Source organism: Deltaproteobacteria bacterium, from assembly GCA_018668695.1.
In the GTDB taxonomy this organism is placed as follows: Bacteria; Myxococcota; XYA12-FULL-58-9; order XYA12-FULL-58-9; family JABJBS01; genus JABJBS01.
This window is the reverse complement of the sequence record JABJBS010000310.1, coordinates 1-57,671: the sequence shown is the minus strand read 5'-3', so window position 1 is coordinate 57,671 and position 57,671 is coordinate 1. Positions and strand designations below refer to the sequence as shown.

At 49.8% G+C, this 57,671-nt stretch carries 42 protein-coding genes (1 of these 42 running past the window's edge); 24 read left to right on the top strand and 18 right to left on the bottom strand.

Features of this window, described 5'->3' with window-relative positions; genetic code table 11:
• Positions 1-759, top strand: the final stretch of a protein-coding gene (locus HOK28_17085) for a hypothetical protein (protein MBT6434814.1). 1,038 nt of this gene lie to the left of the window's left edge; the window shows 759 of its 1,797 coding nt (coding positions 1,039-1,797); the start codon falls outside the window, past its left edge; the stop codon is at positions 757-759.
• A gap of 23 nt (positions 760-782) precedes the next feature.
• Here the strand turns inward: HOK28_17085 and HOK28_17080 are convergent, their stop codons facing one another.
• Together HOK28_17080 and HOK28_17075 are read right to left on the bottom strand one after the other, a co-directional pair.
• Positions 783-1,559 carry a cyclic nucleotide-binding domain-containing protein gene (locus tag HOK28_17080; GenBank protein ID MBT6434813.1) on the bottom strand — a complete coding sequence of 259 codons (777 nt, stop codon included), beginning with the start codon at positions 1,557-1,559 and terminating at the stop codon, positions 783-785.
• Between the two features lie 6 nt (positions 1,560-1,565).
• Entirely contained in the window at positions 1,566-2,162 is a 597-nt protein-coding gene (locus HOK28_17075) for a PAS domain-containing protein (protein MBT6434812.1), read from the bottom strand.
• A 238-nt stretch (positions 2,163-2,400) separates the two neighbouring features.
• On the opposite strand from HOK28_17075, the gene HOK28_17070 reads away from it, so the two are divergent.
• Both HOK28_17070 and HOK28_17065 read left to right on the top strand, forming a co-directional pair.
• Positions 2,401-2,853, top strand: coding sequence for a benzoylsuccinyl-CoA thiolase (locus HOK28_17070; protein ID MBT6434811.1), 453 nt, complete (start codon positions 2,401-2,403; stop codon positions 2,851-2,853).
• Positions 2,850-4,037, top strand: a complete 1,188-nt coding sequence (locus HOK28_17065) for a lipid-transfer protein (GenBank protein ID MBT6434810.1) — start codon at positions 2,850-2,852, stop codon at positions 4,035-4,037. The genes HOK28_17070 and HOK28_17065 overlap by 4 nt, the downstream gene beginning before the upstream one ends.
• 39 nt (positions 4,038-4,076) lie before the next feature.
• Here HOK28_17065 and HOK28_17060 read toward each other — a convergent pair whose 3' ends face one another.
• The 3 genes from HOK28_17060 to HOK28_17050 all read right to left on the bottom strand — a co-directional run bounded on the left by HOK28_17060 (position 4,077) and on the right by HOK28_17050 (position 7,978).
• Positions 4,077-5,816, bottom strand: coding sequence for a response regulator (locus HOK28_17060; GenBank protein ID MBT6434809.1), 1,740 nt, complete (start codon positions 5,814-5,816; stop codon positions 4,077-4,079).
• A 272-nt stretch (positions 5,817-6,088) separates the two neighbouring features.
• On the bottom strand, positions 6,089-6,835 hold the full coding sequence (locus tag HOK28_17055; GenBank protein MBT6434808.1) for a hypothetical protein: 747 nt from the start codon (positions 6,833-6,835) through the stop codon (positions 6,089-6,091).
• Positions 6,836-7,207: 372 nt separating this feature from the next.
• Complete coding sequence (locus tag HOK28_17050; GenBank protein MBT6434807.1) at positions 7,208-7,978, bottom strand: hypothetical protein; 771 nt, start codon at positions 7,976-7,978, stop codon at positions 7,208-7,210.
• A 105-nt stretch (positions 7,979-8,083) separates the two neighbouring features.
• Between HOK28_17050 and HOK28_17045 the strand changes: the two genes are divergently transcribed.
• From HOK28_17045 to HOK28_17035, 3 genes are all read left to right on the top strand, one after another.
• Positions 8,084-9,610: a hypothetical protein gene (locus HOK28_17045; protein ID MBT6434806.1), complete on the top strand. Its 1,527-nt coding sequence runs from the start codon at positions 8,084-8,086 to the stop codon at positions 9,608-9,610.
• Between the two features lie 188 nt (positions 9,611-9,798).
• Positions 9,799-11,502, top strand: a complete 1,704-nt coding sequence (locus tag HOK28_17040; protein ID MBT6434805.1) for a M20/M25/M40 family metallo-hydrolase — start codon at positions 9,799-9,801, stop codon at positions 11,500-11,502.
• Between the two features lie 223 nt (positions 11,503-11,725).
• The gene (locus HOK28_17035; protein MBT6434804.1) at positions 11,726-13,006 is read left to right on the top strand and encodes a hypothetical protein; all 1,281 of its coding nucleotides are present in this window, start codon (positions 11,726-11,728) and stop codon (positions 13,004-13,006) included.
• 73 nt (positions 13,007-13,079) lie between these two features.
• Here HOK28_17035 and HOK28_17030 read toward each other — a convergent pair whose 3' ends face one another.
• The gene (locus HOK28_17030) at positions 13,080-14,117 is read right to left on the bottom strand and encodes a hypothetical protein (GenBank protein ID MBT6434803.1); all 1,038 of its coding nucleotides are present in this window, start codon (positions 14,115-14,117) and stop codon (positions 13,080-13,082) included.
• A gap of 266 nt (positions 14,118-14,383) precedes the next feature.
• Between HOK28_17030 and HOK28_17025 the strand changes: the two genes are divergently transcribed.
• The gene (locus tag HOK28_17025) at positions 14,384-18,187 is read left to right on the top strand and encodes a hypothetical protein (GenBank protein ID MBT6434802.1); all 3,804 of its coding nucleotides are present in this window, start codon (positions 14,384-14,386) and stop codon (positions 18,185-18,187) included.
• 59 nt (positions 18,188-18,246) lie between these two features.
• Here HOK28_17025 and HOK28_17020 read toward each other — a convergent pair whose 3' ends face one another.
• The 4 genes from HOK28_17020 to HOK28_17005 all read right to left on the bottom strand — a co-directional run bounded on the left by HOK28_17020 (position 18,247) and on the right by HOK28_17005 (position 23,150).
• Entirely contained in the window at positions 18,247-19,818 is a 1,572-nt protein-coding gene (locus HOK28_17020) for a diguanylate cyclase (protein MBT6434801.1), read from the bottom strand.
• Positions 19,819-20,011: 193 nt separating this feature from the next.
• Positions 20,012-20,488, bottom strand: a complete 477-nt coding sequence (locus HOK28_17015; GenBank protein ID MBT6434800.1) for a hypothetical protein — start codon at positions 20,486-20,488, stop codon at positions 20,012-20,014.
• A 62-nt stretch (positions 20,489-20,550) separates the two neighbouring features.
• On the bottom strand, positions 20,551-21,573 hold the full coding sequence (locus HOK28_17010; protein MBT6434799.1) for a cupin-like domain-containing protein: 1,023 nt from the start codon (positions 21,571-21,573) through the stop codon (positions 20,551-20,553).
• Positions 21,573-23,150, bottom strand: a complete 1,578-nt coding sequence (locus tag HOK28_17005) for a hypothetical protein (GenBank protein MBT6434798.1) — start codon at positions 23,148-23,150, stop codon at positions 21,573-21,575. Before HOK28_17005 ends, HOK28_17010 begins: the two co-directional genes overlap by 1 nt.
• A 144-nt stretch (positions 23,151-23,294) precedes the next feature.
• Between HOK28_17005 and HOK28_17000 the strand changes: the two genes are divergently transcribed.
• The 4 genes from HOK28_17000 to HOK28_16985 all read left to right on the top strand — a co-directional run bounded on the left by HOK28_17000 (position 23,295) and on the right by HOK28_16985 (position 30,401).
• Positions 23,295-24,716 (top strand): sulfatase, encoded by a 1,422-nt coding sequence (locus HOK28_17000; protein ID MBT6434797.1) that lies wholly within the window; start codon positions 23,295-23,297, stop codon positions 24,714-24,716.
• Between the two features lie 144 nt (positions 24,717-24,860).
• Positions 24,861-26,486: an FHA domain-containing protein gene (locus HOK28_16995; protein MBT6434796.1), complete on the top strand. Its 1,626-nt coding sequence runs from the start codon at positions 24,861-24,863 to the stop codon at positions 26,484-26,486.
• A 188-nt stretch (positions 26,487-26,674) separates the two neighbouring features.
• Positions 26,675-27,178, top strand: a complete 504-nt coding sequence (locus tag HOK28_16990) for a hypothetical protein (protein MBT6434795.1) — start codon at positions 26,675-26,677, stop codon at positions 27,176-27,178.
• A gap of 25 nt (positions 27,179-27,203) precedes the next feature.
• Positions 27,204-30,401 carry a hypothetical protein gene (locus HOK28_16985; GenBank protein ID MBT6434794.1) on the top strand — a complete coding sequence of 1,066 codons (3,198 nt, stop codon included), beginning with the start codon at positions 27,204-27,206 and terminating at the stop codon, positions 30,399-30,401.
• An 18-nt stretch (positions 30,402-30,419) separates the two neighbouring features.
• Here HOK28_16985 and HOK28_16980 read toward each other — a convergent pair whose 3' ends face one another.
• Positions 30,420-30,644, bottom strand: coding sequence for a hypothetical protein (locus tag HOK28_16980; protein MBT6434793.1), 225 nt, complete (start codon positions 30,642-30,644; stop codon positions 30,420-30,422).
• 157 nt (positions 30,645-30,801) lie between these two features.
• Here HOK28_16980 and HOK28_16975 point away from each other — a divergent pair, with 157 nt between their 5' ends.
• The 7 genes from HOK28_16975 (at position 30,802) to HOK28_16945 (ending at position 41,258) form a co-directional block, all read left to right on the top strand.
• On the top strand, positions 30,802-31,737 hold the full coding sequence (locus HOK28_16975; GenBank protein ID MBT6434792.1) for a fasciclin domain-containing protein: 936 nt from the start codon (positions 30,802-30,804) through the stop codon (positions 31,735-31,737).
• 366 nt (positions 31,738-32,103) lie between these two features.
• Positions 32,104-32,904, top strand: coding sequence for an alpha/beta fold hydrolase (locus HOK28_16970; GenBank protein MBT6434791.1), 801 nt, complete (start codon positions 32,104-32,106; stop codon positions 32,902-32,904).
• An 89-nt stretch (positions 32,905-32,993) separates the two neighbouring features.
• Complete coding sequence (locus tag HOK28_16965; GenBank protein ID MBT6434790.1) at positions 32,994-35,423, top strand: hypothetical protein; 2,430 nt, start codon at positions 32,994-32,996, stop codon at positions 35,421-35,423.
• A gap of 147 nt (positions 35,424-35,570) precedes the next feature.
• A complete protein-coding gene (locus tag HOK28_16960) occupies positions 35,571-36,695 on the top strand; it encodes a hypothetical protein (GenBank protein MBT6434789.1) in 1,125 nt (374 codons plus the stop codon).
• A gap of 300 nt (positions 36,696-36,995) precedes the next feature.
• Positions 36,996-39,029, top strand: a complete 2,034-nt coding sequence (locus tag HOK28_16955; protein ID MBT6434788.1) for a DUF1592 domain-containing protein — start codon at positions 36,996-36,998, stop codon at positions 39,027-39,029.
• Positions 39,026-40,351 carry a DUF1552 domain-containing protein gene (locus HOK28_16950; GenBank protein MBT6434787.1) on the top strand — a complete coding sequence of 442 codons (1,326 nt, stop codon included), beginning with the start codon at positions 39,026-39,028 and terminating at the stop codon, positions 40,349-40,351. Before HOK28_16955 ends, HOK28_16950 begins: the two co-directional genes overlap by 4 nt.
• A 1-nt stretch (position 40,352) precedes the next feature.
• Positions 40,353-41,258, top strand: a complete 906-nt coding sequence (locus tag HOK28_16945) for a hypothetical protein (GenBank protein MBT6434786.1) — start codon at positions 40,353-40,355, stop codon at positions 41,256-41,258.
• Here HOK28_16945 and HOK28_16940 read toward each other — a convergent pair whose 3' ends face one another.
• The gene (locus tag HOK28_16940) at positions 41,259-43,751 is read right to left on the bottom strand and encodes an ABC transporter substrate-binding protein (protein ID MBT6434785.1); all 2,493 of its coding nucleotides are present in this window, start codon (positions 43,749-43,751) and stop codon (positions 41,259-41,261) included. It lies immediately after the preceding gene.
• A complete protein-coding gene (locus HOK28_16935; GenBank protein ID MBT6434784.1) occupies positions 43,751-44,746 on the bottom strand; it encodes a BMP family ABC transporter substrate-binding protein in 996 nt (331 codons plus the stop codon). Before HOK28_16935 ends, HOK28_16940 begins: the two co-directional genes overlap by 1 nt.
• 410 nt (positions 44,747-45,156) lie before the next feature.
• Here HOK28_16935 and HOK28_16930 point away from each other — a divergent pair, with 410 nt between their 5' ends.
• Positions 45,157-46,770 (top strand): PQQ-like beta-propeller repeat protein, encoded by a 1,614-nt coding sequence (locus tag HOK28_16930; protein ID MBT6434783.1) that lies wholly within the window; start codon positions 45,157-45,159, stop codon positions 46,768-46,770.
• A 10-nt stretch (positions 46,771-46,780) separates the two neighbouring features.
• On the top strand, positions 46,781-47,281 hold the full coding sequence (locus HOK28_16925) for a DUF4442 domain-containing protein (GenBank protein ID MBT6434782.1): 501 nt from the start codon (positions 46,781-46,783) through the stop codon (positions 47,279-47,281).
• A 599-nt stretch (positions 47,282-47,880) separates the two neighbouring features.
• Here HOK28_16925 and HOK28_16920 read toward each other — a convergent pair.
• On the bottom strand, positions 47,881-48,309 hold the full coding sequence (locus HOK28_16920; GenBank protein MBT6434781.1) for a chemotaxis protein CheW: 429 nt from the start codon (positions 48,307-48,309) through the stop codon (positions 47,881-47,883).
• A 125-nt stretch (positions 48,310-48,434) separates the two neighbouring features.
• On the opposite strand from HOK28_16920, the gene HOK28_16915 reads away from it, so the two are divergent.
• Genes HOK28_16915 through HOK28_16905 form a run of 3 tightly spaced genes read left to right on the top strand, consistent with a single transcriptional unit; the run spans position 48,435 to position 50,803 of the window.
• Positions 48,435-49,346 (top strand): hypothetical protein, encoded by a 912-nt coding sequence (locus HOK28_16915; GenBank protein MBT6434780.1) that lies wholly within the window; start codon positions 48,435-48,437, stop codon positions 49,344-49,346.
• Positions 49,347-49,916, top strand: coding sequence for a sigma-70 family RNA polymerase sigma factor (locus HOK28_16910; protein MBT6434779.1), 570 nt, complete (start codon positions 49,347-49,349; stop codon positions 49,914-49,916).
• Positions 49,913-50,803 (top strand): hypothetical protein, encoded by an 891-nt coding sequence (locus HOK28_16905; GenBank protein MBT6434778.1) that lies wholly within the window; start codon positions 49,913-49,915, stop codon positions 50,801-50,803. The genes HOK28_16910 and HOK28_16905 overlap by 4 nt, the downstream gene beginning before the upstream one ends.
• On the opposite strand, the gene HOK28_16900 is transcribed toward HOK28_16905, so the two are convergent.
• Both HOK28_16900 and HOK28_16895 read right to left on the bottom strand, forming a co-directional pair.
• Entirely contained in the window at positions 50,797-51,237 is a 441-nt protein-coding gene (locus HOK28_16900) for a hypothetical protein (protein MBT6434777.1), read from the bottom strand. The genes HOK28_16905 and HOK28_16900 overlap by 7 nt on opposite strands.
• A gap of 522 nt (positions 51,238-51,759) precedes the next feature.
• Positions 51,760-52,065 carry a hypothetical protein gene (locus tag HOK28_16895; GenBank protein MBT6434776.1) on the bottom strand — a complete coding sequence of 102 codons (306 nt, stop codon included), beginning with the start codon at positions 52,063-52,065 and terminating at the stop codon, positions 51,760-51,762.
• 171 nt (positions 52,066-52,236) lie between these two features.
• On the opposite strand from HOK28_16895, the gene HOK28_16890 reads away from it, so the two are divergent.
• Positions 52,237-52,983: a DnaJ domain-containing protein gene (locus HOK28_16890; protein MBT6434775.1), complete on the top strand. Its 747-nt coding sequence runs from the start codon at positions 52,237-52,239 to the stop codon at positions 52,981-52,983.
• Between the two features lie 16 nt (positions 52,984-52,999).
• Here the strand turns inward: HOK28_16890 and HOK28_16885 are convergent, their stop codons facing one another.
• Together HOK28_16885 and HOK28_16880 are read right to left on the bottom strand one after the other, a co-directional pair.
• Positions 53,000-53,836: a response regulator gene (locus HOK28_16885; GenBank protein MBT6434774.1), complete on the bottom strand. Its 837-nt coding sequence runs from the start codon at positions 53,834-53,836 to the stop codon at positions 53,000-53,002.
• An 83-nt stretch (positions 53,837-53,919) separates the two neighbouring features.
• On the bottom strand, positions 53,920-57,435 hold the full coding sequence (locus HOK28_16880) for a hypothetical protein (protein ID MBT6434773.1): 3,516 nt from the start codon (positions 57,433-57,435) through the stop codon (positions 53,920-53,922).
• Between the last annotated feature and the right edge of the window lie 236 nt (positions 57,436-57,671).

The window sequence follows — 57,671 nt, the reverse complement described above, 5'->3', positions numbered from 1 at the left end:
GTCGCCGCAAGTCAGCTTGCCAATCGTTCCTCTTTTGAGAAAATCAATGAGTCCTTGGATAGTTTCTGTAAGGATACCGGATTTTCATACAATCTATACATCGAGCATGCCTTGGGACGCGGCGAAGCTACCCGCCAAAGATTTGAAAAGAATGGCAACACCATTTCCTACGTGGGAGCTGATTTAGAACAGGCATCGATAGACAGTGCTCAGGCAGAACAACGCAAAGGCCATTTACCTAAAGAGATGTGCTTTTTGTCTGGTGCAGACATAGGTCAGCCTCAAATCCTCCTCAGCTACCTCAGAGAGAGAGAGCTTTCCCCCAAGTATGGTGTGATGATTGTAGGAAACGGTTTTCATGAGGTTCGTGGACAAACCGATGAACGGGTTATCGATATATTTAGAGGTTATCACGACGCCGGGCTGATTTTACTTTTTACGGAAGAGAGCGCACTGAGTGTGGAGCATCTGCTCGAAACCGCCTGGAACACATATCACGCCGGTTTTAAATACGTTCATGAGCGTTCAGGTCAAGGTCTACGACCTGCACGCAAAGGGCCAGGCCCCGAAATGGGACCAGAGCTGCCGATGAGCTGGCATCAATGTGCTAGCCATGCCGGATATTTTCCGTTGGATAATTATACCACCCGAACTCGAACCATTTTCCCTTACGCACCTCAAGACGGATTTAATCCAGCCATCAGCGTAAACCATTTCTTTATTCCGGGAGCGCTCGCTCAGGAACTGGAACTCATATAGCAAATCGGTAAGTTTAGAGACTCTCAAGCCTTGGCGTGGCGTGTATCCAGCTCCGAGATACGTCTTGCCATCTGACTGGCTACGTCAATCATCAAAGATGGCCGCGCTTGTATTAAGCGAGCAAAATCTTGATGTGTTGTAAATTGACACTCACAAATTTTCGTTGCTTCTACACTTGCAGCACGCGACTCACCGGTAAGAAAAGACATCTCACCGAAAAGCTCGCCTGAATGAATTTCGCCCACAACGGCGTCATCTACTTTGACGACGGCGTGGCCTCGAGTCATCACACCAACATTGGTCGCAGGCGAACCCTCCTCCAATATAATGTCTCCTGGTTGAAACACCGCAAAACGCAATGCGGGACGAATCTCACCACCGGCCAAATCTGCGCAAAGAGACTCTAAGGCATCCACGTACAATGACTGAAAACGAATATACTGATTCAAGTGAGATTCATTTTTGACCAAGGCTTTACTCAATGCCTGATCAGACAAAACAGTAAGAGTCGCCGCAAAATCTCCGATGACTTGAAGTTTCTGAGCGGCGCAATCAGCCGGAACCCGAAAGAACTCCTTGGGTGAGATAATGCAAAGAGTACTGCCTTCAAGTGTTGCCTTTAAGTAACCTTCCGAGAGATAGACCCAATTGTCCTCTAGAAGTGAAGTCAGTTCCTGACCAGCTTTTGTTTCGTGCTTAGGGCCGGCATCAGAAAGCGCCAAGCCCAGAGATGATCCCAAACGTTTAATCCCCGCTTGTCTTTTCTCAGCAGCGGTACTCAGTTCCAATTCTGGAAGCATCTTGGTTTACACTTTCTTCTTCACTGGAGCCGGCGGTGGCGGTCCTTTTTTAACCACAGGAGCAGGTGGCGGCGGACTTGAAAAAACATTCTCGCGGTCGTCAATTGGCTCTCCCGTAAAGAACTGCTTGTTGTCTTTACGGTTAAATACTTTATAGCTGCGCCAAGTTAAGCTGCCCAAGATGTACTCAACATCATCTGTTGTATTGCCTCGAAGCGGCAAAAGGCATTGTCGATACCGAATCAATAAGCCGCGTGAGTTCACAAATTCAGATTCCTCATCCGAAGCCTTGGATGATTCAATTACGCACTCAAGCTTCATTTGTAGCTGCTCGCGGTAGGTACCCACCAGCTGGTCATAAACCTCTTCGGCGGTTTCATCCACGCCGTATGCCAGAGTAATGGCAGGGCCTAAAAAACAATGCTTGAAACGTTCGTTGCCTGCATTCTCAAGTACCTCGACCATGAAAACATGGTCGATCACCTCATCGATGCAGCCTAGGTCGACGTCGCCCTCTCGGGGAATGCTCCCTCCCTGGCAGAGGCCGTCCCAGTACTCTCCAAGTATCTCTGAAACTCTTCGTTTTTGTTCCTTATTTTCCATCGGTAACCTTTTCCATCATCATCATAGCCCCGGCTGGCCCGTCGAAGAAACCCCCTCGTCACCCTTTCGATACCAGAACCTCCGAACTCAACCTCTTCATCGTGGCATGGGCATCCAAATCATCTAAATTAATTAGAAAAATCGTAACGTTGTGCAAGCGCCGGAGCACCTCGCTTGCCATAGAAGAACAAGCCCACTAATGATGTGTATCTGATCATATTGCGAAGAGGAGGGGTGGATGGAAGCCGCGAAAGAGCAAGTCCCAGCCGTAGAAGGCTGGTTCACAATGGACAGCGAGAATCCCCAGCTCATTGGTAGCCACTGCACGAGTTGCAAGACCTATTATTTCCCGAAGGAAACTCATTTTTGCAAAAATCCGGAATGTACAAGTTCGGAACTTGAGGAAACAAAGCTCAGTACCGAAGGTGTCCTCTGGTCATTCACCAACAACTGCTACGCCCCGCCCGAGCCCTACATCAAGGCTGATCCATTTGTTCCCTATGCAATCGCGGCCGTTGAGCTACAGAAAGAAAAAATGGTGATTCTCGGACAAATCGTCGAGGGAGTTCAGGTTGAAGACTTACGGGCCGGTATGACCATGAAATTAACACTCGCATCGCTCTATGAAAAAGACGACCAGCAATTCATGGTCTGGAAGTGGCAACCCGTGAGCAGTGGAGAATCCCAATGAGTCATGACGTCGCGATTCTCGGAGCCGGTATGCATCCCTGGGGAAAATGGGGACGCAATTTCACTGAGTATGGCATTGTTGCCGCGCAGGCTGCCTTAAAAGATTCCGGACTCGATTGGACAGATGTCCAATTCATCTCAGGAGCGAATACGCTACGCTGTGGTTACCCGGGCAACATTTCCGGTGCAACCTTCGCACAAGCGCTTGGCTGGTCGGGTGCACGTGTTTCAAGCTGCTACGCTGCTTGTGCTTCGGGTGCCCATGCAATCAACAATGCCCGCGCACAAATCCTTGCAGGACTTTGCGACGTTGCACTGGTCATTGGTTCCGATTCCGCACCCAAAGGATTTTTTGGGCCCGCCAAAGGAGAACGACCGGACGATCCGGACTGGCTTCGATTTCGACTCCTCGGCGCAACCAACCCTACCTACTTTGCACTCTACGCCAGACGACGTATGGAGATTTACGGCGCCACCGAAGAGGACTTCGCACAAATCAAGGTCAAAAATAGCGAGCACGGATTCAACAACCCCTACGCGCGTTACAAAAAGAAATTCACACAAGAAGAAGTTCTCGCATCACCTATGGTGGCTGATCCACTGAGGCTTTTTGAAATCTGTGCAACCAGTGATGGGGCAGCAGCACTTGTATTATGCAGCATGGAATTTGCTAAAAAGCATACAACGAAGCCTGTACGTATCGCGGCTGTGTCCACTGTAACACCTCGGTTTCCCAATACTGTCATCGAAATGCCAGCCTTTTCCACCGATTCAGCCGCGGGAATGGCTCCGCCTGATATCCTATTCCGGGATTCCATCGCTCACGCAGCATACGAAGAAGCTGGAATTGGCCCTGAGGATCTAAGTTGTGCAGAGGTTTATGACTTATCATCTGCTCTTGAACTTGATTGGTATGAAAATATTGGGCTCTGCAAACCCGGTGAGGCCGAGGGGCTTCTTCGTGACGGTGAGACCACCCTTGGAGGTCGTATCCCGGTCAATCCAAGTGGTGGATTGGCATGCTTTGGTGAAGCCGTTCCAGCCCAGGCAATTGCTCAAGTTTGTGAGCTTACCTGGCAACTCAGAGGCGAAGCTGAAGGCCGCCAAGTAGAAAATGCACAAGCAGGCGTAACCGTAAACCAAGGGCTTTTTGGCCATGGTTCTTCTGTCATCGTTAAGAAGTAAGCTTTTAAGATGCCCGCACCAGAGACTTACTCGGGTGTTTTAGTCTTCCAACGTCCGCCCCGCTGAACCGCCGCCAACTGGCAACCACAGCTCAAATCGAGCACCACCGAGTTCTTTATCGTCTAATACGACTAAGCTACCATTATGCTCATGCACCATACGCCGGGCAATCGTTAAACCGAGTCCGGCCCCGGCTCCCGCAGGCTTTGTCGAGAAAAACTCTTCAAAAACCGACTCCCGCATCTCCTCGGCGATTCCGTCACCATTATCGCTTATTGCAACAACCACGCCCAAGCGCCCGTCTCGCTCCTCGGCAAGTGTTTCAATCGAAATTTTCCCAACAAAGTTGGTCCCACCTGCCAAAGCGCGTTGATGTTTCTGCTGAAGCACCTCAGCGGCGTTAAATAAAATAGCTGTAACCGATTGCCCTACTCGGCTTCTGTAACAACACAGAGTTGGTACCTCATTAAAATGAGTGGTCACTTCGTTAAGTTCAAGTGTGGCCTGAGTAAGAGTCATGCACTCACGAATTAGGTTATTCACATCTACATCAGGCATTGCCGGTGGCACCTGTTGTAAATGATTTCGAAGTGCCTCGCTGATCTCCGTTAAACGCGCAACCGCAGTCTTATTCTGCTCAAACGACTCTTCCATGCGACCCAGGCGCTTATCAAAGCTATTCCGAATTTGCTTTGCTTCCGATGAGTCATCCAAAATAGAGAAAAGTTCGTCCTGTAAACTATTGAGTTCCTTATTGAGATTTTCTCCAGCAGCTTGAACCATCCAAATAGGATTTACGATTTCATGCCCCACTCCAGCGACCATTTGCCCTAAGGCAGATAACCTCTCCGCATGCACAATCAGGTTTCGAGCATGCTTAAGCTCCACATCGGTGTCTCTTCGCATCTCGTCCCGGGCTTCTTCAAGCTCCATGGTTCTTTCACGAACCGCCGCAACAGCACGACTTTCCTGTTCTGCGACACGAAAACTCTCGCGCATATCTCTGACTAATAAAACAAATCCACCATCATCCTCGCCGCCGAGAGAGCTTAAATTGGCAGCACTCACTGCAGCAGGAATGCGCTCTCCCGAAACACTGATCAAAGAGACGGTCATTCCGGATACAGTATGGTCCTGCAAAGCGCTTTCGATACCGGTTAAGTGAATCAAATCATCGGTGGCAACCATCTCCCTGAGTGGGCGCCCCACGTAATCAGCAGAGTCACCTCCCAAAAGCCCCAGCATCGCATCATTGATTCGCTTCACGACTTCATTTTCATTCAGAACGATTAACCCATCGGCCATCGAGGAGAGCACATTCTCGAGAAACACCTTAGATGCAGAAACTCTAAGTCTCGCCTGCTCCAAAGCCTGGCGATTTTGGTAAAGTTCGAGATGGGTTTTGACCCGAGCAACCAATTCTCCGGGTCGAAATGGTTTCGTAACGTGGTCATTTGCGCCAGCATTCATGGTTTGAACGACCGTATCGACACTTGACTGACTGGTTAACATCAGGACTGGAACTTCTTGTTTCTCCTGATCTGCTTTTCGCTTGAGTAAGAGAAACTTATAGCCGTCGGCTCCAGGCATCACCACATCACAAACCACCAAGCTTACCGGATTGTTCAACAGAAGCCTGTAGCCTTCAATCCCGTCGCTCGCCTCCAGGCATGTTTCAAACAAGGCTGTGGGTTGTAGTGCCGCCCAAACTTCAGTGCGAACGACTTCCGAATCGTCAATAATGAGCAAGATATGGCCCATGGTGATCACGCGTTTCAATTGATGAGAGAAACCATGCCGGGAGTAAAACTAAAGAATCAACCCCGCGCCCTTTAATTATGACTAATTATAGGGACCTGGGCAATCTCAAAGAATAGAAGTACAATTGACCGATTACCGAAAGCCTTAAGCTTGGCCTTCAAAAGCTCAAATTAAGCCGACTCATTATTTTTTCGAGGGCTGAAGCAGCCCCCACAAACGTAAATCCCCGTGACAACCCAATCTCGGTTGTCACGGGGACTAACACCTTCCAGACTCCTTGAAGAGTCTCCTTAATTACAGCTGTTGCAGAAGAGGTCACCTGGTTCGCACCCTGCACAGGAGCTTCTATAACCAGCGTGCCATACGGAGCCACTGTACTTATTCCAGTAGCGCTTCGTCTTCTGCGTACTGTAGCTGTCACAGCTACCCCACCAATCTCGGGACGCACACACACTGTCGTAGTTGTAACAAAACCACGCAGAGTTAAACGGATTAAACACACCAACAATGACTGTTTCAGGCCATGGTCCCCAGAAACTATTTGCGTCGTAGAGATCGGAGTCTACACCGCAAGAACCATGTGAGCTTGAGTCGTATCCATAACCGGAATCGTGTCGCCGACAGCTACCATCGGCTCGACTCACAGAGCAGTAATTGTTCTCACAAGAACCGCCCGGTCCGCACCAATTGGTGCCGCTCAAACTCTGCCAAATATCATTCTCAGCAGGCTTAATCACTGCGAACTGCTCCATACAGTTCGCTTCGACCTCCGGTTGTCCACCCTCAGGACATCCTTCGGACCGCTCGCCCACATCACACTCAAACTGCTTCACTAAATTTTCAAGTTCCCAAACTTCGCATGGCTCAAATGCAACTTCGCATGCTAGCAAATCGTCTCTATTCAAGACGGTCGCCAGCAGAAAGTCGCAGGCTTCATTAAGCTCGGCTCTGTCCACCTCCCCCGAGGCTCCGCCAGCACCACAACCAGACGCGAATGCGGCTCCTATTAAGCAAACAAACGCACAAAACTTATCCATTCAGATTTCCCCACAAACCCTTAGATTCAGCATGGTAAGTGAAGCAATCTTCGTGCCGGTTTTTGGGGTCAAAGACTCGATTTTATGGAGGCATAAAAATAGCGCCACATTTTAGTGACTTATATAACTGTGGTCTAAAAGGCGGGGCTCACTGGAAAAATATGAAGGACGCAAGTGGGTAATTATGGTTCATAAATCTCAAAATACGCATACCGTTTAAGTCAAAAACAGCGATAATCTAACCATTTTTCATCATTAATCGACCAAAATTCACTTCATCGAGCTGAGATGATGGGACTAAGCTCGGTTTATGAATCAAACTGCTTGAAAATCGCTTATTCCTTTTCGAAACATACGAACCAGAATCTTCGCTTAATCTAAATTCACGTCAATATTAACAGGCTTTCCCCGACGATGAACTTGGATGCTGAGGGTCCCTACGTTTCCAAGCCTTTGAGCCAGGTCCATGGCTTTTTCAGGTGACTCAAAAGCCTCCCCGTTGACGCTGCGAACGACATCAAAATTCCTAACGCCCAACCTATAGTAGATGCTGTCCTTTTGGAGCCTACCCACCTGAAATGCTCGAGGGGCATGAGGGCCTCCCGCAACGCCGGGAACGACAAATTTATCCGTCCATGCCGCCTGCACACCATCGCGAGCCGCCCCGCCGACACCCGCCGTTGAGGCTTTCTCAGCATCCGAGAACAACTTAAAAATCTCAACCAATCTGGATGGAAGCTGCTTTGAATCGATTGCCGTCGGTTCATCCCGATAACGGTTCTTTACCTCACGGGTTGCCGACTTCGTACCGGTAAACTCATGAGCCTTTCCCGTGCACCTTTCCATAACTCCCTGGTTGTCGACCACGATAGCCAGCTTATGAATCTCAAGAATGGTTACGCCAGGTGCCAACTGGTTGCTGCCCGGGTTGATTGTATAAGACTTCGAGTACTCATTTTTCACATGAAAAATCATCGCGGTTGACCACTGCGGTGCGTCCTCTGCCAAGAGTGTCGCCCTAACCACAATAGGTAAGCTGCATGCTGCAAGTTTTGCCTCGGCCCCGTGCGCCATCGCCGCTGAGCTCAGAAGCAACCAAACCAGCACGAGCCGCATCGTTTTTCTCAATGGTTTCAGTCTCAAGCCAGTCTCCTTCAATCTCGTCACAACCATTTTACGCAGGATTTGCCCCAGCCCAAAGTACGGGCTTAAACTCAATCACACAATCGTGAGTCCTTGGAGCAACTCATGCCTTATCGCTGCCCTTATCAAGTCCTAGTATGTGCCGCTCTTGTGATGCTCTCGGCTTGTGTTAACCAACCCAATGCCCTTGAGCTTGCGAAGAACAGCCAATGCCATGACGATATTACATTGGAAAACAATCATCAGCGCCTCGTCGAAATCCAGGAACATTATTGCACCGCGGTCTTATCAAACCTAGCCCCACCTGCTCCAAAAGGTGTTCAACCTCAATGGACCCGCAAGAACCCTTACCCAGCTCTACCTGACTATTACCTCTTCCCAGACACCAGCCCGATGCAGATCAATGGGAAACGCCTGCAAAAAGTTGCCAGCTGCATGCACAAGCGTTGTGTTCAACTCACTCAAAAGCCTCAAAGCTATTGCGGCGAACCCGGGTGTGTTCCGAATAAAGGTCATAGTATTATCTCAATTTTCTTAGACCTCTCTCAGACCTGCACAGCGGAGCCCTATACACGAAGACGTGTGGTCGAAAATATTCGCAAAATCTACAACGAACGCGAATCAAAACCGGTACAGCTTTGCAAGCAGACAGAGCGACTAAAGAACATCGATCTCAAATTGGCATTTCATGAGAAAGTGGATGCTTGCTTACCCGGACAAAACCAATGCCCCGTGAACTATATTTGTACACCTGAAAAAATAGGTCACCGATGCAGAACTCTAAAACCTCTCCCCGCACCCAATATTCCAGGCATCGTGTTTCCCACAACTCAGAAGCGCCAGCCCCTAGGAACACCGTGCCAGCTATCAAGCGAGTGTCATGACGACCTGGTTTGCGGCAGCGCCGCCGGGGCCTATGCCGTGTGTGCCCTGCCGTGCTCTGACGCAGTGTTATGCCCCAAACTTCATCATTGCCACCAGGGCCCAGAAAGCCTCTCATTTTGCACAGAGTCTTGTGACCCAACCTCAGAAAAGAATAGGGCATCTCTTTCTGATAACCCACGCACTTGCATCCCTGACAAAAATGGCGGTCGTTATATCGACCTTACGAAAGCGCAACTCCGTCAACTCGTGCCACCTAAAGCTATTGAAGGACATAAAAACCCTGACGGTATGGGGCGTGAGACAGGGATCGAAAATCTACTCCAAGCATGCGATACCACACCCACCTGCGGCAATGGCATTCTTGAGCCCCCTGAACAATGCGACTTAGGTAAGAGTAACGGACAAGTTAAACTTGGGGCATGGTGCACCACTTCATGCACAACCGCCGAATGTGGAAACAATATTCGTGAACCCGGGGAAGCTTGCGAATGCACCATCGACTATGAACGGGCCTTTGCAAAAAGCATAGAAATGAATCAGCTATACCAACTGCCCACCACTTGCCCAGGACGTCATGCAATCACGGACGGCTCAGAAAAAGCTCTCGGATTTGCTTGTCATACATGCGCTGTGGTTCATGGGCGCCATATGCGAGATACTCGGCAAAACCCTTATTTCCTTCCCGAGTTCGACCCCTTCAATCCACCCGACGACAATGGTGAAATGTCTCCCAAGTTACCGGAATAAATAGATAATCAAGAGCATAAACCGTTGATATAGAACGCTCTAAATGTATTCGTTCCAATCAGCGAGATAAAAGTCTCCTCTTTCGATTGCACTTTTTAAACACTACAGGTTATCTCTTCTGTGAATCTTCCAAGAAGCGGTTCCGCCCCGGATTGCTCGATGGTTCCTATTCCAAGCAGGTATTCCACATGTTGCATTTCACGAGATTGCTTATTCCCGTTGCCTTTGTTTTCGCAGTTGGCTGCCAAGCCAGCGAAGACACCGACTGCACGACCGATCCTCAGGGAGCCGAATGCATCGAGAACCCAATCGACAACGAAAACACGACACCGGGCAATGGCACTGATCCCGATACGACAGACACAACCGGGGACTCAGACACAGCGACCGACCCAGACGAGCAAACCCAACCCGTGGACCCGGCCAGTGAGCAAGCACCTAACTACCATACGACCGACGAGCTAACCTCACACCTCACTGAACTGGCAGCCATTGCTACAGCCAATCAAAACAATCGAGCAGCAGGTACCAGCGGCTACGCAGAGTCTGTAGATTACGTACGTGAGTCACTCGAGTCGTGGGGATATGAAGTGACGCTTCAAGGCTTCACCATTGATATCTATGATATTGGCGCTGATCCGATACTCGAAACCCTCAGTCAGACAGAATGGGTCTACGGAGAAGACTACGGAATCATCCACTACAGCCCCGGCGCCGACGTCAATGCCACTATGGTAGCCGTCGATATCGAACCTTCCCCCGAAGGCCCTGCAAACAGCACCAACAGTGGTTGCCAACCCGGCGATTTCGCAGACTTCACCGCAGGCTCCATTGCAATCATTCAACGTGGGTCATGCACTTTCGAAGAGAAATCTCTCAATGCACAAAATGCTGGCGCCATAGCCGTCGTCATCTTCAATGAAGGTCAATCAGGTAGAGAAGACCTCTTCGATGGCGCTTTAAACGAAAACAACGATATCGAAATTCCAGTTCTCTCAGCAAGCTATGCCGTTGGTATCTCTTTGGTCACGGAGTCCGAAAACCCAGAGAACAACCTTCACCTCATGAGCGATGTCACTTTCGGTGCACAGCTCGTCCACAATGTTATCGCTGATTACAGCGGAGCCTCAGACGACTTCTGGATGGCTGGCGCCCATTTGGATTCAGTACCCGAGGGACCGGGAATCAATGATAATGGAACCGGCGTTGCCAATATCCTAGAGACGGCACGGTACATCGCCACGAATGCAATAGAGCTTAATCACGGCGTTCGATTCGCATTTTGGTCCGGCGAAGAGCTCGGGTTACTTGGTTCTACGCATTACGTTCAAGAACTTACCAACGAAGACGCCAGCCACATATTAGGCTATCTCAACCTCGATATGATTGGCTCTCCGAAGCCGGGCCGTTTTATCTACGATGGTGATGAATCTGACTATCAGAGTTCAATGAGTTTACCTGAAGGCTCGGGCAAAATTGAAAAGGCGTACGAAGACTTTTTTAACGTTCGCGGTGTACCCCACGCCCCAACTCGCCTGGATGGACGCAGTGACTATTACGCATTCATGGCTGTTGGGATTCCATCCGGTGGTCTCTTCTCCGGAGCGGAAGACACTATCTCAATGGAAGACTCTCAGCTTTTCGATTTACCAACCAACGATTACTACGATGCCTGCTACCACCGAGCGTGCGATGGACTCGACAACATTCACTTCGAAGTCTTCACCCAAATGTCTGATGCAACGACTCACGTCTTGACCAGACTCGCGAACTCCGACGACAGCGTTGAAACACGCACACTCCGGCAAACTCGCGGACCGGCTCAGGAACATTCGCAACATCTCCAAGCAGCCCCCCATAAAGGCTGTCACAGCGCGGAAATCGTTCGCTAGATTGAAGCTGATTTCCTAGAAAAAATGGCGTCCTGCCGCCAGATTAATGGGTTCTATGTCGCCGAAATTTCGGATTCATCGCTTACTCAACGATTTCGGCGGCCTCGAAAATATCCTAAGCTGCTGAAATCATTGACCACCAGACCTGAACCCCCATTGGCATGCTCCATGCACCTACATAGGTGCCTGGCAAAACAGGCCAGCAGATATCTTGGGGGATTTCATGCTTCATACCAGTCGAAATATTACCGCAGCAATCACCGCACTCTTGGTTCTTACCGCCTGCGGCGACACCACCCTTATTGAAGAGCATGTCGTTGTACGAAGTCATGATGACCTTGCAAAGCTCCACGGTATTACCGCAATTCAGGGCAACCTCAGTGTTATGGTCGACGGCGTAGAATCCCTCGCTCCGCTCTCTGAACTCATCCATGTCGAAGGTGACCTCATTATCAGCCGAACCGACTCACTCATCGACCTTTCCGGTCTTGAAAACCTCGTGAGTGTTAGTGGCCGTATCACCATTGGTATGAATGACTCGCTGAAAAATTTAGCAGGACTCGACAATCTCCAAGAAGCCGGTGAACTTTGGATCAACGGCAACCCAGAGCTTGAGACCATCGGTGGACTTAGTGCATTGAAGGTCATTCTGGATGACTTCGTCCTTTGGCAAAACCCAGTCCTCGAAAACCTTAACGGGCTAAGTAAGCTTGAGTATGTTGGCGGCGACTTGAAGGTGTGTGAAAATCAAGCACTTGCCAGCTTGAATGAATTGTCTTCACTTAACGAAATTGGCGAAGGTCTTATTGTAGTCAACAACAGCGCCCTTTTAGATCTTGGGAACTTAGGGCAAGTTCAGCACTTGAGCGGCGAACTCAATATTAGCGTCAACCCTCAATTGGTGAACCTCGACGGTCTAGATGGTCTCGTTACCGTCGGCGGAAACGCTCAGGTTTATGGCCTGGCCCTTCTCACCGACACCAATGGCTTGAGCAATCTCACTCGAGTCGAAGGCAATCTAATCATTTGGCGAAATCCTGAGATGACCAATATCGACGGATTGGCGAAGCTAGAATATGTTGGTCAAAAATTAGAAATCGCTGAAAACGGTTCGCTGACTGACCTCGCGGGTTTAAAGAATCTCGGCGAAGTAAACAGCCACATTGTCATCCAAAAGAACGAGAAGCTTACTCATTTTGATGGATTAACCAAGCTACACACTATTGCCGGAACGTTTGCGGTTCAGCTGAATGCATCGCTCACCAACATCGACGAAATCAGCAATGTCCAAAACATTGGCGGCGAAATCAGTATTCGCTACAACGATAATCTTGATAGCATCGACGGTTTACGAGGAATCACTTCCGTACAAGGCAGCCTAACCGTCACGGACAACCGTAACTTGTCTGATTGCTCCATCGAGAATCTACTTAAGGATATCAGTAACGACATTGGTGGACCAACCACCATCTCGAATAACAATGCAGAGCTAATCTGCGAATAACACTTTGAAATAACGGTTCGCTGAGCTCTCCTCCCCCAAGCCTCAGCGGGCCATTTCAAAGCCCCTCTTCTACCTACCAGCTTCCCGACACTCCCGTGCTTAAGCTTCCGTAACCATTGGCCGCCAGCGCCCCGAAGGCGTTGAATACAATAGGAGCCAAGACTCTTTTATTGTCGGCGCTGCGAACACGGTGAAATGCCGACGCATCCACAAATATAGAAAGCTCCAGGGGCAGTTCCATTTTCTTAGAAAGTGGATACCGAAGGCTCCACGACGGGCTGAAAAAATCCATCCGCCGTAGACCGCCCGTCGCATTATCAGATGTGAAGACATCCTGAGGCTGAGCATATTTGAAAAAACTCTTTACCCCCAACGCGTAGCTCAGAAGAAGGTGGTCAAAAATCTCGACGCTGAGCGATGCCGAAGATGAAACAGAAACAGATACGTTAGCAAACCCTTGCTCAAGCGCCGTCGTCTCATCGAGGCAATCAGGCGTAAATTCTTCATCACTTGCGGACGAGGGCAGCCCGCAACCTGCCGGCAGAAGACCATATTGAGTCGAAACAGTTGCGCCAGCATACTTTGATGCATGAGTCGAAAGCATCGCTTCCAGTATTCCCCACTGCGCGGAAGCACTGATACCCGCGGAGACCACAAACCACTGGCGCTTAACGCGGTAACTCGTGATCGATGTGGGCAAAGTAAGGGACCCAAAAACCCCAATTTCAAACCCCGTGAATGTTTCTGTGTAGAGAGCGGGAATCGCCGCACGAAGGTAGGTATCGTTTAAGGTTACCCTGCGAAGGCCGCCGTGCGTAGGCGCTGTAAACTCGATATCAACCGATGTTCCAAGAGACAAACGAAGCGATTTCCCCTGCAGCTCGAGTGCGTCGTAAGACAGCCCTATCCCAAAAGATTGACCGACATAATCACTTGAAGAGCGTGTAAATGAATTCGATGCAAAAGTCCCACTGCCTACAACTTGAGCCCAGTCAAAATGAAATGACCACGCATCTCGAGTGCTCGGGTCTGACTGCTCTAAATTTGTGGCATCGGAAGCGAAAGCAGAAAACGGCAGAAAAGCAAGGGCTATCCAAGCAAGGTATTTCATTATTTCCCCATGTGAACCAGGGCATATCTGGCCATTTGCCTTGCCGAAACGAGACATGATTCCCAAATTGACCAATATTAAAATTCCCCAACCAAAAGTCGGTCGACCCGGATATCACCAGAGCAGACAACCGTCAAGGACATCCCCTGCTGCATGCAAAAAAATTGATGTGGCATAATGAGAAATTGAACGTGACAGCCACATCCTCCTCTGATATCCCGGTCGGCCGCGTTCAATATCAATAATTAATATCATGGGAGGAAATGATGAATTTAATAAAAACAGCGGCAGGGCTATGCCTTCTCCTGACCGTACAAGCATGCAGCACCGGAGTTGGCGATATCGACCGAAGCCAGCCCGGCAAACTCAAGAAACAAGCGCTCCAAGGCGAATGGTATTACCGGCAGACGGTAGTAGATGTTCCTTTCACGGGGGGCATGACTTTTGTTGGAGAGCAATCCACAACAGAACGTATTCATTTTGAGATAAGTGAAAATCTGCTCACCGCTTACCGCAGCTACGAAAAGGTTGAAGGGTCTGAAATCCCGAGTCAACCAGGAGATAGCGAGTATCAAGGCGCACCTATCGCCGCTTTTAGGATCAGCAGCCATTTTGACGTTATTCGAAACTACAATGATGCCACCGGCGAACAAAGTAATGTTATCTCCGAAAATACGTCCGACAGACCCTGGTACGAGCGTGAATATATTCGCGTCGACTGGTCCCATAACCTTTTGGCCAACTTTGATTTCATTGCAGCTGGTGAAAGCGGCACTGGCATCTCGTCTCAAAGTGCATCCTACGCTGTAACCGACCCCATGGATGCAGACGCACCCGTATTTTCGGTTCAATCGAATGGTCAATGGAACGACTACAAAAACCCGATGACGTGGGGACAACTTCCCAATGTTGACTATTTCGACATCACCCAAAAGCTTCAAATCTTCCCAGATGTGTTTGAAATGGCTTATGACGATGGCACCACAGAGCAATGGCCTGCTTGTTGGTTTTATGAATGGGGTCCTTGGGACTGCGCATCTCAAACCATTAAGGTTCGCGCATCGTTCCTAAAGGTTCAACCATCGAGTTACGAACCATTGCCTTACCCGGATAACTACATTGCACGTGATGACAACGGCGATGCTATTCGAACGATGTGGGACGAGGAAGTTGGCTACCGGCGCTGTACTGCCGAGGAAGACCAGTTCTGTAACCCTGTTCGTATCCCCATGTTTGATTGGTTTGGTTTCTTTAGGCGCGAACGAGAATCGTACGACCGAGGTTACGGAATCACCGAGCAAGGAAGAATTTATCTAGCCGACAGGTTCAATATTTGGGAGCAGTCAGTAGATGCCAACGGTGAAAACATTGCTTACGAGAAACGGACGGTTAAACCGATTGTGTACCATCTCTCCGCCAATTTCCCGGAAGACTTGAAACCGGCCGCCCAAGAAGTAGCGGCTTGGTGGAACCGAGCTTTTCAAGATACTGTTCGCAGCCTACAAAGCAAAAACGATGTTGGTGATGTTTTTGTTCTAGCTGATGAAACTTATGCCTATACCAACGGCGATATATTTAACGAGAATCCGCGCAATGGCGATTTACGATTTAATCACATCTACTGGGTCGACCAGCCTCAATTCGACTCATTCCTTGGGTACGGACCCAGTGCGGTAGATCCATTAACTGGTGAGATCATCGCCGCGGATGCTTATATCTATGGCGGTTCGATCGACACCTATGCAACCTACGGAGCAGATCTCGTTGAACTAACTCGGGGAGATATAGGGACTCGAGAATTCATCGAAGGAGAAAATGTAGGTTCTGCTCTGGCAGCTCTGCATAACCAAAACCCCGCCAATCGTGACCAAGTTGTTGCTCAGCTCAACGAAGTCATGGCTGCAGGCACTCAAGAACGTATGGCAACTGTCCGTTCACAGGGCCCAGATGCAGTGAAACGAGATCACAACTTCAAGCAATCTCGTCTTGCAATGCTCGATGATTCCCCTCTGGCGGACCGACTTTGGAACAACGAAATGCGCGCCACGCTTGAAAAGCGTTTTGGACGTCCTCTCAAACCCAGTGAATTCACAGGAGGTCGCCTGGCGCGTGCGATGAAGCGTCATCGAGTTCATCTAGCGACTCACAGAGTGGACATGCAAGGATTTGAGGACACCGGAATTTTGGGTCTATTGGGCGAGTTTGATGGAAAAACTCGTTCTGAGATTATTGCCTCACTGAGAAGCTACCTGTTTAAAGCAGTAGCCGCACACGAGGTTGGACACACCCTCGGACTCCGCCATAACTTTGCCGGCTCTGCCGACGCAATCAACTACCATGACCACTACTGGGAGATACGAAACCCTGAAGCACAGGCGCTTGACCTTCCCACCCGCGAGGAAATGCAAGCCGGAATTCGCGAATACGCCTATTCTTCAATTATGGACTACGGTGCACGGTTTAACAGCGATATTCGCGGCATCGGTAAATACGATGTGGCAGCCATTAAGTTTGGTTATGGTCAGCTTGTGGAAACCTTCACCAATCCACCAGATTGGAACGAGCATGATGTGCTTGGGTTCTACAACCTTGACGATGCAGTTCAAAAGTGGACCCATTATACCGACCTACCGGCTTTGTTTGAAACGAGTGCCGGAACCAAAGATGGACTGGCGAACATCAGCGACCGGCGTGATGTCCGAATGGAAGAGATTATCAAATGGATGACCCTCGATACCCAAGCCAATGACTTTACCGATACTCTAGTACCCTACCGCTTCTGCTCGGATGAGTATGTGAGCGCGCGTTGGGATTGTGAGCTTTGGGACGAGGGAGCAGATCCCTACGAAATGGTCTCGTATGCAATTCAGTCCTGGCGAGAGCAATACATCTTTCAATCCTTCAAGCGTCAGAAGCGCTATCTGGACCCCTTTGATGTCTACTACGACGTTTACAGCCGTATTATGGCTCCAATGGCCAGCCAGTATCATTTATGGGTGTACGACCAATGGGAGAAGCCATACGAGTGGACATGGTTAGACGGTCAGGGGACGAGTGCAACAGATAACTCGAACTGGAACCTAGATCCTCATGGTGGCTTAGCAGCTACTGCCGCAGCCATGGCAAGCGTGAACTTTCTAACAGAAGTCATCGCCACGCCAGAGCCTGGATCCTATTACGTTGACCCCAACACACAAAACCTTACCTGGTGGGCAAACTACGAAGAGCCGCTCTGTGATGACACTCAAGACTCCTCAGTTGACGCCTGCTCCGATGCTTTTATTCCGGTAGGTCAAGGTCGTTATGCCTACAGTGAATTTGACGAAGAGTCGGGCTATTACTGGTTTGAGCGCGTCCGCGTTGCTGGCTCGTTTTGGGATAAACTAGCTGCAATTGAAACACTCTCAGACCCAAGCACCTACTTTCTTGGGGTGGACGATGTAGCGGATGCTACCGCCTACAACATGGGATTCAATCTCATGTTTCCTCATGCCGTCAATGGACTCTTTGGTTCTGTCATCAATGATAATTACCAACGGTTCGCACCACGTTTAGATGCCGGCGGAGTACTGGAATACCCTAAGCCCTTCCTCACACCTGAAGTGGCAGTGGGCGACAATCCAAGCCAAACGGGTATAAATGGTACCATTGTAGATCCAGCAACGAATTTTACGGTTGCACTTTATACGATGTATTATGGAATGGCCCTTCTCAATGCTAACTTTGACCAAACCTTTAATAACAACGCTCGGATCTGGCTGGATGGCCATGGTGAATCTGTTACACCAAGCGCAGCCACTCAAACCGTAAGCTTTGTGAACCCCTTTAACCAGCTTACCTATCAAGCTGCAAAAAGCCCCGACGCCAATGCCTATTCCCTTGGCTATGAAATGCTAGGCCGCGCCAATACAATGCGGAGCACCATCGCCGGTGCTGGTTCAGAATGCTTTTACAGCGACACTGGAGCTTGCTCGGACGTGATAACCACGCGCTGGGAATTGGATAACATCATTGAAAACATCGAAGTGCTAAGAGGTTACTACGACGTATTTGGGTATGCCTGGTTCTGATAGACTGCCTAAGCTTGGAGTAGCCCATGCTATTCCAAGCTTACCGCAGGCTTTAGTGCTCATCCGACAATAATACCCAGATGCCGCGTAGCACTGCATAGAAACAAAACATCTCCAAGGCCAAGCCAAGCGTTCTGCGGCGACTGCATATAAAGCACCCCAGTGCATTCATCACGATGATACAGTGGCAGCGCAAGTGCTGTACCTGCAACATCCACTTCCGATCCAGGTACGCCATCAATATCAACACCTCGTGGCTGATTTGAATCAAGCGCGCTCTGAATCAATGCTAACTCCGAATCTCTAAGTGATGGATGAGTTTCTCGTGAGTCCATATTCAAGTTGTGGATAACCTCCAGCTTTCCATCAACCTCTTTTTTCAAAATGGATGCGTGATGAGAGCCTAACCCTTTTTGCAGGCATGCCGACACGTGCTTCAATATCTCCGCCCCCCCTGGTTCCATCGCTATCGCACCGAGCATTTCCTTGAGCATGAACACACGTCGGCTATCAGTATCGCAATCTGACGCTACGGCTGCATGGTAAAGGTCAATATGGTGTTTCTTCATCAGGCTTTCATCGCCGTAACGCGCCAAATCTTTATTCCCACCGTCCATCGTCTTTTGAAGAGCCTGTGAAGCCTCTTGAATTAAGACATCAGCCGAGACACGCCGTTCACCGTTGTTAAAGGTGAGCCCGCATTTCAAAATAACCGGAAGTAAATCCTCCAGTTCCACCTCATTGCTAACCTGCTGCATGATTCGTTTTGCAACCATCACCGCGTGGTGCTCTGTCGTACCTGGGAAAATTGCGGCAAAACAAGTGTGCCCTACTCTACAAATGAAATCACTCGCTCGCACCCCACCCACGATTCGCTGCGACACCTCTGCCAAAATCCCTCTGGTTACATTTTCCGAGTAACGGTCAGTGGTCTCTCCAAAGTCCTCAGGGCAAAAGAAAGCCAAAGCGAATCCATCGGTATTCGAATTGGGCCTAATAATAAGTTCGTCTAGCACCTGCCTTAACTCAGCAGGCCCCGGAAGTCCGGTTAGAGCATCATGCAAGATTGCATCATTACGAACCATTTGGCGCCCAAGTACGCCACCAAATATTTGCAGCCACGCATTAAGGTCAAACTCTCCATCAGCACAGGGAGTCAATGTTTCACTGGGATCTTGCCCCTCCTCGAAAGCCAGCCCAAGCCAAGCTGGGGATTTATGATATTCCGGTGCGGAATCATCTCCGCTCTCACGGCGTTCCTCCCCGGTGTAGGTCATCCGACCATCGGCCGCAAAACGTGGCATCGCGAAAGCATCTTGGCCAAAGAGCAATGGTACAACCACCGCGGACTCATTTTTACTCTTGATATAGACACCGTGAGACAACTGGTGCTCATGCTCACCAGGATCACCCTGCCACTCAAATACACCTCGGGTCACATTAACTAAGAAGCTTGTTGCACGTGAGATGCTTGCCAACTCAGGGATATCAGCAGACTGCCCATCGACCACCAAAAAGCTTTGGGTAGACATAGCACTGGGCGATGGTACGAAGAGAATGGCCGATTTGGCCTTCTTAGCTCGTCGTAATCCTTTAAGATAAAATTTCAGTAACGGGTAAGAATCAGCCATGCTTTTCCCCAGCAATCAACGGCAAAAGTGCACCCCCGATCGAATCATTCCCCAGACAAAGGCTCAAGTCTAAAGGGCATAGAGGGGGCGGCCGTGGTCATTCTAAAGCGCCGCGGCGATCCATTCTGTTCAGAGACATGACCCATGCAGTGTTAGACTGCCCGACAGTGTATGTCTTATCTTACAAGGACATTCATTCCGAAGCTGCCGCCGCTCGCCGCACACGGTCAACCATCTCGCGAATTTTTGTTTTCGCCACCTTACGAATCACAGAGGTCGGAACCAAGACACTGGCATCTACATAAGACTCATAGACGACCGAGCAACGACCATCACCTGACGCAGTCAGTCGCCATGCTCCGATAATGTTTCGCAAGTCACCCTTGAGCATGCTCCACTCAATATCGGCCCCGTTGTCGCGTATCATTCGAGTTCTTCGCAGAGTATATTTTATCTCCTTATAGACCGCATCCACTCGGTAATGGACATCCTGAGAATTTTCATGACTTGCTACCAGGCGAAGCTCCAATATGTCGGGAAACAGTTTTGCGAATTGATCGACATCCCACATCATATCAGCAATGGGACCTGGAGGATGAGGCAGCTCAAAACTGGCACGCACACCCTTGATACCTCGTTTTGAAACTTCTTCTATCTTGATATCCGACATAACGCCTCCCCGCAGAAATCTATTTTCTATTGTCCGCAGCGACAGATGGGGTGTCAAACAGCTTATGTTTTTTTCGAAGACCGGTCCCGTTCAATGGAAACAATTAAGTTGGTCTTTTTTAAAGCATAATAAAGACTCTGGAAGACATTAGGACTTCGAGCAGCCACGCGCAGTCCAAGAAGTGTTGGCGAAGCTTTCAGGGCCAACCACGGATTATTAAAGCGATAACCAATCCCAATCGATGGCGTCTCATTGGTCACACAGTGCCACATGTAAGGTGGGTTCCAGAAGACATCACCCGGCTCTAAGTTGACTTCCCATGCATTGAGATATTGGAAGAGTGGGAAGCGCTGCGTATCGACGTCTTCTGGATCAACGTCAGAGATATAATAAGATAAGCCAGCTATTTTCGGGTTTAGCATTGGAAAATCGTTGGGCTCGAAGAGTAACCAATTCTTTTTGCCATGTACCTGTACGAAGAGATTACATGGCATCGCGCAATGGACTGGCGTATGGGAACCGGCTGGGCCCACAAACATCTGGTATTCCGGCCTCATCACACCACGCGTTTGGATACTCGAGATCCAATCTAAGTCTAGGTCTTGCAAAAGTTCGGGATGGTCCATGAGAAAGGGATGAAAACGGAGGTACTTCTTTCCTCCCCCTTGTATCTCTCGAATGAAATCTCCCAGTGTTGATCGCTCCACCACATCGCTCATCTCCGAAACCGAGAGACCGCTTGGATTGAGAAGGTCTACGGGGTCAGAACCATACTCTTTACTTAAGTAATCCAAGTCCCATTTTCGAACACACTCCCAGTGCGCCGCGGCCCCCTTAAGAACCACGGGTCGATTCTTAGCTTGATACTTCGTCCGAAACGTTTCGAGATCGATGTTATGCTCAACAGCTACCGGTCGTACTTTACCGCTACCTTCAGTTTCAAAATGAGTCTTCAGGCTTTCTACTAAGTTCTCTTGAACATTTTCGAGAAGCGCACCAATGCGTTCCTTACCTAAAAGATACTTTAGAGAAAACACTCCCCGCAGAGCTTGGCCTTGCCAAGATTTAGTCTGTCCCAATCCCATTACCAGCTGTCCTCGCAAAGCTTTCCATCAACGACATCCAGACCCACCCTGGCGCGTAACTTCCGAACATGGGTGCGGCTTTCATAGCTAACGGGATGACGGCTTTGACAAAGTAGATAACGAGCAAACTCATTATCAATGTACATCAAGCTCTCATCGTCGACCCAAATCCCAGTGGGCTCAGCCTCTTGTAAACAAGCCATGACACGAGCCAGCGTCTGTCGCCTGCCCTCAAAAACCTCTAAGCCCGGCAGGTTTGTAGGTAACCCAAAATCAGTCAAAGGGTCTCGCAGTCCACAAGCTTCGGGGCTACCTGTTCGGAAGGTAAGGTAGGGGTCGAAAGTGAGCCACGACATCGAGTCAAAAGTGCTGCTCTGGATGCCCTTCATTTCGTTTTCCTCATTCTCAATACCCTCAAGAGCTGCGGCACCGCCAGTAAGCCATGCGATACCCACCAAAGCCACCACCGCCCACCGCGGTGCCCAAGCTACTCCTCCACGATGCCATAAGTTATCCAAGCAAACTGCGCCAAGCAGCGCTAGAGGCGAGGCATATTGAATCAAATAATCTTGCCAAGATGGCGACCATACAAAAAGAATAAAAACCAGGGCCAAAAACCACCAAAGCCCTAGAACAATAAACCACGGTGACTGTTTACGATGTGCAAACAGACCAACAAGCCCAACCACGCCTAATACCAAGCTATGCAGTGTGTTGTTGGCTAAAAGATAATTACCAGCAAACTTCAGCGGCAATCCTGTGAGAGCTATTGCATGAATGGCCGCATTGAACCCCACCGACGAGACATCGCCCAACGACTCCATATCATTGGCCAAGCCAGGCAAAGACTGCATAATCTGCACTCCACTTTGCGCGCTGGTTCTGGAAAATTGTAAAGTGAGTGCATGCACGAATCCGCCATCCGTTAGTAAATGCAGCCCAACGATTCCAAGCAGCCCTACAACCGCAACTGAAGCCACAAAAGGAACCAGCTTTGCGCGGTGCTCTTTCAAGACAACAAGCGCTAAGACCATTGCAATTACCGAAGAAATCGCCAGTGCCTTGAGACAAACAGCACAAGCCATCACACAGCCTGCGAATAAGACATGCCTGCCTTCACCTCGCACAAAAATGAAGTAGACCCCGAGGGTCGTGCCTAAAATCATCAGTCCATGTGGAAGCGCCAATAAGCCAGGCCCCACCAAGAGACTTCCGTAAAATAGTGCCGGGGCTAAAATACTAAGCCTTAGTTTTAGGCCGTCCCTTGCTAAAAAATACAAGACCGCACCCGTTAACCAGGTACCAATAAAAGCAGGTAGACGGTAAAGCCAGAGGGTACTTGGCCCCGGCTCTGGCAAGAGCGAAAGCAAATATAAGTAGTAGGCAGGCTGATGGTAAAAGAAATCCCTAAAAGGCACTTCACCAGAGGCAATTGCAGAAGCTAAAGCGATGTATTGGCCTTCATCGTAGTCGTGCCGTAAACCACCGAGGTTCACGAGACCTACCACACCAAAACAGAGCATCAGGCTCCACAGAGCATAGTGGCCACCAAAAAGTGGATTTTCAGAGCCTTTCATAACATTAAGTTATCACTCTGGGCCTTATGAAACCAGGGTTGCCCGAACCCATTCATTGCCAATTTTTTTATATTCAATATTCTATACTTAAACGATTCAACGATTTTACTTGCGACAACGACCTGCTCGCGCGATAGAAGTTAAATGAAGAGATTTCCTTATCCAGCTCTCATCGTTCCAGGCCTTTTTTGGTGCCTCTCTCTTGGGTGTCAATCTGACCAGCCACTGCCCCGCCCAGCTAAACCAGCTGCGACCGAAGTGCCAAACCAACCCAAAGCTCCCGTTGACCCATTAAACGTCATCCTCATTACCGCCGATACGATGCGAGGTGATGTCTCAAGCCTGGACGGCGGACCAGTGAGCATGCCCAACCTCCATGCTTTGGCTCAAAATGGGTGGCATTTTAGAAATTCTTATTCAAACTCAATGCTCACCACCCCATCGCATGTCAGCCTCATGACATCCTTGTACCCCCGAGATCATGGGATTTATGATAACCAGGGCGGAATCGATGACGATGCCACAACCCTCGCCGAGTCGCTTCAAAATGCCGGATACTTTACGGCAGCGGTCATTGGGTTTCCTCATTTAAACCCCAACGTATCCAACCTTGGACAAGGTTTTGAAAAAATCATTCCAGCCACCCGCGAGAACCGAACGGCCACGAAAACCGTTAAGGAAGGCATGACCTTGCTCAGTCAAAATACTGAGGAAAAGCCTTTTTTTATGTGGCTCCACATGGTTGACCCGCACTCTCCCTACGAAAGCTACCTCCCGGGACAGCACCGTGACCGCTTGCTTAGCGAATCGGTCCCCATGGACAGGGCCATCAAGGCCTCTCCCGGGTTTCAGCGAAACAACCCATGGTTCAAGAAAGCGTTTAAGCAGCACCAAGAAACAAAGCCTTTGCTAGAGTACTACAATGACGAAGTCTTAGAGGTTGATGCTGGTCTGGGTGAGCTTCAGAGAGCACTTGAAGAAAAAGGACTCTGGGATAATACGATTATCGTTTTCACCAGTGATCATGGTGAAAATCTCGGCGAAAACGAACTCTACTTTCATCATGGTGGACTCTATGAACCGTCCGTAAAAGTTCCGTTGGTGTTACGGGTCCCCGGTAGCCAAGCTCAAACAAGCTCCGCGCTCACCCAAACCGTGGATGTGGCACCCACGATTATGAGTCTTCTAGAGCTGCCCCTTTGGCCTGAGGCCCGCGGAAAAAATTTACATGCAGTTATTCAGGGAACCGAGAAGCCCAGCCCTTATGTTTTCTCAGAGCATCTATTTGCTCAGCAGGCAGCCGTCCGTTCGCCGAGCCACACACTTATTCTTCACCGTAAATCAACGCGCCAGTTCCCATCCTATGAAATCGTCAAAGGTAAGTATGAGTTGTTTAAGCGAGGTTCCCTCGCATCCGAGGACGCCCTGCTCCCAATCACGGACCCTATCGCCACGGAGCTTAAAAAAATTCTAACAACATACTTAAAAACTGGGATGACACGAGTTCCTAAGGAAGCCAAAAAGCAGGACATGGAGTCCCTAAAAGCACTTGGATATATTGAGTAAATTCTTGATATAAAGTTAAGAATACGAGCTGTTTTGTAAGGATTAGCCCTGGTAAGAGCCGCCTTTCTTAAGATAGCATGGACACACTAAGTAAGCCTATGCTGCAGGAGCCCAAGCCGCTCTTGGATCTATAAGGAAATTTGAGTGAAACAAATACAAGCAAGCCTGGTCCCTATTCCAAATGCCGAGGCAAACTCAGGGTCCCCGATTGTTTTAAAGCGCAATCTTGAAACGATTGGCCGCTCGCCCGCAAATACAATTCCGCTCCAAGACCCGCTTATTTCCAAAACACACGCTAAAATTGTACGTGAAGGTGCGGACTTCCACCTGGTAGATCTCCACAGCTCAAATGGTTCTTATGTCAACGAACGACCGGTCGCGACATGCCGGCTCTTTCATGGAGACGAAATCTCCGTAGGCCGAAGCAAATTTACCTTCACGCTTCGTGAACTGGCGGAAATCAGCTTTGCAGAAAACTCCCAAGCTCTCGGCACGCAAGTTCTCAAAGCATCATCCATCGACGAGTTAATCAAAGGGCTTCATACCGAGCAGGAAAAAGAAAGCGACCTCACTTTCAGCCGCCTACAAGCCACGCTTCAAGCATTAAGCGAACTCAGCCAAATCAACAACATCGAGCTTTTGTGCCAGAAGATTCTGGATGTCACCAAAGAAGTATTAAAACCAGAGCGCGGAATGGTTCTGCTCTATCAAAATGATAATCTCGATGATCTCAAACTTGTTGCTTCTGTGGGGACCACACCAGCGACCGAAAGCTTGAATATCAGCCGTACCATTGTCGACGCAGCTGTTGAAAATCGCTCCGGTATTCTTGCCGCTGATGTGCAATCAGATGAGCGCTTTGCCGAAGCCAAAAGTGTGATGGCAAGTGGTATGCGTTCTGTGATGTGCGTGCCACTCTTGGATAAAACTGAGGTATTCGGCATCGTTTTACTATCGCACAGCGGGCAAATCGGTGCCTTCACCCCAACAGACCTCGATATGTTTACGGCCGTAGCAACGGGTGCCGGGATGGCTCTTGCCAACGCACATATGGCCCAGAGGCTGGCCCGGGCGGCTCAGACTCGGCAATCACTCGAGCGTTTCCTCTCCCCCGTTCTCGTTGAACAGGTTATCAACAATCAGGTGAGCTTAAAGCGCGGCGGAAACGAACAAGAAGTAACTGTGATGTTCGCGGATATTCGAGGCTTTACAAGCCTTACTGAACGAAGCGCTGCCCGAGACGTCGTTGTTCTCCTTAACGAATACTTTGACAGAATGGTTGAAGTTATCTTCAACCACGATGGTATCCTCGATAAATTCATCGGCGATGCCATTATGGCTCTTTGGGGACCACCTCTTTCTAAAGAAGATGATGCCTCGAAAGCGGTTCAGGCTGCTATCACGATGCAAAAAGAGCTTTTACAGCTAAACAACGAGCGCGAAAAACGGGGACAAAGCCCCATTGAAATCGGGATTGGACTCGCCAGCGGCGTCTGTGTTGCCGGTAACATCGGAGCGCGCCGGCGTATGGAATATACGGTTATTGGTGATGCCGTAAACTTATCGAGCCGTCTATCGTCTATCGCAGAAGCGGGCGAAGTCATCTGCGACGAAGCCACATTCAAACGTGTCGGCTCCCCGAACAATGCAACCGAGCTTCCGCCCACAGAAGTTAAAGGCAAGCAAAAGCCAGTGAAGCTCTATCGAGCCTGGAGCAGTGAGCAAACCACTTACTCCGAGATGAATCTCGACTCCGTTACTCAAGCTTAAAAGATTCTTCCCACATTCCTTTGTGATCCCCATCACACTTTAGTTTTAGAGTGATCTTCCTCGTGTGATCTCCATCACAGATGTCAGAAAAATCAGCCACTTATCGAATATCGAACTGACTTTTTTGAACCACTCAAGGCGTCAACCGACAAGTACCTACACGCAGCGCGTAACACCAGGAGAGCACAATGCTTCAAGCTTTAGTACAACCAGCACCAACCAAGAGAAAGTTGGCAACGACATCTCAAAAATCAAGCCCACTGCGCCTTGCCCCCGTTCAGGTTGGTCCGTATCGCATCCTGGCTCTGCCTAAGGGGTCGGTACAAATCACTTTCGCCCATGGCAAAGAGAATCGGTCGTTAACCATTTCCCAAGACGGTGAAAAGGTAAATCGACTGCCCCATACTCCCCTCGACCTTGCCGACCTCGAAGCACTCTTCTCAGTTCTAAGGGCCGAAGACATCCCAGAAAGAAGTCGCCACTGTGTATACGCCTATTTGAAGTATCAAGCAGCAGCCCTCGCACCTGAGTCTTTGGCACAGTGGTGCATGTATGTAGCCAACGACGAAGGCCAGATGAACATGAGTGATGTGGAAGCGTGTGCAAACTCTCTTGGGCGATACGACAAAACGGCTCAAACATGGCTCATTCGAATCGTTGAGTCCTTCTACACCAAACTCGAAAACTCTTAATAACATTTCTCAAAAGAGGAAAAAAATGACTGCTACTCAACTCAATCCCAATCAATCGTTCACTCCTGAATTACTTCGTACTTTAGATGCACTTGATGGAGACCAAAACGGTGTACTCGACTTAACCCGGACCGACGTTCGCGAGGCACTCAACGCGGCAGGAATCACAGATATAGACGCGTTGGATAAATGGGATGGAGTTCGGCAGAGCGGCCAACTAAACCTTATGAGAGTTAAAAACTCTGGCCAGGCACGGGACGGGTTTAGCTCTCGCAATACCTATTTTCAAAACCGTACCGACGCGAGTTCGCGCACGCGTATCTTTAGCGCGGTTGTCGGTGCCCGCAGCGAAGCAGCAGAACAAGCACTCGTCGAAAAACTTGCAGATGCCGGCAACTGGCGAGACCTCACGCGCACGCAATACAATACCTTTTTCAACAACCAAGGCTATGACCGCGGCGAAAATCATCTCACGCATCAAATCAGCGCCCTCCAGGAACTGCGCACCGAGGCACGAGACCCGCAGCTGATTAAAACAGTGGATGCTTACGTAGTATTTCTTGAGCACATCAATAACTCTATTTCAGCCAATCCGGAGATGCGCCAAGCACAAAGTGCTCAAGGCTTAGAACTCCTTGCTACCGCACGCATCGAGGCATCTACTTTAAGTGGTGACTTTTCGACCTTGCGTTCAACCCTACTTGATGGCGCTCAAGATTTTGAAATGATGCTCTCTGGATTTGCTGCAATCGCAACCCTCGCGGAAAGTCGAAGCGGACAAGTCGTTAACAGCGCCGATAATCAATTGGCGCCTTTCTTGGTCAAGACTGCTTTCCGAAACGCTCGCGACGCAGACCAAGGTGGCGCTATCGAAGGTGCCTTGAACTCTTATCAACATGACATCAATGTAATGCGGGTTTGGACAGGTCGAATGGCTCAAGTCCAAAACAACATCAGCAATTACCCTTCTCTCACGCACTACCAAGACGCAATGGAACAAGCTGTTCGTGGAGCAAGTCCAGGTATGCGCCAAGCCGCTAGAACAACCGCTGAAGCGCAGTGGCGAACCGCCAACGCGCAAACCCATCTGAGCGAAGCTGATTCGGCTATCCAGCATGGGTTACAAAATGTTGATGAAGCCAATACGTCGCTGGATTCAACCTCAGAGTCGCTGCGCAGCGCCGAGAACCACGCATGGCAAGCCAACCGAGCCCTCGCCCAAGGCGATACAGGCAGCGCCCGCCAGCGAGCAGAGAGCATTCGCACGAATTTAAGCGGCGTTGATTCAGAAATCGCATTTGCCCGAGAAAACCTAGCAGCTGCCATGCAGCTATCGGGTGAAGCCGACACGCATCTAACAAGCGCCACAAGTGAGCTGGGACGAGCAGATGAAGCAAGACTCAGTGTTGCATCGGGAACTTACGGCCGGCGCTTTCAAGGCTCATTAGCGAAGCTTCAAGCTGATATTCTGCGCCTTGAATCTCACAAAGACCAACTCCAAGAGCAGCTTGGTTTACTGGATGGCTATATTGAAGCCGCCAGTAATCGAAGAGGAGCTCTTACAACCGGTGTCCGCGAAATTCGAACCGCTGCAGGAGATGTGCTCACTGAAGCTCAGACGATTGAAACACGCCAAGCCGAAGAGGCCTATGCGGGTGCGCTTGAGGAAATGATACGTAACGATGTTCTGGTACTGAATGAATCAGGATTGGCTGCACTGATTCATGCTGCAGCAGATGAAAATGGTGAATCAAGCCGAGTCGACTTTAGGGTTGGAGGCGGGGTTGCTGTGCAAGGCACCATTGGCGTTGTTGGAGGAAGAGCTTGGCTTCAAGGTATGATTAGCAGTGGTGTCTCCGTTAAGCGCCCAGATAATGATTCCGTTGAAGTCGCCATCGATTTGAAGGCCATGGTCAATGCTGGGGTCGAAGCGGAATTTCTCTTCGGCCTTGTGGGTGTGGGAACAGAGGTCACAGTACAAGGCGGTGGCAAAATAGCACTGCGATTTGCAAACGAAGAAGATGCTGCACGGTACCTTATGCAAAGAATTTACGCCCCCATTATTAATGAAGCGAGAAATCAGGTCCCGGCGGATGCGAGAGACAATTTTGATGACCTTGTGCGCGTAGGTCCATTCTCACAAGAACCACCACGCCATTCGGTTCTGCGTATCAATAGCACCGACATCTCCGTAGATGGAGCGGTAAGAGCAAGGCTCGGAGTTCCTGGAGTTGTTACAGCTCACGCTAAGGGAGGCTTGAAGACACAAGCGGTCCAACAATCGATGTATGATGCGCTTACTGGCGAGCATCGTGGCGAGAGCACAACACATACAACAACCGCCTACGGCGAATTTGGAGCAAGTATCAAGGATGTTGGCAGCGTTAATGTACGAGCAGAAGTACAATGGCGCGAAGTTGAGAGAGACGCCAATCAGCTTAATACAACTCAAACTCGGAATTTTAATTTCCAGGTTAAAATGGGCGGCAATGTAGCTCGCTCAATTCATCAGAGCGGCGCACCTGCTATTCTTGAATTGGCCGGTGAAATGTTGGGCGTTCAAGGGGCACCACCGTTTAGCGACCAGGAACTCTCGGCCGCCGGTGTAAGCCGCGAACTCCTCGAAGGAGTTCAAACCGGAATCACTTCCCAACTCCATAATATTCCGGGAGCGCAGTCCTCGATTACACTTAGAGTCAACGTTAGCCAACAAGACGTATCAGCACCTGGCGCGACTGAGCCCGATTATGAGACTCAATACACGCGAGCATCCGTCAAATACTCGACCTTCGCGGGCACGGGCAAAGGCAGTCTAAAAAATGGAGGCGGAGCACTTGGCACACATTTTACCGCCGGCGTGGGATATGAGCGAAGTGAAGTCATCGGTGAAGTCATCAACGAAAACCAAGCTGGTGAAAACTACGTTCTTCGAAATGCTGCAAGTTACGAAGACCATCCACGGTTTAGTGCGTGGGCAGGTGGACATAGAAATGCCGTGGCCGATATTTTTAGAAGTGGAAACTACAATAATAATATTCCAGAGGATGCGAGCATCGAAATTGACGGAACGATTTGGAACGCAGATCAGATTCAATCGTTTCGGGCAAGCCTGGGAGACTCCAACGGCATCACCATGAGCCGGGCTAGGTTTAGCAAAATTACACAAGTGATGTGGCAGCTAGAACGCAATGCACATAGAGTTTCGCAGGCATCTCAACATTGAGCCAAGAGGCCTTATACCTCAGGGGATAATCTTGTTGGTGTCGACCTTTTCGTCACTGAATTTTGCGGGGGGATTTTTCTCGGAGTCGGCGGGTTTTAAGTAACGCACCGGAGTTTCGGGACGAGGAGCTTCTTGATGCTCTCCAAGCATCTTAAAAAGCAAAAACCCCCCAGCTCCAATGACGAACAATGCAGCAATCAAGACCAACACGCCAAAAGCTCCACCTTGTTTAGAATTACTCACCGATATTCTCCTAAAACTAAGCCACCAAGCATACCGAATATTACTCAAAAAATCTACAGCCTATGGTATTCGACCCTTTCACTTGGGTGTTTCCCTTTCCCATTGCCCCTACTTTGATTAAAGATAGTCCCAGCTTCACCCATGGAAAGGGCTTTCAATGCTTTTACGACCGATACTTCAAAGCTTCACAATTTTTGCAGTTTTGACACTCACTGCCTGCTTGGGTCCAACCGGCGATGTGCCAAACGAAGATCCAACAGATACGGAGCCAGAGCCCGTGACCGTTGCGAGTATGCTGGCGTCGATGCCGGAGTTCTCAGTCTTCAGCGCTGCATTGGAAAATACCGGATTAGCCTCGGTACTCGAAGGAACTGGTCCCTTTACTGTTTTTGCACCAACCAACGACGCGTTTGAAACTCTCAACCTAGATCTATCAGCGCTGACTCCAGATCAAATGGCAGATCTACTTCAATACCACATCATCGCGGGAGAAATGACGGGCAACGCGGCTCAGAACACCGCCTGGAGCAACACGCTTCTACAGGAACGAATTCATCTTCAATACATCCAGGGTAAAGTTGTCATCGATGGCCTAGCCACGGTGACCAATCTCGATAGGGTCGCAGACAACGGAATTGTTCATGTGCTAGACGGAGCACTGCTTTCTTCAAGCATGCGCAGCCGGATAGATTTGATTCAAATCGTGAGTTCCTACCCACGTTTGAGCAAATTCAAAGAGCTCATGGAGCGCTCGGGTCAGCTTTCCCTGGACCTCGGTACCGATAACATCAACCTAACGATTTTTGCTGCCGCCAACTTTGGGTTTAATGCAGTGGACATCGATCCTGTCGAGATGGACTCAAGCTCTTCGGCAGCCCTGGGCCAAACACATGCTGCCAACGGGGTACTCGATTCTGAGGCGCTTGAGGAGCTCACCACGCTGGAAATGCTCTCGGGAGCAAGCGTATCAATCAGTGCAGATGGAGACCTTAGACTCAACGAGAGTTCCACAGTCACGTACGCAGATATCGATGTAAACAATGGAATTCTTCATATCATCGACCAACCCATTGAGACTGAGCCTGCCGAGTAACAACAAAGCCCCCACCAACTGACCCGTTGGCGGAGGCTTTTCGAACGATGACTGAAAACGATTGGTTCAAATTTGTCTAGGTTGACCCACCCGCAAACCACCAACTATTCCTAAACAGCCCATCGGTTATTCGCAGCCGAAGCTGCTTCGTTTAGCCCTCCGTGATGTCAGTTCGCCTCTAAAGAGACCTTCCAACATCGGCTATTCATATCCTATTGGTTCCCTCTGACTAATTCTGTATCTGTTTGTTCAAAGAGGCAAAAAAAATTAACAATATTGAGCACTTAATAACGACAGAGGCCTACACGGCCATACCCCTGCAGGGTCGAGCTTGCTTGTTCGCTAGGAGAGCGATAGCCATCTTACATGGCATCCAAGAAAATCAGTGCTGAAACCATCCTAGCTTCACCCGATGCTCAAAACAGACCTGGTCTGATTTTGGGACTCATGGAAGGGCGTGCTTTTTGGGAAGCCGGTGCTTATTTTGCGACCTACCCTTTGCAGCGTTTCTTACCCCAAGGCGACGGTCACCCCGTGATGGTCTTACCCGGTTTTGGCAGCGGGGATCCTGCAACCATCCTTCTACGGACCACTCTGAAGAAGCTGGGCTACCAGACCTACTCCTGGAAAGCTGGGCTCAATATGGGAAACCGCCCTGGCCTTTTTAAACATCTACACAACCGAATCGATACCATCATCCAGAAGAATGGCCGAAAATTAAGCCTCGTAGGTTGGAGCCTCGGAGGTATCATGAGCCGAAAGCTCGCCTTCCAAAACCCTGAGGCAATACGTTCGGTCATTACTCTTGGCAGCCCTTTTTACGGAGCTGATGATTCAACCAATATCAGCGCATTGCTCTCCGTGACGGCCAAAATACGCAGACGAGCAGTTCGGAAAGAGCCGGCCCCCTTCAAACCCTGGCTCAACGAACCTGCCATCCCAGTTCCCTTCTCTTCTCTCTACAGCCGAACCGATGGCGTCGTGACATGGAAGACCTGTCTCGAACCGGATTATCCATTGCGCGAGAATATCCATGTTCCATCAAGTCACATGGCATTTGGCTTCAATCCGCTTTCACTTTATGTCATCGCTGACCGCCTGGCTCAGCGAGACGGCGCCTTTACCCCGTTTTCCCCTGGTCCCCTCCTCGATCTGCTTCTACGCTAAGAATTAAGATTTCTCCTTGACGGGTCGACCCACGAGCGGCTAAAAGCGTAACTCTTCAAAGATACACTAAAGCCATAAGGGGGATGACCATGACTTTAGGACGAAGGTTTCTGATAACGCTTGCTCTACTGAGCCTATATCCAGTGCATACCCAGGCGGCGAACCGTTCTTTACACACGATGACCACAGGAAATGGGCACCATTTCTCAATTTTTGACCGTCCCTCAGGCCGGATAACCCAATTCCTCGAGCATCCTTACGCTTTCGTCGCAGCTGCAAATGATGAAGGAACCTATGGGATTCACCGGCGAAACCTAGCGCATGATTTATACTTTGGGATCCAAACCGCTCAAGGCAACCAATGGCTCACCGAGCTTGATGACATCGAATACGCTGAACAAAGTCATATTATATCGGGCCGTCAGCACGTGGGCCCCATCGAAACTCAAACATACTACTTTGCGCCTTTCGCGCTCTCGGCCAACGCTCTAACAATGATTTTGGAAGTGACCAACCATTCACCCAACGAACAAGAAGTCACCGTATTTGCCAAACCGAATCTAAAGTTAGGCGAAGGACGACCCTACCCAAATGACTGGAATGAGTACCTAGAAAAACGCGGTGGTTCTTCACCTCATATGCGAGAGACCGGGGCCGGTGGTGGGCACGCCTTTTATTTACCGTTTGAATCCTCAACTCAAATGACTTGCGGACAAGACAGCCCTATTTATAACGCCGTTTTGAACGGCTCCTGGATTTCTCAAAACAACACATGCACTGGTTCAAGTCAGGTGCCTCTCTTGCATCAAAGCTTGACGCTCGCTCCAGGTGAAACCAAGACTTGGGGATTAACGGTCATTTTCCTTAACGACAACCCTATTCATCCACGCGCCCATAGCTTTCGGGACTCGCGCAGTGCAGACGATATACTCTCTCTTTGGGACAACTACAGTAATGGGCAGTCGGCCATGGTTGCACTCCAAAACGAGTTCAGCTCTTTTGAAGCTTGGCGCAAACCAGCTCCAGCTGGCCTGTCCGCCACAGAACTCAAAGTGTGGAGACAATCCGAAGCAGTACTTAGAATGGGACTGATAGAAGAAAAGCCATCCAACTCCGGCATGCTTCTGGCATCTCTGCCTCCCGGTGATTGGCATGTTGGATGGGTACGAGATGGAACCTATGCCGCCGTATCCCTCGCCATGACCGGACATTATGAAGAAGCCAAAAAGGGTATCGAATTTTTCCTGGGCGCTGAAGCTGGGCTCTACAACCGCCCAGAGTATTATGAACTACAGCGTCCTTATCGAATCTCCGTTTGCCGCTACTTTGGAGACGGTCAAGAAGAGAGTGATTGGAACATCGATGGCCCCAACTACGAAACAGATGGCTGGGGTTTAGTTCTTTGGGCAGCGCGCCAGTACTTAGAAAGCAGTTGTGATTTGGATTGGCTTGATTCAACAACCCGCCAAGGCGACACGGTTTATGAGGCGTTGCTCCACATTGGCCACGATATCAAAAGTCTTATCATCGATGACCTCCCCGCTCCTGATAACTCAATCTGGGAAGTACATTGGAATCACCGACAAATCTTCGCATACACCGTGGCCACTCAAATCCGCGGACTCGCCGACCTTGCCGCGATTATTGCTTTAAAGGGAGACGAAGTATTGAGCCAAGAGTTCCAACGCTTGGCCGACAATATGCGTAATAAGGCTCAAGAGGTACTCGTGCATCAACCCACCCAAAGCATCGCCAGTCATGCGGGTGTGGCGTCATCTTATACGCACGCTGATGGCTCCACCGTCGAGTTTCTTAATTGGGGAATCTTTGAGCCAGACTCGAGTATTTATTCGGGAACGCTTGAGCAATACGACATCATCCGTACCGACTTTGGCGGTTACCGTCGACTCGATCCCGAGCTTTCTCTTACCGGGGAATCTGCCGCAACGGTCTATGATACCCGAGAGTGGGTCATGATGGATCTCAGGATTGGCGACGCATGGTTAAAATCTAATCACGTGAACGGACTTTCGGAATACACCAACCTTTTTGATACCGTCACCGAACTGGCAGCGGCCAACGACAATTTGATTGCGGAACTCTATGACCCCACCAATGGCAGCTACGAAGGTGCCATCCCCATGGTGGGTTACGGAGCCGGTGCGTGGATGATGTCTAAGCTACTCAAATTAGGTCAGGATGCAGCAAGCGTCGACAGCACTCTGGAGCACTGCCTCGTCGATGACTCGGAAATCACCGGAAACGATTCAGAACCGGACGAGGAGTGCCAAGTTCAGCAGCCAGGCGACTCAACTGATTCAGATGAGAATGAGAGCAGCCCTGATGAACCAAGCAATAACAACTGCGAGAATGAAACCACACCACCTGCCAGCACCAACTCAAACAATAGTGAAGAAACTACCTCAGAGACGACAGACTCTACCGGCGGTTGTGCAGGTACGCCGGGGTCACTCTACTTTCTTCCATTCATTGTGGGATTGTTGAGGCGAAGAGATTAAATTCTGCTCCCCAGGTGCTCAGCGCCGGATCTCTATAGAAATCCCTTGTTTAGCTCTGAGCCACTGAAATCGGCTTCAACCACCTAACCCACCTTAAACACTTGTCCCAGAGAGCACACTTGGATAATCGTCAGTAAGGAGGTGGCCATGAAATTATTAAGTCCATTGATTGTTTTGAGTGTCGTTGTGACGAGCTTGTTCACGGGTTGCAGCAGCGAGGACACATCACCGGAAGAGACTCAGACCGTCGACGTCACAGTCCGGGGCCCCTACAATGTTGGGCAACAGGCTACCGAAATCACTTACACCCCGAATGGAATTGCTGAGCCCCGAACACTTCGGCTCATCATGTGGTACCCAACAAATGAAACACGAGGTACCGAGCCTCTATGGGGTGAGAGCCTCATCGACGCGGCCCCCATTCCAGATGCTGAGTTTCCTGTACTCGTCTACTCTCATGGAACCAGCTCCTTTGCTGAATGCGCGTATGAGCTGATGGAATACTTCGCATCTCACGGATTCGTCGTGGCCAGTGCCGACCATACCGGCGACACCACGGCCAACCGTGACGAGCCTCGAAATACAGAAATGTATGTTCAGCGGCCTCAAGACATCTCTGCTGTCATCGACACCATTTACTCCCTGCCGGCGACGAACCCATTGGCCGGCCGACTTACAGACGACCTAGCACTTGCGGGCCACAGCTTTGGTGGCTGGAACGTATTCAGTGCTGTTGGTGGAACCTTCTCCGAAGAAAGAATTGCTGAGTGCGACGGCACAGCACAGAGCTCTCTTTGTACAAACATGACTGATGAATATGCGACGATTCTCAGACAAGGATTTCGAGACGAGCGCGTTAAAGTCTTGATCCCCATGGCGCCCGGCAATGCACCGCTCATGGGCCCCGAAGGCGTTTCCAACATAACCATCCCAATTATGCACATGTCCGCAACGCTCGATGGCAATTGCCCGAACGAAACACAAGGCGACCCCTACTGGGACAATATTTCAGCGCCCAATTCAATGCGGGTAAACTACGATAAAGGTGGGCATCATTCTTACATTCTGACTTGTGAAATTACGCCTTGGATCGGGGACGAAAATGGCGGCGGTTGCGGGGACGAGTTTACCGACTACAAAATCCTCCTGGAAGCGACCAACATATACTCCTTAGCTTTCACCAGACTGCACCTCTTCAACGACCAAGATATGCTCCCGATCCTCAATGGAGAAACCTCCACATTTGAAGATGTGACATTATCTTACAAATAACGCAGCCAGAGATTGAGTGCACCGAGTATGCCTCTCAAAATCAGTAACTTGCAGGCACAGCCCGAAGCTAAGCATTGACAACGCGGCGCGTCGTCACCTAGTCTCAGAGCCTTCTGCGGTGCTTGCTCTATGCAAGCACAACGGTTCGGGGAGGGGACTTATGAATTCAATATCTACAGATGGTCCAATCGATCAATCCGACTACCTAAAACCCCAATTTCCGCGTAGAATCATTCGTGCCGGAGGCAGCATCTTGTCCAAAGTGGCTGCTCAACCATCCTCAACAGGGGGCTCTAAGACGTGATTAAAATGAACCTTTTCAACACCTTATTACTCGCTGGCGCTTTGCTAACGACGCCTGGCTGTTCGAGTGACAGCGGTGAGGACCCTGGGCGTATTACGATGCACCGCCTAAACCGGGCTGAGTACAACAATACGGTTCGCGATCTCATGAAAACGGAGCTCAAGCCAGCCAACGATTTTCCCCTCGATGACCACGGTTACGGGTTTGATAACATCGCTGATGTGCTGAGTCTTTCAGGGCTTCAAATCGAACTCTACCATCGCGCTGCTGTTTTACTTACTGACGACCTGTTTCGCGCGGCACCGACCTTCACCGTGCAACCAGAAGGTCTGGAATCAGTGGAGACGGGATCGAGTTATCACGGCAAATGGTGGAGCCTTTGGGAAGGCACTCCTTTCACAACCAATATTGAAGCCAGAGAAGACGGTGAGTTTGTTCTAAGTCTTCGCGCATTCGGACGAACGCTGGCTGGGGAATCACCTCGTCTCAAAGTGGAACTAGACGGCGCCGAGCTTACCATTCTCGATGTGACTGCTCTTGAAGCTGACCCCAATATTTTCGAACTCGCTGTGTCCACGACTGGCGGCTCACATGAGTTAGCCCTCACTCTTCTCAACCCTCAATACGATACGGAAGCGCTAGAGTTTCGCAGAGTCATGTTTGATTGGGTAAAGCTGGAAGGCCCCATGGAGGGCATCGTGCCTTCGAGCGCTCGCAGCCAACTGATCACTTGTGAGTTAACATACACAGAATATGAAGAATGTGCCCGAACAGTACTGTCTCAATTTGCAAACCTTGCATACCGCCGTCCAGTAACAAATACTGAAATCACGGCACTGGTCGAGTTGGTTAAAATGGCAGTCGCTGAAAGTGACCATCCTGAAGTTGGCCTTGCCAACGCGATGCAGGCTGTCTTAATTTCGCCCCACTTTATTTTTCGAGTGGAATTAGATGAAGACCCAACTTCCCTCGATCCACATGATCTGTCGGACTATGAACTCGCAAGCCGCCTCTCTTACTTCATTTGGAGCAGTATGCCAGATGAGACGCTTCTTGATTTAGCAGCCGAGGGTAACTTGAACGACAAGGGTGTTCTAGCAACTCAAGTGGACCGCATGCTCAGCGACTCTCGCTCGCAAGCGCTCGTTGATAATTTCGCCGGTCAGTGGCTCTATACCCGAGCGATGAAGAGCGTTGAACCCGAACCCAACACGTTTCCAGACTTCGATGACGAACTCGCCGTCGGACTCCAGCGCGAAACGGCATATTTTTTCAAATCATTCCTAGACGACAATACCCCAATTGAGAAATTGCTCACGGCCGACTTTACTTATCTTAATGAGCGCGTAGCCACGCACTACGGTATCGAAGGTGTGACTGGAAGCGAAATGCGGCGGGTTGACCTGGCTCCCGACGACAAACGCGGCGGGCTCTTAACACAAGGCTCGCTTCTTACTGTTACCTCTTACCCTGCCCGTACATCACCGGTTCAGCGCGGCAAGTGGGTTCTACAGCAGATGCTCTGCGACGAACCCGCCCCACCACCACCTGGCGTTGAAGGTCTTGTTGAGGAATTGAGTCCTACGGCAAGCCTACGAGAGCGTTTGGAGCAACACAGAGCTGCGCCAGTATGCGCTGCCTGCCATGAGATCATGGACCCAATCGGCTTTGCCCTTGAGCACTTCAATGCAGTCGGCCAATGGCGAGAAGACGATGATGGATACGAAATCGATGACAGCGGGCTCTTTCCAGACGGAACGACATTCACTGGCGCTTTTGAAATGGCCGACGTCATTAAGGATGACCCTAAACTTCGGGAATGTGTAGCAGAGCACATGTACACATACGCGATGGGACGCGGCATCGAAACCTACGATGCCTACCACCTAGAAGAAATCACTGAGAGTTACAGCAGTGCCGGTGGCGGTCTTCGCGAACTCATTCGCGAGATTGTTCAAAGTGAATCCTTCCGTAAACGACGCGGAGACGAGAGTGTCGAAGTAGGTTCGGAAGAAGGAGTGGAGCAATGATTAAAACAGGAATTTCAAGACGTGCGTTCCTCGGTGGCGCTGGTGCCATGTTGGCTCTGCCCTTTTTACCTTCGATGTGGCCCAAAGAAGCCATTGCGGCGGCAGCCAATCGTAGGCGACTTATGGTTTTTTACGTTCCCAATGGCCTCAACATGCAAGACTTTACCCCGGTTGGAACCGGAAGAGACTTTCAGCTCGCGCCAATTATGGAACCCATGGCTCCCTATAAAGAGGATATTCTCGTAGTCAGTGGACTGGCCAACCTGCCAGCGATTCCCGACGGACCAGGAGGTCACGCGTCGGGCACAGGTGGCTTACTCACCTGTACTGCTGTGAACAAAAGCGAAGGCTCAGATATCCGCGCGGGTATCTCCATGGACCAGCTTTTAGTTCGAGAGCGAAACCCTGGTACCATGTTTCCTTCAATGCAGTTGGGAACTGATGGTGGAGCCGATGTTGGTAACTGTGACTCCGGTTATAGCTGTGCTTATGTGCGCAATATTTCCTGGGCTGGCCCAACAACTCCGATTCAAAAACTTACAGACCCACAAATCGTTTTCGACCGGATGTTTGCGGGTAACGACCCACTGGCAAGCCGCGCCGAAAAAGATAAGAGACGCCGTTACAACAAGAGCATCCTAGACTACGTGCTTGCAGAGGCACAAAGCCTAGACGGCAAGCTTGGCGTGACAGACAGGCGTAAACTTGACGAATACATGACAGGCGTTCGTGAACTGGAAACACGCATTACACAACCTCCAACGATTGAGTGTGGAAGTATTGAAATGCCCGGCTCCGAGCTGGAATTCCCAGAACAAGTACGCGCTATGTGCGACCTCATGGTTACAGCATTCCAGTGTGACATGACACGTATCATCACGTTCATGATGGGCAACGGAATCAGCAACCGCTCGTTTAGTTTTCTAGGGGTGACTGGCGGTCACCATGAACTCTCCCACCACCAAAACAAACAAGAGAGGCTTGATGCGCTCACCACCATCGGACGATGGGAAATGGAGCAATTTGCTTATGTTGTGGGCCGGATGAAGGACATCGAAGAGAGTGATGGTACGGCACTCGATAACTCGTGTCTGATGTTTGTCAGCGAAATGGGTGATGGGGACAATCATGATCAGCATGCTCACCCACTGATGATTGCTGGTAATTGCAGCGGGAAATTCGATACTGGCCGTCATGTTCAGCTCGAAGGTGAAGTTCCTCTCGCAAATGCTCACATGGGCGTCATGGATGCCCTAGGCGTTCAGGTAGATACCTTTGGTGACAATGGAACCATGCCCTTGGCAGACTTGAAGGAGGGGTAATATGCTAAAGCCTGCTTTCCCAATCATACTTATTCTAACTGCACTGATGGCGTTTGGCTGTTCTGGCGATACCGTTGATGAAACAGAGGGTGGACTAGAAGAAGAGGTCATTAACTACCCAGAGAGTCCCGCCGGACGTCTTGTCAGCCTTGATGCGCCCGAGGGACCATCCGCTGCGCGCGCCGCAGGGTGTACTGTTCTGGGAGAATACGCTGGAGCCGGTCTAGGTAGCTTGGCTATTTTGTCCGGTGGCCTCGACCAAAACTTTAAAGCAAACGGAGCCGGTGAAGTCGGAATGGTTTTAGTCGGTGAAGTTGAAAAGTTTTCGCTCGACGCGCCCATGACCATGAATATTTTAATGGGCGGGCAAGATGAGGAAAATGGTTTTACGAAAGTAGCTCCATCCAACTCCATCGTGGACCCGGCAGCTGTCGACGCTATCTTCAGCAATATCATTTTGGATGACGACGGTTGGTTTGATGCTGTGACTGAGCAGCTACGATTGCCCGTTCCCATCCTGGAAGACTTCATGGTTGCTGCAGGTATCAACGCCGCCACGATGAGCGGTCAGATGGATGTGACTGAAGATGGCATGAACTTCAACGGATTACTGATGGGCTACCTACCTGCCGAAGAAGTTATGAAGATTGCAATGGCTCTCATCGATGCATGTGGTTGGGATGAAACTCCAATCATCTGCGACATCACTGCGGGTCAAATTACTGCGACGACGGAACCCGAAGCTGCCTATGAAATCATTGTTGGTTTCATGGGGCACTACGATGTGCGTATTGAAAACGGTATCCCGGTATCCTGTGACCTAGAGGCCGCTGAGACAGATCCAACGGGCTGTAACGCCCTCGGTGTTTGTTTAGAAGTGGAAATGGAAGCGATTACCTTACCGTAATCAGTCTTCCTTCCGCAGGAACTCCTCAAGCATAACCGCTCGAACATCTCCGAAATATTGTGAGTTATACATACTCACATGCGAGCCTGATACGTTCAGATAAACTTCGTTGTAGAGTTCATACAGGCTATAACTATCGTCTGATGAGATAGCATCGGCCAGCTTCGCACTGAACTGATCCGCCAACCAAACATCAATCGTTTCATCATACTCGTAACTGATCGAGTTTTCACTCGCATTGGCTGCTGTGAGCATCAACACACCATTGAGCTGTTTTACGCCAGGGTCATCACACACGTAAATCGTTTGGCTTGATTCTGTAACGACACTCAGCCAACCTGAGCTATCGAGGTCTGTTCCAATGTCGACTCTCCAGCCCCCATCACTACAATTATCACCGGCAACTTCAGGCGTAATGGCGATCATCCCCTCCCCTGTTTCATCGTCGCACGCGAAGTAGCTAGCTTCCACTGTATCCGGCGCTCCACTTTCATCAGCGTCGGGTCCAATATCAACTCGCTGTCCGCCGCTCACACATGAATCGCCGGCCAACTCCTCATTCACCTCAATCGCTAAGGGTACAACCTCTTCATCGTTACCGCATCCACTGTCTAGAATCGCACCCATGACGCCCGAAAAACACGCTTCAATGACTACGAGCATACGTCGAAAAATCGAGCGGTCTTGCATATTACATAACGAATCCAGCATTAGCTCTGGCGAAAGAACCTCAACGCCGGCGCCCTCGCCGAGCAAGAACGCATCCGCCTCATTCCCTGCACCGACTGCAACACCTGCCGGCCCACCGTGCCCAACCATATAAACGTAGATATTACTCGAGCTAATGGCCTCAATGACTGTTGGGAATTGTTCCGTGGGAACACCAGATAAAACAGCTTGAATCATTTCTAACGAGACATCACCAAGGCGGTAATCTATTTCAATTTCACTGTAAAGGTTAGGGCCATCGACCTCATTACGAATAACACCAGCTTCGGTGTTGATTTCGTTATCAGCCAGATCATCCTGAAGCGCCAAAATGATTCTGTCATCAGCGATCCCCCGTTCTTTAAACATCTGGTATTGCCTCAGTGCATCAGACTCATGCCGGTAGTTTTCCCAGCCCTTGGAAACTGAAACGATGAACACCCAGAGGTCGTCCTGAGTAACCCCAGGGTCATAGGTACCTAAGGTAATATCCTGCTGTGCGCCTGAAGTTGCTCGCGCTTCCAGGATAGAAGTTGAGCTTCGAGAACGAATACTATTATTCCCTGTTGAATAATACGTTGAAAATACCATGCGACCATTCTCAAAACGCCATTGGCCATAACTTGACTCTTTCAAGTCAGTGTAAAGCTCATCTTCAAAGGTAAGGGTACCCGTTGCTCCCGTTAGGTTAGGTCTCCGATTTTCCCGAATCGCTACGAGCGCATCCTTCACGCCATCTTGATCCCACCCTACCGGCTCTCCGCGATAGCTGACGACCTCTTTCAAGGAGGCCGCAAGATCGGGCCCGCCTTTTCCACCACTGTGCTCAAGTCCATATCCAACAAGCAACATTGCGTCGTATATATTGGCGGCGTAGGGAGGAAGCTCGTCAACTCCATAGCGATACTTGTATTCGATATCAAAACCGCTTTCAGGAGCAGCTGATAGAGTTACACCCTCAACCCCTTCTGCATTATCCCCCAAGGTTGTCAGTAGCTCACTGCGATAACCTTCGCTGCTAAAATACAATTTAACATCAGGCTCATTAAGCTCATTATAGGCAGCCACCGTATTAACCATGCATACAATCTGGTCATCATTCTCGGGCACGGCAAAAAGAATATCCGGTGCCCCTGCCAGTATACCGTTTACCGGTTGCGCACATGCGTCGGGAGAAGAGTCACCATCCTGTCCATAACGGTCGACGACAACGTCATCAATTCCATACCCAACCTCGGCGGCAAAGAATCCGAACCAGTCAAAAAAGGTGTCCCCGTAAAGGCTAAAGTTCGTAAGCAAAGCTACCTTCTCTGCATCAGCAGCCAAGGCTGAGAGAATCATAATCTCAGTTTGGGCAATATCGGACTCTAAAGTTCGCCATACATAATCGTCATCACCGTACGTTCGAAATATCTCGCCGGCTGTTGCAGCGGGGGTGACCATCACCACTTCAGTAGGTGTAAACCGTCTCGCCGCCTCCACCACTTGCTCGGATTTACCGGGGCCAATCACTGCCACGATATCCGGGTCTTCACTTATCTCACGTGTAATTTGGGATAACTTAGACGATGAGTTTGCTTCATAATAAACAAGTTCAATCGGGCGCACCGCCAAAATACCCCCCGCCTCATTCACATTATCCTTTGCCCATTCGAGGGCATTTAAGTCCCACGTTTGTCCAACATCCATTATCACCGCAACCTTCAAGGGTGCGTTGAAAGTATTTTCGCAGGCCGTAAGCCCAATACAGAAAACAACCGTGGCGATACCAATATACCGTAACATCATTGTCCTCCTTGGTACGCCAACTCAAGGGTTAGCGCCTTCGCAGTAAAACTCTCATGACTGTTACCAACCAATTCGGTCATTTTGGGATTGACGACGAATGCGACACTGTCATCCCTCAAACCCACGACTTCATGGCCACCATTAAAAGAACCGCCATCTGTTGTTGTCATTGTATCGATTAATTTAAAGTTGAGATTCTTAACCACTGATCCCAAAACAACGTTCTCGCCCATGGAACTCAGGTCGTAATCAAAGCCAATAACATATCGGTCATTCTTCTTTTTCGCCGCTTCAAGGACACCCAAACTCGTGGCACCAGCTGCTACGAAAATAACATCTACCTCATCCTCTGCGTAAAGCTCATCTGCCACTCGAAAACCTTCATCATAGTTATTAAAACCGTTAGCAGATGGAGACAGGTAGGTCGCAATGGCTGTCCCCCCGGCTTCCTCCACTCCGTCGATGAATCCAGCTGCCGCGTCTTTGACATCACTTGTTAGCCCGCCACCAATCACCGCGATGGTTTTTGTTGCTGATGCGTTTACCGCCGCAACACCCGCTAAAAAACCAGGTGCATACATTCGGTAGTTAACCGAGAGCACCTTACTACAGTTGGTCTCTGCTCCTTCAAGGTGCAGCACCTTACGATCTCTAAACTGACACTCAACTTGAAGTACCAAGTCGTCGTAGGTATCAGTCATTAGGATGATTAATTCATTCGGACTTCTCAGAGGATCCGAAAGAACCGAGGTCAGCATATAGCCTGCATCATCGCGGTCTTTTGGCGTCCACTGCACAAGCGTTGCGTCCAGTAAATCACGGCCTTCTAAGACGCTCCGAAAAGCTGCATCGTTGATCCCTTTATCGCCTCGTCCTTGCTCGCCGTATAAAACGTGAACGGTAAAACCAAAGTCGCCGCATGACACCAACACAAAAGACATAAAAAGAGCGGCAGTCGCTTTGATAAGCTTAGGTAAATCTACTCTAAACAATATAGCCCCCTAAGTTCGCAATGCGTTCTCTAACGCACTTAACCTATGGACTTATTTTAGCCTCAACTCGATACTCACACCAGAGAACTCGGTGTAGGTTGACGCACTACTTAAGCGCACCTTATCATTTCTATTCCATGGCTCGTCTCCTCGAGCCACCAACCTGGACGGCGCGGTGCCGGACTTTTGCCCCACTTCAACCGCTTTTGCTTGAGGCGCTTTACTAAAATTCACGGTTAGACGCGCCGCGATAAAGAGACGAACGATCTCAGTATCGTCATTGAACGTACGAAATTTAAATCAGATCATCAATGCACCAGATCCTGCCGGGAGTTTACTTGCGCCTCTAAATGCATGATGTAGTGAAATACAAATGGCAGACCAGCTAACCCTCAAGAATGAGACAGGCTATGCAAAAATATCAGTACAATCACGCTTCATTATCCCTACGATTCGTTGTGCTCAGCACAGCAGCGACAATTGGTATGTCCGGATGCAACGACCAGGCCCCCGGTACTCCTCCCGGTTATTGTGCAGCCACTCTTAGCTGCGACTCCATTGAGAGTAATGCTTCCCTAACCTACCCACCTCTACTCGATACAGAATGGACCATCACTGGAGAATTCCAAACCTACTCATCGCCGCGAGCAGCAGACCTAAACGGAGATTGTATCAAAGATATTATTATTGGTCATGGCGAAGAAGGCGGTCCGGAAACAGGACAAGGTGTAGGTTATGTTACTGCCCATGATGGAGCCAGTGGTGCTCTTTTGTGGCGTGTCGGTCCTGATTTTGATGACGCCGTATCACTCTATGAAATCGTTGGAAGCCCGGCGCTAATCGACTTGAATCAAGATGAAACCGATGACGTGGTCATTGGTGGACGAGACGGAGCACTCATTGCAGTCGATGGCATCACCGGCGATAAATTATGGCAATTCTACCCTGAAGGCGACGCAGAGGAAGATGGCTGGTATAACTTTTATACGCCTCAACCCATCGGTGATGTGAATGCCGACGGCGTTCCCGATATTCTCTCCGCCAATGGCGGCGATGCCAAGCAAGCACCTTTTCAAGAAAGACTTCCCGGCTTTCTCATGGTCATCAGTGGCAGTGACGGCAGTATTCTCTATTTTGCACAAATGCCTGACGGCATGGAAACCTATATGTCACCTATCGTCTACACGCCGCAAAGCGGTGGGGTCACCTATGTTTTGTTCGGAACAGGCGGCGAATCATTTGCAGGCTCTCTTTGGCGTGTTCCACTTGATGATGTTCTTACCGGCGATATCAGCGCAGCTCAAAAGCTCACGGAGCCACGTTCACACAAAGGCGTTATCGCACCACCAAGCCTTGCCGACGTGAACCTCGACGGCAGTGAAGATATTATTGTGGTTACCTTCGATGGACAGGTTGAAGCCATCGACGGCATCACTGGTGAATCCATTTGGCATTACGAACTCTCCGGCGCCAATAAAGATGAGGTTGAATCATATGCGACACCGGCCATCGGTTATTTCGATGGCGATGGGGCCCCCGATGTATTTGTGACCCTCTCTCTAGGCGTTTGGCCTCGCTACAGTGGATCTGCACTTATCGCGCTTTCCGGTTGGAATGGTGACGTTATTTCTCGTGAATACACAGACTATCCGGGCTTTCCATCCCCGCTGGCAGCGGACCTCAATGGTGATTCCCGAGACGAAGCATTGGTCGTTATCCCCAATTTTATGGAGAGCCGTTCAACCTTTCAGATCATAGATTTTGCGAACGATGAAAACTACACATACGAATGGGACAATACAGGAGCGGGTACACCCCTTATCGAGGATTTAGATAATGACGGGGTACTCGAGCTTATCGGTTGCTATGCAGCGATGAACCAAATGCCGGCGGAATGGACACTTTTTCGTAAATCACTGAATGCATCGACTCAGGGCGTTCCTTCTTGGGGCGGTTATTTAGGCAGTGCCACAGACGGAAGCTTTAGGCGTCAATGCAATCAACCAGCAACATCACTTCCATAAGAGTTTAGCCATGAGCATCAGTAATATTATCTCCGACCAAATCAATGCAGATCGAAATATCGTTCGTAGCTTATGGGATAAACTCCAAAGCATACCTGGCGGCAAACGTATCTTCTCCAAACTTATTGGACGTGCGGCTCCCTATACTGGGTCAATCAATGCCAAGGTTGAGGAGCTAAGGCCGGGGTTTAGCCGCGTCACATTAGCAGACAAGCCGTCTTTGCGAAATCACTTAGAGTGTGTTCATGCCGTCGCTCTGGTTAATCTCGCAGAGGTTACAGGAAACCTCGCTCTGTCTTATTCCTTGCCCGACAATGCCCGTTTTATCGTTGCGGGTTTGTCTATCGAGTACCTGAAAAAAAGCCGAGGTACGATTACAGGAACCTGTGAATCACCATTAATTACATCCAGCGAGCGCATGGAATACCAAGTTCCCGTTGTTATGAAAAATGCATCAGGCACCGTTGTAGCCACAGCAAACCTTAGAACACTCGTTGGCCCAAAGCTGTAGATACAACTCTGCGCGTATCCCACACCCTCATACCTTATTAAGTCACTTTGAGACTTATCTCATTTCGAGACACGCACTTATTCACGCTCAAAAATTGCCAACATGATTTGCCGGTGCCAGGATAAAGTTGTGGCGGGGGCCACAGAATGCGCGACCCATAGGAGGGGAATGATGAATAAAAGAGTAGCACACACAGCAGAACTAATAGCAACGCTCCGATCGGAACAATCAAAATCGCTTGCGTCTATGCGAGGAATGCCCACCGGTGAAACTGTCACAGCTCGAAGTCATAACGGGAAAAGAAATTCTCGACCGGCAAAGCCTCGCCCGATTACGAAACGAGCCAGTACACCCTCAACCTCTCTTTATGGAGGGCAACACACAATGGGCGCCAATCACAAGACCCTGGATGTTAGCAGGAGTCACTATGAGCTATCCAAAAGACATCAACGTCAGCAATACAAGCAAAACGCACTAATGGCCTTAATTGGCGGTCTCATTTTAGGATCATCAATTACGGTTCTGTAAAGAAAAAGATTCTAAGCTGTGCCGTTCAGGCATCACATCATGGGGCGACCGCCCCGAGACGCCACCTAACATTATTTCATGTTGATACAGCGCTCAGTATCCAGCGTTAGCAAAAGACGATTTTCCAGTTTGTAGGCACCGCCCACAAGTTGGCGTACACCCTGACTAAGAGTATCCGGAGCTGCTTCGAATTTTTCTTCGCTTACACGAATGATGTCGTCAATGCGGTCCACCAAAAGGCTTACGACCTCTCCGTCTCGGGAGCGCACAACCACATTCATAGGATCTTGACCATCAGGCCGCTTCGGTAAATTTAACCGGGCTCTTAAATCAACTGCCGTCGTAATCCGGCCTCGGAGGTTGATCAGACCGCTAACCGAATTAGGAGCTCTCGGGACATAGGTGATGGCCTGATAACGCAGCACTTCCTGAACATCGGCAATAGGAACTCCGAAGAGTAGGCCGTTCAGTATAAACGCACAGTATTCTACTTCATCCATCGAACACCATCTTCCATCTTGAGAGACCCATTTGTCTCTCGCATTTGTATGCTATACCCAAGACGATGGTTCATCCAAGAAATACCATCATCCCATACGTTCGAGCATCTTGGAGTTAAGTGTCGATGTGCTTAAAATCAGGGCCTAAAACAGCCAAGACGCTTTACAGCCTCGTCATGGCCCTCGCCATATTGGTACCCTGCTCGGCCCAAAGCCACAATGTCCAGATTTATGGCGGAACTGGCTGTGTCCAAGCCCAAAACCTCGAAAGCCAACTCACAAAAGTCCTCGATGCGCTCGCGCCAAACCGTCAAGACACCCAAAACCTCACAGTTCGAATCGCTCTGAGTCTAAGTGCTGGTAATCTATCGGTTTCTTTAAAGCTGGCCGATGAGTCAGGCCAAATCGCCTTGGCACGCCGTTACCGGCTCAACCGCCAAGATTGTCCCGATGTATCGTCTCTTCTCCAGTTGGTTTTAGAGGAATTCCTTCGGGAATTTCCTGAAAACCCATGGCATCGCGACGATTCTGAGATAGCCAGCTCTGCTCAAACACCACCTCGAGACCTAACAAGGCTTAAGCTGGGCCTTACCGTGCTTGCGAATCTAGAGCCATGGAATTCAAGCTTTGAAACCCACCTACACCTAGAGGGTGCAATAAAGGGTGACTTCCACTGGTTGGCAGGGCTTCATTTAAGAGCCGCGGTACCACAAAATGCACTCGATGGCGGCTACCAGAGGTTCGATCTCCTCCTTGGTGCAGGTGTCACAACTTACGCATGGCAGACCCATTGGGACCTAGAGGTTCTGGGCGGGCTTCTCATCCTCCAAGGTGATTCATTCGAAGAAAACTACACCGCGCTGGCTCCCAACATAGAGATTCATCTGGGCACCCGTTGGCAGTGGGCGCAGTTTTCGATGGGACCCCGGCTGGGTGTTCAGATCATCAAACACGACATCCAGGTATTGCCATCAAACGCGAGAGCCCATATCTCAATTGTAAACCTTGGGCTCAGCCTACAATACGACATGAATTAAATGAGCGAAGATACCGCACACATGCCTGAGGCCATCGACCCAAGCCTCGTCCACCCCGCTGTGGATGTTGGTAAAGCCTTTCAGGAACACGCTCCCTTCATCGCCAGAGTTATAGAAAAACTCACAGGATCCGGAGCTCATGTTGATGATATTCTTCAAGACACATTCATCATTGCCTACAAGAAGAGAGAGCAGTTTGAAGGACGCAGCGCGCTTAGAACTTGGCTCTATGGAATCGCTAAGAATTTATGCATGCATCACAAACGGGGTTTAGCTCGGTTTTTGAATTTCAAAGAGAAGCTTCAGAGCACCCCTTCACCGGATTCGCCATCGCCCCACAAAAACCTCGAGGTAAGCCGAGAATTACAACTGGCCGAATCAGTCATTACCTCCATGACCTTCAAACAACGGGAAGTCTTCGTGCTTTACGAACTCGAAGAGATGGAAGGTCCTGAAATTGCCGAACTGCTTGAAATTCCAATCGGAACAGTCTGGACAAGGCTTCATAAGGCCCGACAAGTATTTCAAGATAGGCTCAAAAAGAAACAAATGCGGGAGAAAACACAATGAGTCTCAACCGCGAGTCACCCCAACGCCTCAATAAACAAGACCGTGGGCTTCGAGAACTTTCCTCGCGCTCCTTCTCGAAAGAGAGGCTCGAAAACAACAGGTCCGCTATTGAAAGCGCCATCGGCTCTTTACCAGCAACCACGCCCCCTTTGGCTGGATCCATCATTACCAAAGTTACACTCGGCCTCGCACTCACCGCAGCCATAGTATGGCTCACCGTTCCGTCTGCTACCCAACACGACTTCAGCGTTCAGCCACCAAAGGTTGAAAGCCCGGACCGTCAAATCCAAGAGTCCCCAGCGCTGCCTACGTTAAACAAGAGCAACCCCGCACCCGCACAACAAGCAATCTCCAACAAAACCCAAAAGGGATCAGCAAAGCTCGATAACGCTCCCATGCCTTCTCAAGAAGACGGGAAATTCAAACATATGGAGAAAGCCCCATTGCGGGTGAGCACCAGGCAGTCTACCTCCAAGAAAACCAATCCGCCTCCAAAAGCGACCCTGGGCCAAGAAATCCAGCTCTTCCAAAAAGCTAAGACGTATTTTGATAACAACGATTACACTCAGGCAAAGACCGTCCTAAACCAACTCGCTCAAGAATTCCCCAAGCATCAACTTGGTGTAGAGCTAAGCCTTCTCAACATTCGTAACCATCTTGCCCTCGAGGAAAACGAAACTGCTTTACGAAATATGCAGGACCTTCTAAGCGATTCGTCTTCGAAACCTCAAGCGCAGTGGTACAAACTCCTGGGTGAGATCCAGCAAGCTCGAGGACGCTGCGGGCCTGCTCTTATTGCTTATTCAAAAGCTCTAAAAATGGGACTGAGTGCCCGCCAAGAAAAAGAAGTCAGGCAAGCCGTGGGGCGCTGTTCGAAAAGTCAGTGATTTGACTCAAGCGTGCGGTTTAAAAGTGCCGTTTGTTCATCTTGTGACAATCGGTCATTTTCAGTGGAGAGAAAGCTTACCCGGATAGAAATCAAATCGCCATTGGCCCACGGCCAATAAGCCCCATACAGGGTTCGGCCACCATCATCCGGCTCGGCAGTATACATAAACTGGCGTTCCCTGAGCCCAACCAATGCGTCAACCGCCTCTCGTACATAAGGCGGAGCCTTTTGAATCGACTCGATATCCCACCGGTTCTCAAACGAACGGGCCAAGATATCGTTCACCACACGGCTGTGCCCCGTATGCACAACGACAAAAGCGGCTTGCAGTCGACCATCCCAGCTCCAAAAGACATCTTCATCGATGGCTTTTCGTAGATCACTCAAAACCTTTTGAAATGACTCCAATAAATCTTTTGTTACGGCGCTCACCAGGGGACTCCTCAGATAATCGACCCACCAAATTGTAACCCCGCCGCGTTCCGCGCACCACCTAATTGGTGGGGTCTCATCAAAAAAACCAAAACATAAAATAAAAATGAAGATTACAACCTTATGCGGGAACTCAGTTGAGAAAGCGGCAGGCAGTCTACATGAAAAAAACATACCCGAGGGGACCCATACGCCTCAGCCGGCGCTCCGACATTGGGAACGGGCTCTGGTGGATTGCGCGCAGACAAATGTCCGCCTGGCGACTCAGCCGTAATCATGAAGCTATTCAGGAGCGTATCGCCAGAGCCGAGACGGGTCCTTCTCTGAGAGCCTTCGCAGCTACCATGGGATTTACCCTGCTCTTTGGTACGCTCGCCTGGGGAACCAGCTGGCAAATCAAGCAGCGCGCCGTAGGTCATCAAATAACAATTGCTACCCCCATCATCGTACCCTCAGCACAAAGCCTCACTCAATTCAGAGCGATTAAAGTCCTAAAGGCCCCAGTCCAAGTACAACCGCTGCTCAAAGAGCCACCCAAACTGCCCTCTCCCAAAGCAAGACCGTTGAGAAGGAATCGAACCCGCCCTGCCCGTGCTTCGATTGGGTCGGATGCTCATCGGCAAAACCCGCCATCCAGTCCGTACCCGCTTTCAGACCTTCTGCGCCGGTTTCGAGAGGCAAAGGCAGCACACGAGGCTGGCCATTTAGACCAGGCGTTTCAGAAATTTTTAAATCTGGCCCGCCAACAATCCCATACCAGCCTCGGTCCAGAGAGCTATCTCCGAGCCATCGCCATACAGCGGGAGCTCCGAAATCACCAAGAGGCACAAAAGCTCTTCTATGAAGCCAAATCACATTGGCCAAACTTAAGAGAAATAACTGAGTTGAACCGGAATAAGTGAAACCAGCTTGGATAACTCAGTAACGAAATACTCATATCTTGCTCCTTAGTGACTCCAAACACTTCCCCCCGAAAGGCTGAAGCGCTACATAGAAATCATGAGTTTTTTCAATAATCTTCTATGGGGCGCTTTCGGCTATGCCATTGGAGGTCCCATCGGGGCCATCATTGCCACTGTGGCCAGCAATGCATTGAGTCCTCGCGAGAAACGCCTTCCACCTGGACAGACCAACCTGGGCCAGGAAGAACATCAACTCGTATTTTTTGTGACGACTTTTTCTCTACTGGCGAAATTGGCGAAGGCCGACGGTATTGTGTCAAAAGAAGAAGTCGCAGTCGTTGATAAGTTCATCAAGCAAAGTCTGCAGCTCAACGACCAACAACGCCAAATTGCCATCGACATCTTTTATAAAGCCAAAGACTCGTCACACTCATTTGAGGGTTTTGCTCAACAGTACTACCAAATCCTCGGGCACTCTCCGGCGATGATGCGGGAAATGCTACGGCTGCTCTACACCATCGCCGCCGCCGACGGTGTCTTTCACCCTAAAGAAAAAGAGCTTGTTTCCAAAGCAGCTCAAATTTTTAACATTCCCAGCTACGAACATGAGCTGATTCAAAAATCGTTTTTCCCAAACACCGAGGGATACTATGCGGTTTTAGGCTGCAAACCTTCGGACTCGATGGACACGATTAAGAAAAAATACCGAGCATTGGTTAGCGAGAACCACCCAGACAAGGTCATCTCTCAAGGACTTCCAGAGGAATTCGTGAAGCTGGCTACTGAAAAGGTTCAAAAGATAAATGAGGCTTACGAGCAAATTCAAAAACAACGGGCCAACTAAATAGCCGGTCACCTGTTCAGCCTTTGGAGCCGTAAGTCCCCAGCCATTTGCTTAGGATAGATTTACTTTCATCGCTCATGGCATCGAAAGATACACCCAACTCATTGGTCTCTGTCTCGGCAATTCGCACAACCGTTGAGTCGGCGCAGATGACTCCCCACGCGGTAATAAACTCAACTTCAATCAATGAACCTATGGAAATAGCATCGGGTATTTTGTTGGCGTCGAAAGCTATCCTGGCACCACCCAAGGAGAGGTCCCAAATACACGCATGATCCGTGACACCATCGCAATGAACCTTGCAATTTAGTTCAATCGCAACCCGAACAGCCTTGCGGCGCTCAGGTAGGTTATTCTCTTCGAGAAACTTTTTAACTTGAGGCTGCTTACTAAACGCCTCTCGAACGAGTAAGCGAGATATAGCCAAACTTAGCCGCGTAAAATCAACGGGCTTTGTGATCAAGTCATCGCCGCCGGCCTCAATCAACTCTTCCTTGGTATAGCGCGCAGAATATGCGGTCACGAAAATAATTCTCGCACCATGACAATCAATTTCACGGCCGTAATCGGGAACAGTCCCAGCAGCCAGTCCTCGAAGCGACTGAGTGATTTCGATACCGTTAAGTTCAGAACCAGACAGTTGGATATCCATTAAAATGAGGTCGAATTTTTCTTTATTCAGAATCTCGAAGGCTTCAGCTGATGTGGCTGCACGTTGAAGCGTAAATTTATCACGCAAGGATAGCTGAGTAACTTCCCAATTCGTATCCTCATCCTCAACATAGAGAATTTTCTGTTTTTGGGTCTCTAGACTCTTCGCCTTGGGTACTGGATTAAAACGCGTTAATGCCATTGAATTGCCGGTCCCTTTGTTCTTCCTACCCTTAGAACGTCACAACGATACAACTATATTTCTATCTTAGCCCTGGGGCATAATCAATCACTGTGGGCGGCGAGCTTAACCTCACCTGATTCATCCTCAAGCTTAACAATGCCCTCTTGAGGCAAAATAAAAGCAAAAGTGCTCCCTACACCCACCTCACTCTCAACCCATATCCGGCCCCCGTGGAGTTCCACCAATTGCTTGGTGATAGCCAAACCCAGTCCGGTCCCTTGATGGGCGCGAGTATGGCTGCCGTCTACCTGTCGAAAGCTTTCAAATACAAGTTCACACTGCTCAGGAGGGATTCCTATCCCCGTGTCTTTAACCGAGAATTTGTACATTCTCTGTCCTTCGTCATCCACAGGCTCGAGCCCAATCGTGATATCCCCTCCCTCGGCCGTGAATTTAATCGCGTTGCCAATCAAGTTGACCAAGACTTGAGTCACTTTTAATGCGTCCGCCACCAGGGAAACATCAGCCGTGGATTCTGGGAATCGAAGTTTGACGCCTTTATCTTCTGCCAAAAGGGCCATCGTATGAGAAAGATCTTCGAAGATTTTTCCCACATCAATTTCGCTAAAAACGAGGTTCATTTTTCCTGCTTCAAGCTTCGAGAAATTAAGCAGGTCATTAACAACAGCCAAGAGGTGTCGTCCCGATGTCTCAATGCGCCTTAAGAAGTGGCGATGTTCGCCCAAGTCGCCGACACAAACTGTCTGCTCGCCACAAGCCATCCCAATATGACACTCTGGACAAACTTCGGGCTCCTCGGGAACCGGAGACGATGGGTCCACATCATCCTGAAATGCGCCCTCACACGATGAACATTGCCAAACCCGAACTGTCACGTAATCTTTAATCAATGGACCAGGGACATTCACAATCGCGTTCAATGGAGTCCTTAGCTCGTGCGAAATATTCGCGAGAAACTCACTCTTGAGCTTGCTTGCCTCCCTCGCAACATCCAAAGCTGATTCAAGTTCCGACTGTGCTTGCGTCCTAATCTGGACTTCCTTTTGGAGATTATTGGAGAGCACTCTGAGTTCTTGTGCACGTTGCGCGATTGAGCGAACACGTACCGAATAAAAAAGAGCAAAAAAACCAACGATACTTAGCAACACAAAAGTTATGGTCTGCCACCGAAGCCACCAGGCTGGCGTTACCGTAAATGTGTAGCGCAAAGGCGTATCACTCCATACGCCATCGTTGTTGGATGCCAACACTTCAAAAGCATAGTCACGGGGGATACCAAAAGCCGGGAGGTTCATCAGCCGTACCTCATTGCTAGGTCGCTCTTCAGACCAGTCATCTCGATAGCCCAGAACACGTGTTCGATAACGCACACTGGATTCATCGGCAAAACTTAGAGCAGCAAATCGGACCGTTAATTCATTGTTGCCAGAGTTATCTTGAGAAAACTCAAGAAAGCGGAACTTCGGGTTCGGAGCAACCGGGTTGGAGCGGTTCGCGTTAGGACTAAAAACCGCCAGCCCCTTTGATGTACCATAATGAACCGTTCCTTCATGATTGACATGCATCGACTGATGCCACCAGACCTCGTTATCCAAAAGTCCGTCTTGACGACTTACCGTTCGAACAACCTCACTGGTATCTGGACTTAATTCCGCTATACCCTGATTCGTCCCTAGCCATAGAGAGCCTGTAGTAGGCGATATCGCCATGCTAAAGACAGATTGATTCGGGAGTCCATTATCGGTGCCGACCACCTTAGCAAGGGTCATTGGCTCTCCGGACAGCTCCAGGAGTGCACGGGCTGTACCCGCCCATAGTTTATTCCCAAACCATACAAGCGACTGGATAGAATTCGTTGGTGACCCACGTGATTCGTCCATCACCTGCTCAAGTAAATCCCCTTCCTCAACTCGTTTTCCTGATTTGGCCTTACGCACAAATTGCCTCGATAACCACTTCCCAAATGTCACCTTTGTTCTAAAAAGACCTTGGTCACCGGTACCTAACCAGAGGCGCCCCTCGGGGCCAACTGCCATGGCCTGAATTTTAGAATTGGGAATCCCTTGTTTTTCGCCAACCTGAAGCCATTTACCCTCGGACCAACACTTCATCTCACCACGGCCCGAGAAACAGACTGCGTCTCGAACGCGACCATTCTCTTTATGCGACACACTCACGCAAGAACGCGATCGGTACCATGCCGCTCGATTAATGTAGGCTTTTTCACCCCAAAGACTGAACTCCCTCGCAGGCCCCATACCGGCTGGAATCATTTCTTTTGAAAAACTAATGGCGTTGATACCAGCGGAGTCGTTTACCCACTGACGCCCCGCAGGGTCACTGCATAAAAGCCAAATATCATTTGTTTTAAAGCCATCGGCAGCGGTCAAGGTTTGTTTAATACCTGCCGGACTGACAGCCACCAACCCAGAGCCAGTGCCCACCCATAAGCTGTGGCCCCCTTCTTGCTTAAGATGACGAACGGTACGCACTCCAGGACTAGGCAGGGTTGGCTTCTCACCTGCATGTGAGGTTGCTGTCCAATTTAAAAATGCCCTTGAGTTGAATCTTAACTTGGATACCCCGCCGGATTGAGAGAACCAAAGATTACCCTCAGGATCTTCGAATACGTGCTGTGCCAGATCGCTAAGCAGTCCGTTGGTTCGATTAAAGGGTTTGACGGGGTCGGAGTCGGTTATGCCGAGTCGGAAAAAACCACTCCCCCGAGTAGCAACCCAAACGTGGCCATCTTGACTCAAAGAAATACTGTTAACTTTCGAACCTTTTTCATCAAGCAACCATTTGATGTTGGAGAAGTCTTTCTCGCCCGCCCTGAGTTGCCAGGTCGCCCCGCTGTCGCACCCTCCGTAGAGTGAGCCATTGGGGTGCTCAAATAAAGACGTTACGCGAGAACACTTTTTTTCCAAACGTGGCTCAATGGTTTGCCACTTGCTATCGGCAGATTCGAGGGTAACGACGCGTCCGTCTGCCAGGGCAACCCACACGCCGCCGGTACGGCGGGCCTTAACAGCAGTCACCATTATGCTTTGGCCTACGCCATCCAGATCAATTTTGATTTTAGACTCTTCAACTTTATCTCTGTCGATATAGCGATAAAAGAATAGACCCTCCGCCGTCCCCGCCCAGAGGTTTCCATCATTATCCGTTTCGACAGTATCACTGGTTATGCCCAGTTGAGTCAGCTTCTGGCCGCCAAGTTCCGTTGTGAACTTTACAGTTTCACCTGCCGCATATTCATCGAGAGGTTTGGTACTAACCGATAAACCCTTACGAGTTGGAACCCAGAGTCGTCCTATCTTATCCTCGGTAATTCCGATGGTCGTATTGGAGGACAACCCATGCTCGGTTGTATACACCACCATGTTGTGTCCGTCGTAGCGAACCAAGCCTGACGAATACACAACGAACCAAAGGTAACCCAGCCGGTCTTGATAGACCTCTGATACGGAAGACGAAGGTAGAGGATTGACGTCACTGTCGACGGTGTAGTGCGCAAACGGTAATTCCTGTGCAAGCCCTGGCGTCCAGGCCCAAGAGCAAAGCAGAAACAACAATGTGGCAGTGCACGTTTTCAATTCGTATCCTTTTAAAGCACCAGCATCCTAACCCTGCAGATCACGCTCCTTAAAGGATAGTGGATGGCAACAGTCCGATGCAATCGGGAGCGTGTTTTAGGATAAGCATAACGCATAAAGGGCGATGAGCAGTTCCCGAGAACTCCTCATCGCCCTTTTGCTGAATCCCGCTTGTGCGGCTTTAAACGACTTGTAGCGGATGCAAAGGCACCCCGCACCTTCAGCGTATTCTTGTT

Bases quoted from the DNA above. Each gene is read 5' to 3' on its own strand.
- HOK28_17015 (MBT6434800.1), bottom strand. From the start codon at position 20,488: ATGTCGGATATCAAGATAGAAGAAGTTTCAAAACGAGGTATCAAGGGT.
- HOK28_16960 (MBT6434789.1), top strand. From the start codon at position 35,571: ATGAAATTATTAAGTCCATTGATTGTTTTGAGTGTCGTTGTGACGAGC.
- HOK28_16975 (MBT6434792.1), top strand. From the start codon at position 30,802: ATGCTTTTACGACCGATACTTCAAAGCTTCACAATTTTTGCAGTTTTG.
- HOK28_16985 (MBT6434794.1), top strand. From the start codon at position 27,204: ATGACTGCTACTCAACTCAATCCCAATCAATCGTTCACTCCTGAATTA.
- HOK28_16950 (MBT6434787.1), top strand. From the start codon at position 39,026: ATGATTAAAACAGGAATTTCAAGACGTGCGTTCCTCGGTGGCGCTGGT.
- HOK28_17075 (MBT6434812.1), bottom strand. From the start codon at position 2,162: ATGGAAAATAAGGAACAAAAACGAAGAGTTTCAGAGATACTTGGAGAG.
- HOK28_17025 (MBT6434802.1), top strand. From the start codon at position 14,384: ATGAATTTAATAAAAACAGCGGCAGGGCTATGCCTTCTCCTGACCGTA.
- HOK28_17065 (MBT6434810.1), top strand. From the start codon at position 2,850: ATGAGTCATGACGTCGCGATTCTCGGAGCCGGTATGCATCCCTGGGGA.
- HOK28_16990 (MBT6434795.1), top strand. From the start codon at position 26,675: ATGCTTCAAGCTTTAGTACAACCAGCACCAACCAAGAGAAAGTTGGCA.
- HOK28_17000 (MBT6434797.1), top strand. From the start codon at position 23,295: ATGAAGAGATTTCCTTATCCAGCTCTCATCGTTCCAGGCCTTTTTTGG.
- HOK28_17020 (MBT6434801.1), bottom strand. From the start codon at position 19,818: ATGGCTGATTCTTACCCGTTACTGAAATTTTATCTTAAAGGATTACGA.
- HOK28_17055 (MBT6434808.1), bottom strand. From the start codon at position 6,835: ATGGATAAGTTTTGTGCGTTTGTTTGCTTAATAGGAGCCGCATTCGCG.
- HOK28_16885 (MBT6434774.1), bottom strand. From the start codon at position 53,836: ATGGCATTAACGCGTTTTAATCCAGTACCCAAGGCGAAGAGTCTAGAG.
- HOK28_17070 (MBT6434811.1), top strand. From the start codon at position 2,401: ATGGAAGCCGCGAAAGAGCAAGTCCCAGCCGTAGAAGGCTGGTTCACA.
- HOK28_16920 (MBT6434781.1), bottom strand. From the start codon at position 48,309: ATGGATGAAGTAGAATACTGTGCGTTTATACTGAACGGCCTACTCTTC.
- HOK28_16925 (MBT6434782.1), top strand. From the start codon at position 46,781: ATGAGCATCAGTAATATTATCTCCGACCAAATCAATGCAGATCGAAAT.
- HOK28_16945 (MBT6434786.1), top strand. From the start codon at position 40,353: ATGCTAAAGCCTGCTTTCCCAATCATACTTATTCTAACTGCACTGATG.
- HOK28_17045 (MBT6434806.1), top strand. From the start codon at position 8,084: ATGCCTTATCGCTGCCCTTATCAAGTCCTAGTATGTGCCGCTCTTGTG.
- HOK28_16905 (MBT6434778.1), top strand. From the start codon at position 49,913: ATGAGTCTCAACCGCGAGTCACCCCAACGCCTCAATAAACAAGACCGT.
- HOK28_16965 (MBT6434790.1), top strand. From the start codon at position 32,994: ATGACTTTAGGACGAAGGTTTCTGATAACGCTTGCTCTACTGAGCCTA.
- HOK28_17005 (MBT6434798.1), bottom strand. From the start codon at position 23,150: ATGAAAGGCTCTGAAAATCCACTTTTTGGTGGCCACTATGCTCTGTGG.
- HOK28_16890 (MBT6434775.1), top strand. From the start codon at position 52,237: ATGAGTTTTTTCAATAATCTTCTATGGGGCGCTTTCGGCTATGCCATT.
- HOK28_16915 (MBT6434780.1), top strand. From the start codon at position 48,435: ATGTGCTTAAAATCAGGGCCTAAAACAGCCAAGACGCTTTACAGCCTC.
- HOK28_16930 (MBT6434783.1), top strand. From the start codon at position 45,157: ATGCAAAAATATCAGTACAATCACGCTTCATTATCCCTACGATTCGTT.
- HOK28_16970 (MBT6434791.1), top strand. From the start codon at position 32,104: ATGGCATCCAAGAAAATCAGTGCTGAAACCATCCTAGCTTCACCCGAT.
- HOK28_17035 (MBT6434804.1), top strand. From the start codon at position 11,726: ATGCTTCATACCAGTCGAAATATTACCGCAGCAATCACCGCACTCTTG.
- HOK28_17040 (MBT6434805.1), top strand. From the start codon at position 9,799: ATGTTGCATTTCACGAGATTGCTTATTCCCGTTGCCTTTGTTTTCGCA.
- HOK28_17080 (MBT6434813.1), bottom strand. From the start codon at position 1,559: ATGCTTCCAGAATTGGAACTGAGTACCGCTGCTGAGAAAAGACAAGCG.
- HOK28_16910 (MBT6434779.1), top strand. From the start codon at position 49,347: ATGAGCGAAGATACCGCACACATGCCTGAGGCCATCGACCCAAGCCTC.
- HOK28_17010 (MBT6434799.1), bottom strand. From the start codon at position 21,573: ATGGGATTGGGACAGACTAAATCTTGGCAAGGCCAAGCTCTGCGGGGA.
- HOK28_16940 (MBT6434785.1), bottom strand. From the start codon at position 43,751: ATGTTACGGTATATTGGTATCGCCACGGTTGTTTTCTGTATTGGGCTT.
- HOK28_17030 (MBT6434803.1), bottom strand. From the start codon at position 14,117: ATGAAATACCTTGCTTGGATAGCCCTTGCTTTTCTGCCGTTTTCTGCT.